The organism is Micromonospora sonneratiae (assembly GCF_042679305.1).
Taxonomy (GTDB): Bacteria; Actinomycetota; Actinomycetes; order Mycobacteriales; family Micromonosporaceae; genus Micromonospora_H; species Micromonospora_H sonneratiae.
Map to the genome: position 1 here is coordinate 57,672 of NZ_JBHTMP010000022.1, position 49,988 is coordinate 107,659.

41 protein-coding genes (1 of these 41 only partly in view) are annotated in these 49,988 nt (G+C 69.1%); 23 read left to right on the forward strand and 18 right to left on the reverse strand.

The features are described from left to right. The 6 genes from ACFQ4H_RS16110 to ACFQ4H_RS16135 form a co-directional block, all read left to right on the forward strand. Nucleotides 1-1,044, forward strand: the 3' portion of a protein-coding gene (locus ACFQ4H_RS16110; protein ID WP_377571774.1) for a replication initiator. Its footprint begins 711 nt before the window's first position; 1,044 of the gene's 1,755 nt are visible here — the last part of the coding sequence; the start codon falls outside the window, past its left edge; its stop codon occupies nucleotides 1,042-1,044. Continuing rightward, complete coding sequence (locus ACFQ4H_RS16115; protein WP_018732821.1) at nucleotides 1,044-1,226, forward strand: helix-turn-helix domain-containing protein; 183 nt, start codon at nucleotides 1,044-1,046, stop codon at nucleotides 1,224-1,226. The genes ACFQ4H_RS16110 and ACFQ4H_RS16115 overlap by 1 nt, the downstream gene beginning before the upstream one ends. After that, the gene (locus ACFQ4H_RS16120) at nucleotides 1,226-2,443 is read left to right on the forward strand and encodes a tyrosine-type recombinase/integrase (protein ID WP_377571775.1); all 1,218 of its coding nucleotides are present in this window, start codon (nucleotides 1,226-1,228) and stop codon (nucleotides 2,441-2,443) included. The genes ACFQ4H_RS16115 and ACFQ4H_RS16120 overlap by 1 nt, the downstream gene beginning before the upstream one ends. Continuing rightward, on the forward strand, nucleotides 2,440-3,090 hold the full coding sequence (locus ACFQ4H_RS16125) for a hypothetical protein (protein ID WP_377571776.1): 651 nt from the start codon (nucleotides 2,440-2,442) through the stop codon (nucleotides 3,088-3,090). Before ACFQ4H_RS16120 ends, ACFQ4H_RS16125 begins: the two co-directional genes overlap by 4 nt. A gap of 407 nt (nucleotides 3,091-3,497) precedes the next feature. Continuing rightward, entirely contained in the window at nucleotides 3,498-4,196 is a 699-nt protein-coding gene (locus ACFQ4H_RS16130; protein WP_377571777.1) for a permease-like cell division protein FtsX, read from the forward strand. A 203-nt stretch (nucleotides 4,197-4,399) separates the two neighbouring features. Beyond that, complete coding sequence (locus ACFQ4H_RS16135; protein ID WP_377571778.1) at nucleotides 4,400-4,663, forward strand: hypothetical protein; 264 nt, start codon at nucleotides 4,400-4,402, stop codon at nucleotides 4,661-4,663. Between the two features lie 669 nt (nucleotides 4,664-5,332). On the opposite strand, the gene ACFQ4H_RS16140 is transcribed toward ACFQ4H_RS16135, so the two are convergent. From ACFQ4H_RS16140 to ACFQ4H_RS16155, 4 genes are all read right to left on the reverse strand, one after another. Then, a complete protein-coding gene (locus tag ACFQ4H_RS16140) occupies nucleotides 5,333-5,527 on the reverse strand; it encodes a hypothetical protein (RefSeq protein WP_377571779.1) in 195 nt (64 codons plus the stop codon). Between the two features lie 93 nt (nucleotides 5,528-5,620). After that, nucleotides 5,621-6,886 carry an RNA polymerase sigma factor gene (locus ACFQ4H_RS16145; RefSeq protein WP_377571780.1) on the reverse strand — a complete coding sequence of 422 codons (1,266 nt, stop codon included), beginning with the start codon at nucleotides 6,884-6,886 and terminating at the stop codon, nucleotides 5,621-5,623. Then, the gene (locus ACFQ4H_RS16150; protein ID WP_377571781.1) at nucleotides 6,874-7,245 is read right to left on the reverse strand and encodes a YciI family protein; all 372 of its coding nucleotides are present in this window, start codon (nucleotides 7,243-7,245) and stop codon (nucleotides 6,874-6,876) included. Before ACFQ4H_RS16150 ends, ACFQ4H_RS16145 begins: the two co-directional genes overlap by 13 nt. 222 nt (nucleotides 7,246-7,467) lie before the next feature. Then, nucleotides 7,468-7,950, reverse strand: coding sequence for a winged helix-turn-helix transcriptional regulator (locus ACFQ4H_RS16155; protein ID WP_377571782.1), 483 nt, complete (start codon nucleotides 7,948-7,950; stop codon nucleotides 7,468-7,470). A 60-nt stretch (nucleotides 7,951-8,010) separates the two neighbouring features. On the opposite strand from ACFQ4H_RS16155, the gene ACFQ4H_RS16160 reads away from it, so the two are divergent. Continuing rightward, nucleotides 8,011-9,261, forward strand: a complete 1,251-nt coding sequence (locus ACFQ4H_RS16160) for an MFS transporter (RefSeq protein WP_377571783.1) — start codon at nucleotides 8,011-8,013, stop codon at nucleotides 9,259-9,261. 254 nt (nucleotides 9,262-9,515) lie between these two features. Continuing rightward, nucleotides 9,516-10,556 carry an arsenic resistance protein gene (locus ACFQ4H_RS16165; RefSeq protein WP_377571784.1) on the forward strand — a complete coding sequence of 347 codons (1,041 nt, stop codon included), beginning with the start codon at nucleotides 9,516-9,518 and terminating at the stop codon, nucleotides 10,554-10,556. Between the two features lie 189 nt (nucleotides 10,557-10,745). On the opposite strand, the gene ACFQ4H_RS16170 is transcribed toward ACFQ4H_RS16165, so the two are convergent. Beyond that, a complete protein-coding gene (locus ACFQ4H_RS16170) occupies nucleotides 10,746-11,072 on the reverse strand; it encodes a metalloregulator ArsR/SmtB family transcription factor (protein ID WP_377571785.1) in 327 nt (108 codons plus the stop codon). A 220-nt stretch (nucleotides 11,073-11,292) separates the two neighbouring features. On the opposite strand from ACFQ4H_RS16170, the gene ACFQ4H_RS16175 reads away from it, so the two are divergent. The 4 genes from ACFQ4H_RS16175 to ACFQ4H_RS16190 all read left to right on the forward strand — a co-directional run bounded on the left by ACFQ4H_RS16175 (nucleotide 11,293) and on the right by ACFQ4H_RS16190 (nucleotide 16,005). Continuing rightward, nucleotides 11,293-12,306, forward strand: coding sequence for a cation diffusion facilitator family transporter (locus ACFQ4H_RS16175; RefSeq protein ID WP_377571786.1), 1,014 nt, complete (start codon nucleotides 11,293-11,295; stop codon nucleotides 12,304-12,306). 107 nt (nucleotides 12,307-12,413) lie between these two features. Continuing rightward, nucleotides 12,414-13,046 carry a PadR family transcriptional regulator gene (locus ACFQ4H_RS16180; protein WP_377571787.1) on the forward strand — a complete coding sequence of 211 codons (633 nt, stop codon included), beginning with the start codon at nucleotides 12,414-12,416 and terminating at the stop codon, nucleotides 13,044-13,046. Next, nucleotides 13,046-13,699: an ABC transporter ATP-binding protein gene (locus ACFQ4H_RS16185; RefSeq protein ID WP_377571788.1), complete on the forward strand. Its 654-nt coding sequence runs from the start codon at nucleotides 13,046-13,048 to the stop codon at nucleotides 13,697-13,699. The genes ACFQ4H_RS16180 and ACFQ4H_RS16185 overlap by 1 nt, the downstream gene beginning before the upstream one ends. After that, nucleotides 13,696-16,005 carry an FtsX-like permease family protein gene (locus ACFQ4H_RS16190; protein WP_377571789.1) on the forward strand — a complete coding sequence of 770 codons (2,310 nt, stop codon included), beginning with the start codon at nucleotides 13,696-13,698 and terminating at the stop codon, nucleotides 16,003-16,005. The genes ACFQ4H_RS16185 and ACFQ4H_RS16190 overlap by 4 nt, the downstream gene beginning before the upstream one ends. Nucleotides 16,006-16,144: 139 nt before the next feature. On the opposite strand, the gene ACFQ4H_RS16195 is transcribed toward ACFQ4H_RS16190, so the two are convergent. Further along, nucleotides 16,145-17,257 carry a M48 family metalloprotease gene (locus ACFQ4H_RS16195; RefSeq protein ID WP_377571790.1) on the reverse strand — a complete coding sequence of 371 codons (1,113 nt, stop codon included), beginning with the start codon at nucleotides 17,255-17,257 and terminating at the stop codon, nucleotides 16,145-16,147. Between the two features lie 547 nt (nucleotides 17,258-17,804). Between ACFQ4H_RS16195 and ACFQ4H_RS16200 the strand changes: the two genes are divergently transcribed. From ACFQ4H_RS16200 to npdG, 3 genes are all read left to right on the forward strand, one after another. Beyond that, a complete protein-coding gene (locus ACFQ4H_RS16200) occupies nucleotides 17,805-18,008 on the forward strand; it encodes a hypothetical protein (protein WP_377571791.1) in 204 nt (67 codons plus the stop codon). A gap of 87 nt (nucleotides 18,009-18,095) precedes the next feature. After that, nucleotides 18,096-18,947: a hypothetical protein gene (locus ACFQ4H_RS16205; RefSeq protein WP_377571792.1), complete on the forward strand. Its 852-nt coding sequence runs from the start codon at nucleotides 18,096-18,098 to the stop codon at nucleotides 18,945-18,947. Nucleotides 18,948-19,150: 203 nt separating this feature from the next. Beyond that, nucleotides 19,151-19,849, forward strand: coding sequence for an NADPH-dependent F420 reductase (npdG, locus tag ACFQ4H_RS16210; protein ID WP_377571793.1), 699 nt, complete (start codon nucleotides 19,151-19,153; stop codon nucleotides 19,847-19,849). Nucleotides 19,850-20,056: 207 nt separating this feature from the next. Here the strand turns inward: npdG and panB are convergent, their stop codons facing one another. Next, nucleotides 20,057-20,914 carry a 3-methyl-2-oxobutanoate hydroxymethyltransferase gene (panB, locus tag ACFQ4H_RS16215; protein ID WP_377571794.1) on the reverse strand — a complete coding sequence of 286 codons (858 nt, stop codon included), beginning with the start codon at nucleotides 20,912-20,914 and terminating at the stop codon, nucleotides 20,057-20,059. 149 nt (nucleotides 20,915-21,063) lie between these two features. Beyond that, a complete protein-coding gene (locus ACFQ4H_RS16220) occupies nucleotides 21,064-22,848 on the reverse strand; it encodes an NAD+ synthase (protein WP_377571795.1) in 1,785 nt (594 codons plus the stop codon). A 203-nt stretch (nucleotides 22,849-23,051) separates the two neighbouring features. Here ACFQ4H_RS16220 and glnA point away from each other — a divergent pair, with 203 nt between their 5' ends. Together glnA and ACFQ4H_RS16230 are read left to right on the forward strand one after the other, a co-directional pair. After that, the gene (glnA, locus tag ACFQ4H_RS16225; RefSeq protein WP_377571796.1) at nucleotides 23,052-24,401 is read left to right on the forward strand and encodes a type I glutamate--ammonia ligase; all 1,350 of its coding nucleotides are present in this window, start codon (nucleotides 23,052-23,054) and stop codon (nucleotides 24,399-24,401) included. A 4-nt stretch (nucleotides 24,402-24,405) separates the two neighbouring features. Further along, nucleotides 24,406-25,017 (forward strand): GNAT family N-acetyltransferase, encoded by a 612-nt coding sequence (locus tag ACFQ4H_RS16230; protein ID WP_377571797.1) that lies wholly within the window; start codon nucleotides 24,406-24,408, stop codon nucleotides 25,015-25,017. Here the strand turns inward: ACFQ4H_RS16230 and ACFQ4H_RS16235 are convergent. The 5 genes from ACFQ4H_RS16235 to ACFQ4H_RS16255 all read right to left on the reverse strand — a co-directional run bounded on the left by ACFQ4H_RS16235 (nucleotide 25,014) and on the right by ACFQ4H_RS16255 (nucleotide 28,963). After that, nucleotides 25,014-26,357: a radical SAM protein gene (locus ACFQ4H_RS16235; RefSeq protein ID WP_377571798.1), complete on the reverse strand. Its 1,344-nt coding sequence runs from the start codon at nucleotides 26,355-26,357 to the stop codon at nucleotides 25,014-25,016. The genes ACFQ4H_RS16230 and ACFQ4H_RS16235 overlap by 4 nt on opposite strands. 50 nt (nucleotides 26,358-26,407) lie before the next feature. Next, on the reverse strand, nucleotides 26,408-26,596 hold the full coding sequence (locus ACFQ4H_RS16240) for a hypothetical protein (RefSeq protein ID WP_377571799.1): 189 nt from the start codon (nucleotides 26,594-26,596) through the stop codon (nucleotides 26,408-26,410). A 465-nt stretch (nucleotides 26,597-27,061) separates the two neighbouring features. Continuing rightward, nucleotides 27,062-27,232 carry a hypothetical protein gene (locus ACFQ4H_RS16245; protein WP_377571800.1) on the reverse strand — a complete coding sequence of 57 codons (171 nt, stop codon included), beginning with the start codon at nucleotides 27,230-27,232 and terminating at the stop codon, nucleotides 27,062-27,064. Nucleotides 27,233-27,351: 119 nt separating this feature from the next. Continuing rightward, nucleotides 27,352-28,245, reverse strand: coding sequence for a 1-aminocyclopropane-1-carboxylate deaminase/D-cysteine desulfhydrase (locus ACFQ4H_RS16250; protein WP_377571801.1), 894 nt, complete (start codon nucleotides 28,243-28,245; stop codon nucleotides 27,352-27,354). 202 nt (nucleotides 28,246-28,447) lie between these two features. Next, nucleotides 28,448-28,963, reverse strand: coding sequence for a hypothetical protein (locus ACFQ4H_RS16255; protein ID WP_377571802.1), 516 nt, complete (start codon nucleotides 28,961-28,963; stop codon nucleotides 28,448-28,450). Nucleotides 28,964-29,254: 291 nt separating this feature from the next. Between ACFQ4H_RS16255 and ACFQ4H_RS16260 the strand changes: the two genes are divergently transcribed. After that, nucleotides 29,255-32,548: an NACHT domain-containing protein gene (locus ACFQ4H_RS16260; protein ID WP_377571816.1), complete on the forward strand. Its 3,294-nt coding sequence runs from the start codon at nucleotides 29,255-29,257 to the stop codon at nucleotides 32,546-32,548. Here ACFQ4H_RS16260 and ACFQ4H_RS16265 read toward each other — a convergent pair. From ACFQ4H_RS16265 to ACFQ4H_RS16275, 3 genes are all read right to left on the reverse strand, one after another. Continuing rightward, on the reverse strand, nucleotides 32,545-34,971 hold the full coding sequence (locus ACFQ4H_RS16265) for an Hsp70 family protein (protein ID WP_377571803.1): 2,427 nt from the start codon (nucleotides 34,969-34,971) through the stop codon (nucleotides 32,545-32,547). The genes ACFQ4H_RS16260 and ACFQ4H_RS16265 overlap by 4 nt on opposite strands. Before the next feature lie 131 nt (nucleotides 34,972-35,102). Beyond that, the gene (locus ACFQ4H_RS16270) at nucleotides 35,103-36,578 is read right to left on the reverse strand and encodes a hypothetical protein (protein WP_377571804.1); all 1,476 of its coding nucleotides are present in this window, start codon (nucleotides 36,576-36,578) and stop codon (nucleotides 35,103-35,105) included. A gap of 153 nt (nucleotides 36,579-36,731) precedes the next feature. Further along, the gene (locus ACFQ4H_RS16275) at nucleotides 36,732-37,205 is read right to left on the reverse strand and encodes an NUDIX domain-containing protein (RefSeq protein WP_377571805.1); all 474 of its coding nucleotides are present in this window, start codon (nucleotides 37,203-37,205) and stop codon (nucleotides 36,732-36,734) included. A gap of 71 nt (nucleotides 37,206-37,276) precedes the next feature. Between ACFQ4H_RS16275 and ACFQ4H_RS16280 the strand changes: the two genes are divergently transcribed. Beyond that, nucleotides 37,277-37,702, forward strand: a complete 426-nt coding sequence (locus tag ACFQ4H_RS16280; RefSeq protein WP_377571806.1) for a YchJ family protein — start codon at nucleotides 37,277-37,279, stop codon at nucleotides 37,700-37,702. Nucleotides 37,703-37,773: 71 nt separating this feature from the next. Then, on the forward strand, nucleotides 37,774-38,403 hold the full coding sequence (locus ACFQ4H_RS16285) for a hypothetical protein (RefSeq protein WP_377571807.1): 630 nt from the start codon (nucleotides 37,774-37,776) through the stop codon (nucleotides 38,401-38,403). Nucleotides 38,404-38,438: 35 nt separating this feature from the next. Here the strand turns inward: ACFQ4H_RS16285 and ACFQ4H_RS16290 are convergent, their stop codons facing one another. Next, nucleotides 38,439-39,362 carry a S66 peptidase family protein gene (locus ACFQ4H_RS16290; RefSeq protein ID WP_377571808.1) on the reverse strand — a complete coding sequence of 308 codons (924 nt, stop codon included), beginning with the start codon at nucleotides 39,360-39,362 and terminating at the stop codon, nucleotides 38,439-38,441. 256 nt (nucleotides 39,363-39,618) lie between these two features. Here ACFQ4H_RS16290 and ACFQ4H_RS16295 point away from each other — a divergent pair, with 256 nt between their 5' ends. Beyond that, entirely contained in the window at nucleotides 39,619-40,974 is a 1,356-nt protein-coding gene (locus tag ACFQ4H_RS16295; protein WP_377571809.1) for a coiled-coil domain-containing protein, read from the forward strand. 191 nt (nucleotides 40,975-41,165) lie between these two features. Here ACFQ4H_RS16295 and ACFQ4H_RS16300 read toward each other — a convergent pair whose 3' ends face one another. Further along, a complete protein-coding gene (locus ACFQ4H_RS16300; protein ID WP_377571810.1) occupies nucleotides 41,166-41,351 on the reverse strand; it encodes a hypothetical protein in 186 nt (61 codons plus the stop codon). A gap of 23 nt (nucleotides 41,352-41,374) precedes the next feature. Between ACFQ4H_RS16300 and ACFQ4H_RS16305 the strand changes: the two genes are divergently transcribed. Continuing rightward, nucleotides 41,375-48,664: a SpvB/TcaC N-terminal domain-containing protein gene (locus tag ACFQ4H_RS16305; RefSeq protein WP_377571811.1), complete on the forward strand. Its 7,290-nt coding sequence runs from the start codon at nucleotides 41,375-41,377 to the stop codon at nucleotides 48,662-48,664. Between the two features lie 46 nt (nucleotides 48,665-48,710). After that, on the forward strand, nucleotides 48,711-49,988 hold a 1,278-nt coding region (locus tag ACFQ4H_RS16310; RefSeq protein ID WP_377571812.1), incomplete at its 3' end, for a hypothetical protein.

Below are 49,988 nucleotides of genomic sequence, written 5' to 3' on the forward strand. Positions count from 1 at the left end.
GACGGCACCCCGGTCAACCCCGACCGGTACGACTACCGCCGCGCAGCCTGGGACGCCGTGCATTTCCCCCGGCTGCTCGACCGGTTCTGGCAGAACCTACGCCGCTGTGAGGGCTGGAACGTCCAGTACGCCGGCTGCGTCGAGCCCCAACGACGACTCGCCCCACACGCACACTTCGCCATCCGGGGCACCATCCCCCGCGACGTCCTACGCACCGTGGCGGCGGCCACGTACCACCAGGTCTGGTGGCCCTCCGTCGACGTCCAGCGGTACACCCTCGACCGGCTGCCCGTCTGGGACGACCAAGCGTCGACGTGGGTCGACCCCGACACCCACGAACCGTTGACGACCTGGAACGAAGCACTCGACGCCATCGACGACGACCCGGACGCCGAACCGGTGCACGTGGTCCGCTTCGGCGTCCAGGTCGACGCACGCGGCGTCATGCCCGGCACCACCGACGCTGAACGGACGATCCGGTACGTCACGAAGTACATCACCAAGCAGACCGGCGACTGCCACAAGATGACCAGCGGTCGGCAGCGGGCGCACCTCGACCGGCTCTGGCAGCAACTCCAGGTGACTCCGTGCACGGATCGGTGTGCGAACTGGCTGCTCTACGGCGTCCAGCCGAAGAAGGCGCACGCGAAGCTCAAGCCGGGCCGCTGCAAGGGCAAGGTCCACCAACGCGACACCCTCGGCATCGGCGGGCGTCGCATCCTCATCTCCCGCGACTGGTCCGGCAAGACGCTCTCCGACCACAAGCACGACGTCTGGGCCTGGGTGCGGGCACTGCTCGGGACCACGGTCAGCCTTGACGGCGTCAACGACCAGGGCGCGACGGTCGAACCGGTCCGCCACGCCTGGGAGCTGGCGCGTCCCGATGACGCTGACGTGCCGTCGCTGGCACACCGGCTCCTGCGCTCGATCAGCGAACGTGCCCGGTGGCGCTCCGAACTCCTCGCCGCCAAGGACCGGGCGGCACAACTACACGCGGACGGGACGACGAACGGGCCGGCGAGTACGACGGGGGAGGGGCAGTGATGGCGAACGAAGGGCTCTGGACGGTGCGGGACGTGTCGGCGTACCTGCGCGTGCCACAGGAGACGCTGTACCGCTGGCGCAAGGTCAAGTACGGTCCACCGGCGGCTCGGGTCGGTCGGCACCTGCGGTACGAACCGGAAGCGGTCCGGGCGTGGTTCCGTGAGCAGGCGGCGGCAGCCTGATGGGACACGTCGAAGATCGCTGGTACAAGACCCAACATCACCCGGGCGGGCGACGGGAGCGGGTGAAGACGGAACTGTTCGGCAAGGGGCTGCGCTACCGGGTGCGGTACATCGGGCCGGACGGCAAGGAGCGGAAGAAGTCCTTCCCGGACCGGGCCAAGCGGGATGCTGAGGCGTTCCTTGTCTCGACCGAGACGGACAAGCTCCGGGGCTCCTACGTCGATCCGGTCGCCGGTCGGATGACGTTCATGGAGTACGCCGAGACCTGGCTGCGCACGCGCTCCTTCGACGAGTCGACCCGGGAGAGCACGGAGTTTCGGGTACGGAAACACTTGCTCCCGTTCTTTGGGTCCAAGCAACTGGCGTCGATCAAGCCGGGCCACATCCGGGAGTGGGATGCCGCGATGGTCGGCAAGCTGGCCCCGGCGACCCGGGCCGTCGTGTTCGCGCACCTGCGGACCATCCTCGGCGCGGCAGTCGACGACGAACGGATCGCGAAGAACCCGTGTTCGGCAAAGTCGGTCAAGCCGCCCCGACCGGTTCAGCGTCGGGTGGTGCCGTGGCGGTACGACCAAGTTTCGGCAATCCGCCGTGGCCTCGCCCAGCGGTACCGGCCGATGGTTGACCTCGGTGCGGGGTGTGGGCTGCGGCAGGGGGAGATTCTTGGGCTCGGCGTTGACGACATCGACTTTGACGCGGGCTGGGTGCACGTCTCGCGTCAGGTCAAGCTCGTTCGGTCCCGGCTGGTCTTCGGGCTGCCCAAGAATGACCGGGACCGTCGGATACCGCTGCCCGACTCTGTTGCCCTGGTGCTGCGGCAGCACATCGACGACTTCGCCCCGGTGTCGCTCACCCTGCCGTGGGAGGACCCGGCCAGCGACGAACGGGTCACGGTGCCGCTGCTCTTCACCACCACCCGGCGCGGTGCGATCAACCGGCGCACCTTCGATGACAAGAGTTGGCGACCGGCTGTCGTGTCGGCCGGCATCACGCCGACCCGGGCCACCGGGATGCACGCGCTTCGTCACTTCTACGCCTCGTCGCTACTCGACGCGGGGGAGAGCATCAAGGCCCTTGCGTCGTACCTCGGCCACGCTGACCCGGGTTTCACGCTTCGGGTCTACACGCACCTGATGCCAGCGAGCGAGGAGCGCACTCGCAATGCCATCGACAGTCTGTTTGGGCCTGCCACTGAGGTTTCGGGATCACGCCCGTGACAGCGCTGTATCTGAAGGCCAGACTCGTCCGGGTGGACTTCGTTGAGTTGGGTGCGGTCACTGCCCCATCTGGTGTCTTGGTCCTCGCGATGGTCGGGCACCTCGACATCTGGCCGAGCATTGGCGAGCGGCTTTCCGATCGTGCGGCGGCGGTCGCTGCTACTGGTGGTGGCCATATCCAGGAATGGCTTTTCGAGGCGGTCGCCGTACCTGTCGACGCCGGCCGTCCACTTCCCGTGCTGGCGGCCGTCCAGCCTTCTCCGTTCTTTGGCGAGGCCGCCATCACGATGCTTGAGGTCCGTCTGGGAGGAGAACGCGCCGGCCGGTTGCTCGGTGACCTTCCGGCCGACCGGTGCGGCATGGTCTTGGGCGATGCCGTCGCGCTCGATTCGTGGGTCGGCCTCTCCGTGGAGCCACATACCGACTACGACAAATTTCGTCGGTCCGCCATGAAGCATCCGCTGCACGTCGGGCCGGTCGAGGTTGCCGGCTGCCCTGTCCTCGGCATCGGCTGGGGTGAGGGTGACCATTCGATGCGGCATCGGGGAGAACGGGCGTGGGGTCAGGTGTACCCGGTGACGATCATCAGTGACCACCCGTCCGGGACCGCTCTGCGGTGGGACGTCAACCCCGGCGAGAAGCCCTGACGCCCTGGCGACGCCCTGAGCGAGTGTCAGGCGAACGAAACGCCTGCTCAGGGCGCTAATCACCTTCATAATCCGGCGTACAGGTCGACTCGTCCGTCGCCCACCAGCTCAGAGCCACGGATCAAGGCTCTGAGCTGTTTCTGTGTTCCGGCGTCGATGGTCGTTCTTGGTCAACTTTGGCCAGCTTTTGACGCCCTGAAAACACCCTGATCTTGGGCCGGGGCAGTCAGCTTGGGAATCGTCTTGATCTATACACTGCGTAGTTGCAGCACCAGGGAGATGGCTACCGATCGTTGATCGTCGGCCGGACTACCTGTCCCTAGCAGCCCAGGTTGACCCCTGCATCGGGCACGCCGACCAAGGCCCTGGGATCACTCAATGCCTCGCGTCTACCTACGATCTGCCCCATGCGTCGCGTCGCGCCGGTATTGGCTCTCTTGCTCCTGGTCGCTCTGTCCGCTTGCACCTCCGATCCGAAGGAGGCCGGGTCCACAACATTGACCGTCCTGCTAGACCACGGTGTGACGGCAGCGCAAAAGAGCGTGGTGGAGCAACGGCTACTCGCGATGCCGAGCGTAGAGGGCGTCGACTTCGAGACCCGTGATCAGGCCTACGAAAAGCTGCGGAAGGACTCGCCGGATCTGCTGGCGAATCTGGATCCGGAGCACCTGCCGGAGTCCTTTCGTGCGACTGTCACGGACGCGTTGGTCGCCGAGGCAGTCGACCTGGTGATGGGTACGGTCGACGGCGTCGGGGAGGTCGTGCTCAGGATCGCCGCTGTTGATCCCCTGCCGGCGCGGATCGGGGTGATCGTCCGGCTGGAACCGACAGCTACGGGAGAGCAGCGAGCCACCGTAGAGGAGGCCGTCCGGGCGCTACCCCACGCGGAGTCGGTCGAGTTTGAGGACCGCGACGCCGCCTATGAGCGTCTGCGCAAGCAGTGCCAAGGCAAGGGCGATCTTGCCACGCAACTCAACTCGCAGGTGACGCGCGCTTCGCTGCGGCTCCGGCTTCCCTTGAACGGAAGAGGTAGGATCACTTTGCCCGAGATTGAACGCCTTGATGGCGTCGAGGCGGTGCGCCTGGTGCCAGTGGCGATGCTGTGAGGGCGCGGCCGGAGCGGGCACACGCTAATGGCACATGACTCCCTCGCCGCACGGCCTTAGGTGCTGCCCGCTGCTTCCCCGTGTTACGGGCACGTAGGGGGCACGCACACGGCGGCCGGGCACACCTGGACGACCACGACGGACGACGACAGGGCGACTCGGTGGCAAGCCAGTCCGGGACCGGCGCTGCCACGCTGACCTTCATGGGCTATCGCGACGAGCTGGACTCTGACGTTCGACGGCTCCTCAATGAGCTGTGCATCGAGCTGGGCTTTTGCTTGGCGCCGGGGGATATCCGTCGACTCTGCGAGTCGCCTCCGGGAGACGTGGACAGCTTTACCGGCGCGGTCTTCGAGGCGGAGGGAATGGGCGACATGAGCTACACGGACCTCCGACGCCAGGTGCGACATGTTGTGGATCAACACATGAGCCGCTGGCTAGAGGCGGACGACGAGCCAACCCGCTGAACGCTTGTGGTCGACGCGCAGGCGGTTTTCTTGCCTCGTGCCGCGTGGGCTGGTCCTGGCGAGGCGCGGGGGCGGAGTCCGGCGGGTGTCGGCCGGGTTTCGTCCCGGCCGCGTAGCGGTCCGGGGCGGTTCATCGCCGGGCGGCCTACCGGCCACGCGCCGCGTGGCATCTGGGTGATTTCTATGTCGTTCTGGAGCAAACAACCGGTAAGCACTTTGGTGTTGAGGGCAAGTTCTCGACCTATGCATGGGCCTACAACGTGGCCAGAAGCGGGTGGAGTTGAGGGGCTTGCGAGTGTCACAAGGGTGCCTGGCGCCGAGAACTGATGGCCACCGGGAGTCCTCCGCTCAGCCGTCTTTGAACGGGTTTGTGAACGGTTGTTGCTGCTCTGGCGACAAGAACCGTTCACAAACCGTTGGCGGTGTGCCGGCGGTAGCGGGGTATCCAGCCGAGGAAGCGTTGGTGGAGAGGTTGTGGGTCGGGTCCGGCATACGGGTTGATGTCGTGGAGGTCGGTGACGGCTTGTTGGTGGAGGGCGGCGAGGTGGGGGTTCACTCCGATGTGGTTGTCGGCGTACCGCCCAGAGAACCTGACCCCTTGGATCAGTTGAACCCTTGCCAGGTGAGGCGGTCATGCGGCCACGTCGGCTTCCGTATCGCCTTGTGTCACTACGCTACGAACCGGCCTGATCCACCAAGCCGGATGTCCAACTCTCGGAGAAGTGCGCCGAGCCGGCTGGACATGTCGGTGTCCATGTGTGGGATGGCTCTGCCTGCGGCTTGGTGCTCGCCTAGGTCGTAGAGGGCGTTCCGAAGGTCCTGGGCGGTTGCAAGGTCGAGCCGCAGATCGATCGAATTGTTCATGGTCGTGACGGTAGTGCGGCCGGCGATCTGGTGTCCGGTGAGCATGGAACAGCGGACCTCGTGGTTCCTGACCACGGTCTGGGGGTGCGCAGGTCATGGCGCAGGGGTGCTGACCGAGGCGATCCGCTTCCGACGGTGCCGGAGGTATTCGCGCTCGGCGGGGTCGTGGGTGAGGTCGATCGCGCTGCTGTAGGCGGCGGTTGCCTCGTCGTGGTGGCCGAGCCGTTCGAGTAGATGTGCCCGCGCGGCTCTGGCTGGCTGGAACCGTCGGGCGCGGTCGCCTGCGGCGCTCAGCAGTTCGTCGAGCCGGGCCAGCCCGGCTACTGGGCCCTCGACTTCGGCGGTGGCGACGGCGAAGGCGACTGCGCCGCCGAGCGACGGCGCGACCGCGTGTAGTGCGCGGTGCAGGTCCAACAGTGCGGGCCAGTCGGTGGTGCCGGTCTGTCGCCGGGCGCAGTGCACCGCCTGGACCGCGGCCTCGAGTTGGAACCGTCCGATCTGTCCGCGCGTATGCGCGACGCGTAGGTGCTCGTGTGCCCGGTGGATCAGGTGGTGGTTCCAGCGCGACGGATCCTGCTCGGCCAGCGGTACGAATCGCCCGTATCCGTCGAGGCGGGCGGGCAGGCGCGCGGACGAGAGTTGGATGAGCGCGGCGAGCCCGTGCGCCTCGGGATCGTCGGGTACCAGCGTCGTGAGCACCTCGGCGAGGTGCAGGGCCTCGGTGGGCACCTGACGGACTTCCGGCCCGGTCGTCGTCCAGTCGATGACGTACGCCCCGTAGACGGCCTCGAGTACCGCCGCCATCCGCCCCGGCAGATCGCTGCGGTCAGGGATGCGGAACGGGATGCGGGCGGCCCTGATGCGCCGCTTCGCCCGTACCAGGCGGGTCGCCATCGTCGATGTGGGTACCGAGAAGGCCCGGCCGACCTGGTCGGCCGTGAAGCCGAGCACCGTGTTGAGCATGAGGGGGGTGTGTACGGCGCGCTCGATCGCCGGGTGTGCGCACACGAGCATCAGCTCCAGCCGCCGGTCGAGGATGGCGTCGATGTCGAGGCTGTCGAGGTGTATCGGGGCGTCCCGCTCGACGTCGAGGGGCCCGGTACGCTGCCACTCCGCCGACTTCCACCGGTCCCGTAGCCGGTTACGCGCAACGGTCAGCAGCCACCCGTCGGGAGTTGCCGGCACGCCCTGGTCGGGCCAGGTCTGCAGGGCCCGCTCGAATGCGTCGGCCAGGGCGTCCTCGGCGGAGGCGAGGTCGCTGGTCGAGGCGGACAGCAGGGCGAGCAGCCGTCCATAGCTGTCGCGGGCCGCGACGGCCGCGGCTGCCCGCCCTTCGTCGCTGGCGGTCAACTGTTCCATGCCCCGCCGACGAACGCCGTCGCGCTCGGGCGTACCTCAACCACACCCCACTGTGCGGCCGGGCATTTTTCCGCCCAACCAATCGCGGCGTCGAGGTCGGGTACGTCGAGGAGGAACACCCCGGCCAGCGCCTCCTTGGTCTCCGCGAACGGTCCGTCCTGCACCCGCAGGTCACCGTCCTTGCGGGTAACGGTCGTCGTCGCCGCTGTCGGCTGAAGTACGTCGGCCGACAGCAGTACCCCGGCCGCGCACAGCGCCCGACCGTACGCGTCGAAGGCCGCCCTCGCCTCAGCAACGACCTCGTCGATGAGCTCCCCCTCGCCCGGCTCGCGGTAGTGGATCAGCAACGCATAACGCATGATCTTCCCCTCTGCTTGCAGTGTGGCACCGTGATGCCGCCATCGAGATGACGAACGACAGCAGCCGGAATCGCCACCCACCGTTCGGGGGCCAGCCCGCCTGCCTCATGGGGCATCCGCGCAGAGCGATCATGAAGGGCCTGCGGTGAGCCAATTTGCCGTTGTCCCCGCCAGACAGGCAGACAGGCGCGCTCGGACGACTTCGCTCGGGTCTTCGTCCGTTCAGATGGAAACAGGGGCTGTGGCGTCTCGGCCCGGACTGGCGACCTTGTTGACGATGGTGTCGTCCGGACCGAGTTGTCGCCCGTCGTCGGATCGGACCTCCAGGGCGCGTAGCGGGTGCCCATGCTGGCGGTCGACCATTTTCGAGTGCGGTTCGCCCGGCTCGAAGCAGTGCGTCTCGCCCCACTGTCGTAGTGCCACGATGACCGGAAAGAGGCCCCTGCCCTTCTCGGTCAGCGCGTACTCGTGGTAGCTGCCACCGCCGGTAGCCTCGACGATTTCGATCACGCCGCTGGCGACCAGGGTCCGCAGGCGGGCGGCGAGGATGTTCTTCGCCACCCCGAGGCTGCGCTGGAACTCACCGAAGCGGCGGCTGCCGTCGAATGCGTCGCGCACGATGAGCAGCGACCACCAGTCCCCGATCGCGTCGACTGACCGGGCCACCGGGCACTCGGCGTCGTCGAAGCGGGTCCTCTTCACCATCGCGCTCTCCCCATCACATGCCGGTTGCAACATGCTACCAGGGTCCCGTACGGTCCTCTGGTGGCAACATGCAACCAGGGTTCGGAGGTGGATCTGGCCATCACCGACCAGACGAGAAGTCGAGCGCCGTCGCCCCCCGGGCTGTCCGGGTGGCTCACCCTGCTCCTGGCCGGCGCCGCCGGGGCGGCAGTGGCAAACGTCTACTTCGCCCAACCACTGCTGGTGACCATCGGCCGAGAGTTCGCGCTCAGTTCGGCGACCGTGGGCATCGTGGTGGCCATCACCCAACTTGGCTACGGGCTCGGACTGTTCCTCGTCGTTCCGCTCGGTGACCTGGTGGACCGGCGGCGGCTGGTCGTGACGCAGTTGCTGCTGCTGGCCGGCGCGCTGGCCGTGGTCGGTACCGCCGGCACGGCGCCGGTTCTGCTGGCCGGCATCGCCGCGGTGGGACTGCTGGCGGTGGTGACCCAGTCGATGGTGGCGTACGCCGCCGCGCTGGCGGGACCGGTCAACCGTGGTCGGATCGTCGGCCTGGTGACCAGCGGGGTGGTGATCGGCATCCTTTCTGCCCGGACGGTGTCCGGCACCCTGGCGGACCTCGCCGGCTGGCGGTCGGTCTACCTCGTCTCCGCCGCGTTGACCGTGACGATGGCGGGACTCCTGTACCGGGTGCTGCCGTGTCACCCGCCGGCCCGCAACCGCCTTCGGTACGGCCGGCTGCTTCGTTCGACCGTGTCACTGTTCACCGAGGAACCCCTGTTCCGCGTCCGTGCCCTGCTTGCACTGCTCATCTTCGCCGCGTTCAGTGTCCTGTGGACCGGGGTCGCGCTGCCGCTCAGCGCACCGCCGCTGTCGCTGTCGCACAGCGCGATCGGCGCGTTCGGGCTTGCCGGGGTGGCTGGTGCGTTGGCGGCGGCTCCCGCGGGTTGGTTGAACGATCGGGGCCTGGCCGGGTGGACCACCGGAGCTGCTCTCGTCCTGCTCGTCCTGTCCTGGCTGCCGATCGGGCTCACCCGACAGTCGCTGTGGGCGCTGGCGATCGGCGTGGTCCTGCTCGACCTCGCCGTGCAGGCAGTCCACGTCACCAACCAGTCCGTCATCTACGAGTTGCGACCGGACGCCGGCAGCCGACTGATTGGCGGATACATGGTCTTCTACTCGATCGGCAGCGGTGCCGGGGGGATCGCCTCGACCGCGGTGTACGCGCGGGCCGGCTGGGGTGGCGTGTGCGCGCTGGGGGCGGGGATCAGCGTACTCGCGTTCCTGCTCTGGGCGGCGACCCGAACCCGGGTCGGCCAGGGGAACCGATGAGGTCTGCCCGAAGGGTGTTGACCCGGGACCACTGGGGTGACGCCCCAGGTGGCGGTTGGGCTGGCTGTGGCTGCGGGTGCCGCGTGGTGGTGGGCGGCCCGGCGGGTCCGCCGGCACCGTACCGGGTGCGGTGGTGGGGATTGCGGTTGCACTCAGCGTACGGAGCGGAGGCCGGATCCGATCCCGATGGAGTCCTTGTCGTGACCTCACCCGTATGGGGGTCACCGGTGACCGGCCAAGATTGAGCAGGTCGGTTGGGACAGGTCGACGGGGCGTTACGGCAGGAGGCGTGGGTGTCGCAGGAGGCGCGTGGCGTGGTCGCGGGGATGGAGCGGAATCAGATCGCCGTCTATCTCGGTGCGATCGCTGCCGGAGTGCTGGTCGGCTGGGTGGCGCCGGATGCCGGTCCGGGGCTTGAGCATGTGATCAGTCCGGTGTTGGGCGCCTTGCTGTACGTGACGTTCCTGCAGGTGCCGGCGCGGGACCTGATGCGCTCGTTGCGGGATGGCCGGTTCCTTGCGGCTGCACTGGTGGTGAACTTCGTGGTGGTGCCGCTGGTGGTCGCGGCGATGTTCGCGTTCCTGCCCGCCGATCAGGCGATACGGCTGGGGGTGCTCCTGGTCTTGCTCACCCCTTGTGTGGACTACGTGATCGTGTTCAGCCGGTTGGCTGGCGGCAGCAGCGATCGGTTGCTTGCCGCGACGCCGCTTCTGCTGATCGCGCAGATGTTGCTGCTGCCGCTGTTCCTGCTGCTGTTCCTGGGCCCGGGTCTGGCCGACGCGGTCGAGGCGGGACCGTTCGTCGAGGCGTTCGTCGTGTTGATCGTGATCCCGTTGACGTTGGCCTGGCTCACACAGGCGTGGGGTGCGCGGCAGCGGGCCGGGACGGCCGTCAGCACAGCGATGGGAGCGGTGATGGTGCCGCTGATGGCCGCGACGCTGTTCGTCGTGGTCGCCTCCCAGGTGCCAAAGCTGAACGACGATGTCGCTGACCTGCTCGGTGTGGTGCCGTTCTATGTGTTGTTCCTGGTGGTGATGGCCTTTGCCGGGATGGGCGTGGCTCGCCTGTTCCGGTTGGACGCGGCAGCGGGCCGGGCGGTGGTGTTCACGGGGGCGACCCGCAACTCGCTGGTGGTGTTGCCGCTGGCGCTGGCTCTGCCGGACCGGTTGAGTATCGCGGCGGCGGTCGTGGTCACCCAGACGTTGGTGGAGGTACTGGGCATGGTTGCCTACGTGCGGCTCGTGCCCCGACTCGTCCCGGCCGGTGGCGGTCGTGAGGTTGTACCAACACGTTAGTCCGCAAGGGGTGGTTCGGCGTCTCGGGGAAAGCGTCCTGATGCCTTGGTACGCCCTGGCGGCTCCTGGTTGCCGTGCCCTGGGCTGCTCCCTACCCGGCTGCGATCACGCGCAGCCGTGCTCGTCGACGCCGCAGAGCTGGTTTGGACCGGCTGCGGACTGAAGCCCCGACCGTCCTCCGCCCTCGGGTCAGTCGTGCTCCGGCGTGCCGGTCACCTGGTGGTCAGCCGCGTACAGAACCTCGGTCACGAGACGACGCACGTGTCCACCCCGTGCCCGGTACAACGCTCGACGTCCCTCGCGGCGTGTGCTGACCAGGCCCGCCAGCAACAGCTTGCCCAGATGTTGCGATACGGCAGGCCTGGCCGCACCGACCGCTGCGGCCAGGGTGCCGACGTCATGTTCACCTTCGCGTAGCAACCACAACAGCCGCAACCGGGTGGGGTCCGCAAGCATACGCAGGGCTGTTACTGCTGCGGTGACCTGTTCACCAGTGGGTAGCTGTTGCGCTCCCATGGCAGTTGCTTCGTTGTCGCGTGCGTACATGAGCACGTATTCTGCCGGGTGATGGCCCTAGCTGCCACACCCGCCTCCAGAGAGGGCAACCGGCATGAGCGGCGGTCACGATCACAGTGCCCACCACGCCCGTCACGAGGCTGGTCACCACCGGGACAACGCTGGAACCGCTCATGATCATGGTGGCCGATGGCGGACGTTGCGGCACCGTATCGGACACGTGCTGACCCCGCACTCCCATGACACTGCCGACAAGGTCGACTCTGCGTTGGAGTCCTCCCGTGCGGGCATCCGGGCCCTGTGGATCTCGCTGCTCGCGCTGGGTGTCACCGCCGCCGCCCAGGCGGTCGTCGTCGCGCTGTCCGGTTCGGTCGCGCTACTCGGCGACACCCTGCACAATGTCACCGACGCGTTGACCGCAGTTCCCCTGGGGGTGGCGTTCCTGCTGGGCCGACGCGTGGCCACTCGTGCCTACACCTATGGCTATGGCCGTGCCGAGGACATCGCGGGCATCATCATCGTGGTGGCCATCGCCGTATCCGCGATTGCTGCCGGGTGGACCGCAATCACCCGTCTGGTGGAACCCGCGCCAACGACGCACCTGCCCATTGTGGCCGCCGCCGGCGTCATTGGCTTCGTCGGCAACGAACTCGTGGCCCGCTACCGCATCAGGGTGGGACGCCGTATCGGCTCAGCCGCCCTGGTCGCCGATGGGCTGCACGCCCGTACGGACGGATTCACCTCCCTGGCGGTGGTCGCCGCCGCTGGCGGAACATGGGCCGGTTGGCAATGGGCTGACCCGGTAGTCGGTCTGGTGATCACCGTCGCGATCCTGTTCGTGCTCAGGGATGCTGCACGCGAGATCTACCGCAGATTGATGGACGCGGTCGACCCTGCTCTCGTGGACAGCGTCGAAACAGCGTTGCGACAGGTCTCCGGCGTACTGGATGTCACAGGTGTCCGGCTGCGCTGGATCGGCCACCGGCTGCACGCCGAAGCCGACCTTGTGGTTGACGCTGACCTCAGCCTTCTACAGGCGCATGAAGTCGCCGCCGATGCCGAACACCAACTCACTCACGCCATACCCCGGCTGATCAGCGCAACCATGCATACCGACCCTGCCAGCCACCCCGGCTCGCACCACCACGCGGACCTGTCCCATCGACGACGTAGTCACGACGTGGGGGCCATCGCTGAGCAGACACCAACCGCACACTCGCTCACGTCTCCGTGAGTTGAATCCGTACTTCGCAGCTGAGGCTTCCGGCAGATGCCGGGAGTCGTCGCACCGGTACTAGCAACCGAGTTGCTAATTAACAACTCGGTTGCTAGCTTCGCGGCGTGTCCGTTTCCCGTATCCTCCTCGGCCTGCTCGAACCGCAGGCCCAACACGGCTATACGCTGCGTCGGCGCTACGACGACTGGTTCGGTGGCGATCGGCCGCTGAAGTCGGCCCAGGTCTACGCCACCCTCGGTCGACTCGACCGGGACGGGCTGATCGACCTGACGGGGGTGACCGCCGGGGTCGGCCCCGACCGTCGGATGTACGCCATCACCGATGCCGGGGTCAGCGAACTGGAACGCTGGCTCGACGAGCCCGAGGTGCCCGACGTGACCGGAAGTCGGCGGGTGCTCTTCGGCAAGGTGCTCATCGCGCTCTCCAGCGGCCGGGCAGCCGAGCCGATCCTCGACCGGCAACGCCAGGCGCACCTGGCCCGCATGCGTGACCTGCGCGCCCAGCGGCAGGTCGGTGATCTGATCACGCAGCTCGACGCCGACTTCGAGATGTACCACCTCGATGCCGACCTCAAGTGGATCGACGGTGCGGTCGCCCGGCTGGGTCGGCTGGCCGCCGTACTGCGCGCCGCCGAGCACGACCGGCTGACGAACCAGACCTCCGATGGTCGACCGGCTGACCGGCACCCCGAACCGCCCTCAGAGCGCCATGGCGGTCCGGACGGGGAGGTTCGCTGATGCTGCGGGCCACCGAGCTCATCGTCCAGTTCGGACAGACCGTGGCCCTCGACCGGGCCGGCATCGACATCGCGCCAGGGGAGACGGTCGCCATCATGGGGCCGTCGGGCTCGGGCAAGTCGACGTTGCTGCACGTACTCGCCGGTATCCTCCGGCCCGACCACGGCGAGGTACGCCTCGGCGAACAGCGGATCGACATCCTGCCGGACGGCCGGCGTAGCCAACTCCGGCTGCGCTCCTTCGGGTTCGTACTCCAGTTCGGTGACCTGGTGCCCGAGCTGTCCCTGCGGGAGAACGTCGAGCTGCCGTTGCGGCTGCTCGACGTGCAGAAGGCCGAGGCCCGGACCCGCAGCGCGCAGCTGCTCCGGCAACTCGAGGTGGACGACGTGGCCGACCGGCGACCGGGCCAGGTCTCCGGAGGCCAGGCGCAGCGTGCCGCAGTCGCCCGCGCACTGGTGCACCGGCCATCGATCATCTTCGCCGACGAACCGACCGGGGCCCTGGACAGCGCCACCGGCGAGTTGGTGCTCGACGCGCTGATCGGGCTGGCCCACCAGGAGGGCAGCGCGGTCGTCCTCGTCACCCACGAGGCCCGGGTGGCGTCGTACGCCGACCGTACCGTCTTCATGCGCGACGGGCGGGTAGCGTCGTGAGGCGGTGGCTCTGGCTCGGGCTGCGTCTTTCGATCGGCTCCGGCCGGGGCGGACTGCTACGTACCGCGTTGATGTCGTCCGGCGCGGCGCTGGGCGTACTGCTGGTGCTGTCGTCGTTCGCTGCGGTGTCGGCCGCCGGTGCGCAGCACGATCGGGCCCAGGCACGTACCCCGGTCCGCGACGAGTCGGGCACGAACAGTTCCACCCTGCGGGTCTGGGAGATCCAGGACGCGATCGGCGACCGCGCGCTGCGCCGTACCGTCGTGGTGGGTGCCACCGCGACCAGCCCGCGCCCGCCCGGGGTCGCCGAGCTGCCCCGGCCCGGGGAGATCGTGGTGTCACCGGCCCTCGCCGAACTGCTCCGCAGCGACGAACGCGCGACCGGCCGGTTTCCGCAGCGGGTCGTCGGCACGATCACCCCGGTGGGCCTGATCGCCCCGGACGAGTTGCTGGCCTACGTCGGCGTGGACCGGGTCCCGACGCCGCTACCTACCGGGAGCGACGACGAGGAGGAGATGCCGCTGCCGAAGCAGCACCAACCGGTCACCGGCTTCGGCGCACCCCTGGAGTACGCCTTCGGCGCCGAGGTGTACAGCCCGGACGTGTTCACTCCGGCCCGGCTGATCGCACTCGCCTTCGGGCTGTTCGTGCTGGTGCCGTTCGGGGTCTTCCTGGCCACCTGCGCCCGGCTGTCGGCGTCGACCCGGGACCGCCGGATCGCCGCGCTGCGCCTGCTGGGTGTGTCAGGTCGTCAGGCGACCCTGGTCAACGCGGTGGAGACGGGCGTGATCGCGGCCGGTGGCGCGCTGCTCGGTCTGGTCGCCCACGTCGTCCTCGTACCGGTCTCGCAGAGCTGGCGGATCGGCCGCCTGCGCTGGTACGCCGCCGACCTTTCGGTCTCCGTCCCGGTGGTCGCGGGCGTGGTCGCGGTGACCGTGCTCTACGCGGTCGCCATCGGCGTGTTCACCCTCCACGCCGCCCGGAACAACCCCCTCGGCGTACGGCGGGACGCGCCCAGCCACCGTCCCGGCTGGTGGCAACTCGTGCCACTGGTCGCCGGTCTCCTCTGCGCGGTGCTGGCCGGCGTGCTCGGCAGGTCCGACCCGGGAATGCTCGCAGTACTTCTCTTTGCCGGCTCACTGGTACTGACCGGATTGGCCCTGCCGCTTGCACTCCCACCGCTCGGGCATGCTGCCGCGAGCCTGGTGGCCCGGCTGCCGCGTACCCCGGTCTGGCTGGAGCTGGCAGCTGCCCGGATCCGGCACGCGCCGGGCGTCGCGCCCCGACTGGTCGCCGCGCTGACCGTGATGATCTACGTGGTGGGGATGGGGTCGCTGGGGGTGGACCTGGTCGCCAACGACCGTGGCCTGGTGTCGGTGGCCGACCCCCGTGGTGCCGAGCTGTACCAGGTGTTGGACGCGGAGCAGGTCATCGTCGCCGACCTGCGGGCGGTCCCCGGCGTCCAGGTCATCGACCTGCGTAGTGTTCCGGCGACTGTGTCCGGCGGCCGGAGTTGGGTGCTGGTCGGCGACTGTGTCGACCTCACCGGCATGTTCCACCTCGGCACGGGCGAAACCTGTGTGGACGGTCGGACCTACCGGCTGGACATGGGCATGGGTGAGCCGGTGCTGGCTCCGGGGACCGAGGTGGTCACCGAGACCGGCGTACGGCTTCCGGCACCCGAGCAGGTGTTGCACCCGCGCATGCGATTCGACATGGCGTCGACCGGTGCGCTACTGATCACCCGGCAGGCGCCGGTTGCCGCCGCACTGGACGGGTTGTCACAGAGCTGGCCGATGGTGGTCGTCCCGGATCTGGCCACCGCCGACCGCGCCGCGCAGCTGGTCGCCACCCTGACACCGGCCGGCACCCTCGCCGGTGACTTCGGAATACGGCAGGGCTTCGACACCGATCTGCTGATGACCCTGCTGATTGTCGGATTGACGGTCAGCTTCACGCTCGGCGTCGGCGCGTTCGCCGCCGCCGCGGTCGACCGGACGATGGAGCGGCGACGAAACAACGGGACCCTCGCGGTGGTGGGCACCAGCCCGCGTGTCATCGCCGCCGGCGAGGTCGGCTTCGGTGCGCTGCCGCTCGTGATCGGGCTCGTCATGGCCAGCCTGGCCACGGTCCTGCTGGCCGGTACCCTCGCCAGCCTGCTCGGTGTCGGTACGGGACAGGTGCTCGACCGGATCGCCCCGACGTTGTGGCTGGCGGCCGGTGCGCTGGTGGTCGGGCTGGTGCTGCTCGCGGTCCCGGCGTGGCTCACCCAGCGGATCACCGCCGAACAGCTGCGCCGTCCCTGAGCTACCTGCCGTGGGGCGGTGCCGGCCGGTGTGCGTCGCCACCCGCCGCCTTCCGCCCCCGGTGTTCCGCCTGCCGGTGCGTCGCGCATCGGCAGGCGGAACCCTCCGCTCAGTGTGCCCAGCTTCAGTGTGCCCAGCTTCAGTGTGCCCAGCTGATGTTGCGACCAACCCGGGTGTAGTCCCTGGCCAGTTCGGCGTCGATCTGCTCGGCCCGTGTCTCGGTGAGCACGACGGTCGGTGTACGCCACTGGCGGGCCTCCACCATCCGCGCACGCAGCCCGGCCGGCGGATGGGAGGCGAACAGGGACACGTCGTCGCGCAGCGACAGTTGGCGCAGAATCGGCAGCCGGTCACGGTACGCGGCACGGGCCTCGTCGCCGGCCAGCCGCCAGCGGGCGGCACCGTGACCGGCCCGAGCCTCACGTCGTACCACTGTCTCGATGGTGTTCAACGCCAGGAACGCCTCCAGCAGCCGAACTGCGGCGGCGGAGCCGGCCGCCCGGGCGGCCAGTTCGTCGGCGAGGTACTCGGCGCGTTGGACATCGCGCAGGCCGATCCATACCAGCAGCAGGTGGGCACCGAACAACAGCCGGGACAGCACCCACTGCAGCATCTTGGCCAGGACCTCGCCGATCATCGCGGCGAACCCTGCGATGCTCCCATCCGCAACCGCACCGGTGTCGTCCGGTCGAACCAGGGCGGCCGCTGAGCCGAGTATGGTGAACGCCGGTTGGGTGAGTAGACCCCGGCGGATGTCACCGTTGACGAAGTGCCCCAACTCGTGGCCGAGCAGCGCAACCCGTTCCTGCGGACCCAACGAGCCCCACAGCGGTAGGCCGAGGCAGAGCACCCGGCGTCGCCGCAGCCCCACCGAGGTGGCGTACGCGTTGAACGTGTCGTCGACCGCAACCACGTCCGGTCGGGGCGCGCCCACCGCGTCCGCCACCTCGTCGATCAGTTGGTGCAGGGCCGGGGCGCGGTCCCGAGGCAGTACCTCGACCAGCGGATCGAGCCGGCCGAACCTGGGACGCAGCGCGATGGCCAGTCCCAGCGAGGCCGCCCCGAACAACGCCGCCAGCGACGGGAAGTGGTACGTCAGCAGCCACACCCCGAGCAGCGCGAGCGCGGCGACACCGGCCAGCAACAGTATCGATGCCGTGACCGTGACGATTCGCGCCAGACCCAACCCGGGACGGTCGAGGGGCTGCTTGGCCAACTCCGCGAACTGCCCGACGGTCAGCCGATAGGCCATCCGGTGCGTCCGGCGGTCGACCCACCGCCATCCCAGCTCGGGTGCACGACGGTCCGGCTCGTAGCGGTCGAGGTTCCATTCGCAGCGTGGACACCACGGCGTGGCTCCGGACAGGGAAACGGTGCCCGTGAAGCACCGTGCGCAGGAGGAGACGTCAGTCGGAGCGGTGGTTGTCACGCGTGAGTTCACGGGGGCAGATGTTGCACGATGTCGGTTCGTCGGCGGTACCGCCGTTCGGTCGACAACCGCCCGGTCACCGACTGTCCCGGTCACGCTGTCCGGTCGACAACTGCCCGGGACGGCTCGTACGGGGTGGCGGGCAGGTCGTACCGCAGATTTCTTTTCGGCGGGTCGGGGACCGGTTCGAGATGGGGTCAGAAGCTGCTCATATCGGTGAATCCCTTGTTGGCTAACGCAATCGTGTCGCCTCTGCCGTACTTACCGGATTCCGTAGCTGCGGAAACCGATCGGGTCTACTGTGGAAATCTTCCCGACTATTTGCGCGAATCGGTAGCGCGGGGTCGTTTCTCGGTGCACAGTGATTCCCATGAGCGACAGCGGACGTGGTACGCGGTACTTCTGGTGCCTGCGACACCACCGGGTGGAGACCGATGCGGACATGTGCCCCGCCAAATTCGTCTTCGGCCCGTACGCCTCAGCCTCCGACGCGGAGAACGCGCTACAGCGGGTGCAGGAGCGCAACGAAGCCTGGGAAGCCGAGGATGCCCGTTGGGCCGGGGAGGAGAGGTAGACCGGCGCGGCAAGAGCCCGCGTCGAGGAACTCGTCGTCTCGCCGGACGAGACGACCGAGAGCATGTCCCGCAAGGAGGGAACCTAGATGGCCGAAGCAAGTAAGGCCACCACCCGGCCGGCTGCCAGACCCACCGGCGCCCGGAAGACCACCGGTGCCAAGAAGGCGCCGATGAAGAAGTCCGCAGCGGCGAAGAAGACCGCCGCGGCGACGAAACGGGCCACCGGGGCGAGCGTCGCCAAGACCCCGGCCAAGAAGACGACGCCGACGACCGCCCGTACCGCTCGCAAGAAGGCGGTTTCGGCGACGACCTCCGGTAGGGCGGTAGCGGCCAAGAAGGCACCGGCGAAACGGGTCCCGGCCAAACAGGCGGAAACCGCGAAGAAGGTCGCTGCCAAGAAGGCTGCGGCGAAGCGGACCACCGCGAAGAAGACGATGGCCAAGCAGACCACGGCGAAGGAGGCGGCTGCCAAGAAGGCTGCGGCGAAGAAGACCATCGCGAAGAAGGCGACGACGAAGAAGACCACGGCGGCAGCCAAGAAGACCACCGCGGCCAAGAAGACAACCGTGGCGAAGAAGACGACAGCTGCGAAGAAGGCGACGGCCGCCAAGCAGACGACAGCGAAGCGGACCGCCGCGCGGAAGGTGGCGGCGACCCGTCCGGCTGCCGTACGTAAGACCGCATCGACAAGGACCGCTCCCGCGAAGAAGGCGACGACCGCGAAGTCCACGACGACCCGTAAGGCAGCTGCCAAGACGGCGACCGGTGGCGGCAGTGCGCGGAAGATGGCGCCGAAGCAGATCGGCACCCGCAAGGCAGCCACGCAGGTGGCTGCCCGGAAGATGACCGGCCGGAAGGCAGCGACCAAGCAGGTCGCTGCTCGACAGTCCCCGGCCCGCAAGGCGAGTCCGGCAGCGGCCCGGAAAGCCGTCGGCTGACCAGGCATCCCCGACGTGCTCAGATCAGCACGTAGCCGCAGCGATGCGGGCTACGTGCTGATCTGGTCTTTCCTGGTCCTGCCAGCCGCGCCGGTCCCAACTTCGCTCAGCGGTGCTCACCTGGCTGGCTGCCCCGGATGTTCGTGGCTGGCCGTGGCACGTCCCACACCGCGTACCGGCCCCGGGTTTGCAAGGATGATCCCATGGCATACGACGCGAGCACCCTGCCCGACGTTTCCGGGCTCACCGTGGGCATCATCGGCGGCACTGGTGACCAGGGACGGGGTCTCGCCTACCGATTCGCACGGGCCGGCCAGACCGTACTCGTCGGATCCCGGTCGGCGGAGCGTGCGGTGAGCGCGGCGCAGGAGATCGGCGCGCTGCCCGGGGTGCCGTCACCCACCGTCATCTCGGGGGGCGACAACATCGACGTGGCGACCCGCGCCGACGTGGTCATCATCGCCGTGCCGTGGGACGGGCATGCCGCCACGCTTTCGGCGCTTCGCGAGCCACTGGCCGGCAAGGTGGTCGTCGACTGCGTCAACCCGCTCGGCTTCGACGGTCAGGGGCCGTACGCCCTGCAGGTCGAGGAGGGCAGCGCGGTGCAGCAGGCCGCGACCCTGCTGCCGCAGTCCCGGGTGTGCGCGGCGTTCAACCACGTCAGCGCTCCGCTGCTGGCCGACCCGACGATCGACCGGATCGACCTCGACGTGCTGATCTGCACGGAGGAGCGGGAACTCGTGGGGATCGTGGCCGGGCTCGCCGCGCTGATTCCCGGCATGCGCGGCATCTATGCCGGTCGGCTGCGTAACGCCCACCAGATCGAGGCGTTCACCGCCAACCTGATCGCGATCAACAAGCGCTACAAGGCGCACGCCGGGATCCGGGTCACCGACCTCTGATCGTCGGAGCCAACCGTCGTCGACCGGCCCGCCCTTCCGCCTGACCGGCGGACTCTTCGTCTGACCGGCGGACCTGCGGTCGACCGGCCGACTATCTGTCCGGCCCGGCGGCCCAACGGTGCCTGATCGCCGTGATCAGGGAGCCGACATCGCGACGCGCTGACGGCACGCGCGAGTCGCTCCCCGATCACGGGGATCATGGCGGGGTCAGAAGGTGTGTTCGGCGGCGGGGAACTGGCCGTCACGTACCTCGTCCGAGTAGCGGCGTGCGGCGTCGGCCAACGTACCGGCCAGGTCGGCGTACCGCTTCACGAAGCGGGGTGCCCGGCCGCCGCGAAGACCCGCCATGTCCTGCCAGACCAGCACCTGCGCGTCGGTGTCCGGTCCGGCGCCGATACCGATGGTGGGGATGGGCACCTCGTGGGTGATCCGCTTGGCCACCTCGCCCGGCACCATCTCCAGCACCACTGCGAACGCGCCGGCCTCGGCCACCGCCCAGGCGTCGGCCAGCACCTCCTCGGCAGCCTCGCCCCGACCCTGTACCCGGTACCCGCCCAGGGTGTGCTCACTCTGCGGGGTGAAGCCGATGTGCGCCATCACCGGGATGCCGGCACCGACGAGCGCGGAGATCTGGTCGGCGCACCGCCGGCCGCCCTCCAGCTTCACCGCGTGGCAGCCGCCCTCCTTCATGAACCGTACCGCCGTCCGCAGCGCCTGGGCTGGTCCCTCCTCGTACGAGCCGAACGGCAGGTCACCGACGACCAGTGTCTGCTTCGTCGCCCGTACCACCGCGCGGACCAGGGGGAGTAGTTCCTCGGCGGTCACCGGCACGGTGGTCTCGTAGCCGAAGACGTTGTTGGCCGCCGAGTCGCCGACCAGCAGCACCGGAATCCCGGCCTGGTCGAAGATCGACGCGGTGTACTGGTCGTACGAGGTGAGCATCGCCCAACGCTGGCCGCGCTCCTTGGCGGCGGCCAGATCACGGGTACGCACCCGTCGGGTCGCCGGCCCGCCGTACAGTGTCGGCACCTCGGTCGGGGCAGGGGCGATTCCGGATTCGGACATGACTGTCTCCTCTCGCCTCGAGGCCGCGCTCGCGGTCCCCGGGTTCTGCGCTGATCGTCGCACCGGTCGGGCGGCGGTTGGCAGAGTCGAGTGGAAGTTCTCACACTCCGTACGGAAGGGGGCATCCCGCCGCCGGTTCGGCGACCAGGTCAGGAGCTGTGCTCACGCCACCGGTTGGTGATCGGCAACCGCCGGTCCCGCCCGAACGCCTTGATGGACGTCTTGGTGCCCGGTGCGGACTGTCGGCGCTTGTATTCGGCGAGGTCGACCATGCGTAGCACCCGGTCCACCACGGCCGGGTCGTGGCCCGCCGCGACCAGTCCATCACGACCCAGGTCACCGTCGACGTAGCCGATCAGGATCGGGTCCAGCACGGAATACTCGGGCAGCGTGTCGCTGTCCAGCTGCCCCGGGCTCAGCTCGGCGCTGGGCGGCTTGCCGATCGAACTCTCCGGGATCGGTGGCTGCTGCCCCCGACGCGCCGCGTCGTCGTTACGCCAGCGGGCCAGTTTCCAGACCAGCGTCTTCCACACGTCCTTGATCGGGTTGAACCCGCCCACCGAGTCGCCATAGAGGGTGGAGTAGCCGACCGCCAACTCGCTCTTGTTACCGGTGGTGAGTACGAGGTGCCCCTCCTGGTTCGACAGCGCCATCAACAACACGCCGCGTACCCGGGCCTGGAGGTTCTCCACCGCCAGACCGGAGAGCGAAAGGTTGGCCAGGAACGTGTCCACCATCGGCTGGATCGGCTCCACCCGGTAGTCCAGTCCGGTCCGCCTGGCCAGGTCGGCGGCATCGTCGCGGGAGTGCTGGGACGAGTGCTGGCTCGGCATCGAGACACCCGCCACCCGTTCGGGACCGAGCGCGTCGACCGCGATCGTCGCGGCGACGGCCGAGTCGATGCCGCCGGAGAGGCCGAGCACCACCGACGGGAAACCGTTCTTGTTGACGTAGTCGCGCAGACCGACGACCAGTGCCTGCCAGACCTCGGCCTCGTCGGTGACCGGTTCCTCGACACCGCCGACGGCTGGTGGTCCGGCCGGGGCGGGCAGCGATTCGCTGATCGTCATCCGACTGATCCGCATTCCGTCGGCGATCTCGTCCGCACCCGGCCGATCACTGACCGAGGAGGCGGTGGCGGTCTCCGCCGCCGGCAGGTCCAGGTCGTGTACGAGCAGGTGCTCGACGAAGCGGGGACCCCGGGCCAGCAGGGTGCCGTCCGCTGCGACGATCATCGAGTCGCCGTCGAAGACCAGTTCGTCCTGACCACCGACCATGTTGACGTACGCCACGGTTGCCCCCGCCTCGGCGGCGCGGCGACGCACCAGCGGCAGGCGCACGTCGTCCTTGTTCAGCTCGTACGGCGAGCCGTTGACGCTGACGACCAGTCCGACGCCGGCCTCCCGGGCGGCGGCGAACGGACCGCCGGCCTGCCAGATGTCCTCGCAGATCGTCAGCGCGACGTCCACCCCGCCGAGGCGTACCACGTTCAGGGTGTCGCCGGAGACGAAGTAGCGGTCCTCGTCGAACACGCCGTAGTTGGGCAGGTGGTGCTTGAAGTAGCTGACCACCACCCGACCCCCGTGCAGTACGGCCAGCGCGTTGCGCGGCCCCTTGCCCTCGATCGCCCGGGAACTGGTCCGGGGCGGCCCGTCCGCGTCGAGGTAGCCGACCAGCACCGCCACGTCACCGAGGTCGTCGGCGGCCAGGTCGGCCGCCAGTTGGTGCAGCGTGGCCCGGGAGGCGGCCACGAAGGACTCCCGGAAGACCAGGTCCTCCACCGGATAGCCGGTCAGCATCATTTCGGGGAAGACGACGATCGGCGCACCCGCGTCGGCGGCGGTACGGGACCACCGGCGGACCAGCGCGGCGTTGCCGGACAGATCACCAACGGTCGGGTTGACCTGGGCGAGAGCGATGCGCAAGGTCGGCATGGCCTCATCTTGCCGTACCGGCTCAGGACCGCTGGACGGCCCTTGGCGAATGGCATTCGTAGACCGGACGGTAGGGATGCCGCCCCGCACAGCGGGACCCACCGTGACCGGCGTAACGTCGGCGTAACGAGGTCAGTGGAGACTGGTCCGTCAGGCTGCCCGCAGCCGGTCCGGGCCGGGCAGACGTGTGGCGAGGGGTTGAGGTGGACCGTCAGCAGGAGTTCGTACTCCGCACGCTGGAAGAACGTGACATCCGTTTCGTCCGGCTGTGGTTCACCGACGTGCTGGGCACGCTCAAGAGCGTCTCGGTTGCGCCGGCCGAACTGGAGGCCGCGTTCGCCGAGGGCATCGGGTTCGACGGTTCGGCGATCGAGGGCTTCGCCCGGGTCTTCGAGTCCGACATGGTCGCCATGCCCGATCCGACGACCTTCCAGGTCTTCCCGTTCGAGGGCGGGGTGAGCGGGGAGAGCGCCCGGATGTTCTGCGACATCCTGCTCCCCGATGGCAGCCCGTCCTGGGCCGACCCGCGTCATGTGCTGCGCCGGGCACTGTCCCGGGCCGCCGAGAAGGGCTTCACCTTCTACACCCACCCCGAGATCGAGTTCTTCCTGTTGGAGGATCTTCCCGCCGACGGGTCCATACCGGTCCCGGTCGACACCGGTGGCTACTTCGAGCACACCACCCACGCGGTGGCCCGGGACTTCCGCCGGCAGGCGGTCCTGGCGCTGGAGCGGATCGGGATCTCGGTGGAGTACAGCCACCACGAGGTGGCCCCCGGCCAGCAGGAGATCGATCTGCGCTACGCCGACGCGCTCACCACCGCCGACAACATCATGACCTTCCGGCACGTGGTCAAGGAGGTGGCACTCTCCACCGGCGTACGGGCATCCTTCATGCCCAAGCCCTTCACCGACCAGCCGGGCAGCGGCATGCACACCCACCTGTCGCTGTTCGAGGGGGAGCGCAACGCCTTCCACGACGCCGGTGACCCGTCGAAGCTGTCCAAGGTCGCCCGGTCGTTCATCGCCGGGCTGCTCACCCACGCCCGCGAATACACCGCGGTGACCAACCAGTGGGTCAACTCGTACAAGCGGCTCTTCCCGCAGGCGCTGCCCGACCGGATCACCGAGTCCCCGGCGTACGTCTGCTGGGGCCACCTCAACCGGTCCGCGCTGGTGCGGGTGCCGGCGTACGGCAAGCCGAACTCCGCCCGGGTGGAGGTCCGCTCGCTCGACTCGGCCGCCAACCCGTACCTGGCCTTCGCCGTCATGCTCGGCGCCGGGCTCAAGGGCATCGAGGAGGGCTACGAGCTGCCGCCGGGGGCCGAGGACGACGTGTGGTCGCTGTCCAACGCCGAGCGCAAGGCGATGGGGTACGAGTCGCTGCCGGAGGACCTGGCCGAGGCGATCGACGTGATGGCCGGTTCGGAACTGGTCGCCGAGGTGCTCGGGGAGCACGTCTTCGACTTCTTCCTGCGTAACAAGCGGGCCGAGTGGGAGCAGTACCGCCGGGTGGTCACCCCGTACGAGCGGGAGCGCTATCTGGCACTCTGAGCCGATGTTCGATCTTCCTCTCGGCGATCACGCCGTGTTGCGTCCGCTCGAGCCGTGGCAGGCCGAGGAGTTCGCCGCCCACCTGGACCGGGCCCGGGAGCACATTGCACCCTGGGTGGGCCGCAGCTTCCTGGCCACCGATGTGGCCGGGGCCCGTGAGGTCCTGCGCCGGTACGCGGACGGGCAGGCCCGCGACGATGCCCGGATCTATGGGATCTGGCTCGACGGGGTCCTGGTCGGGGGCACCATGTTCGTGTCCCTGGACTCGGCGCGCGGGGTGTGCGAGGTGGGCTGCTGGCTGGAACCGGCGGCGGAGGGCCGGGGGCTGATCACCCGGGCGATCACGCACCTCATCGACTGGGCGGTCGACGTACGGGGGATCGCCCGGGTGGAGTGGGTGACGACACCGGACAACGCCCGTAGCCGCAACGTGGCGAAGCGGCTGGGCATGAGCCTCGACGGCGTGTTGCGGCAGAGCCTGCCGCCCACCGTCGACGGGGTACGGCGGGACCGGGAGATCTGGTCGGTGCTGGCCGACGAGTGGCGTACCCGTGGGGAACGCCCGGCTGTTGGCACAGTCCGGGCGCCCCACGTCACAGACCGGGCACCGCGCTAGCCGACGGCGAGACTTGCCGTCACCTGGTTCAGTTCGGGTTCGGCGGGCAGGCTGTCCATGAACGAGCTCACCGAGAAGACCGCTCGGCCGGGGCCCGCCGGTCCGTAGCCGGGCGGGCTGGACAGGCCGTTTTCCTCCATGATCGCGCGGTAGACCTCGAGTAGCCGGACGTGGTACTCGAGCGGCGCTCCTTGGGGGTTGGTTCTGCCGAGCGGGGTGGTCGGCTCTGGGCACCAGGTGGTGAACCGTGGCGTGATCCCTCGTGACATGAAGTACCGAAGCCCTTCGGCGGTGGATTCGATCGCTTCGCTCACGCTGGTGAAGCCGTGCGGGGCGGCCATCTCGACGCCCGCCACGAAGTTCGGGATGACATTGCGCGGCCCGAAGACCTCGGCGGAGTCGAGGATGCGGCGGTGCCATTCCTCCCGGCCGACGTAGCGCTCCTTGCCCGGGCAGTAGAGTTCGAACAGCCGCTTGTCCCACACCTCGTAGTTGGGGTGGTAGATGCGGATGCCGTAGTCGCGGAAGCGTTGCACATCGGCGCGGGGCAGCGCCTGGGCGACCACCTTTCCGATCCACCGTCCCGGGAAGCGTTCCTCGATTGCCTGGGCGTAGCGGCCGTAGAAGTCGGCCTCCGCCAGCCCGCCGACGTGGGAGGTGATGCTGCCGCCGGTGAGGGTGTAGGCCTGGGATGCCTTTTCGGTGTCGTGCTTGTTGATGATCTCCAGGGCCTCCAGCACCTCGTCGACGGGCTTGACCCCGGTGTAGGGGCGGCCAGCCTGCTTGTGCTGACGCCAGTTGTGGTTGATGTCGCAGTACTGGCATTCCTCCTTGGCCCCGAAGTACTGGCAGACCCGGAACGCGGTCAGGTAGATGAGGTAGCCCCACTGGATGGTCGGGGCGACTTCCATGACCGATTTTCCGTTGGCGAGGGTGTGCCGGTAGTAGTCCGGCATCGGCGGGAGCCCGACTTCGGCGATCGGCCGGTCGTCCAGGAACAGGCGTAGCCGGCCGTCACCGTCGTTCTTGACACGGTACGGCGAACTGGGGTTGGTGCGGACCGACACCACGGTACGGCGCAGTCCGTACGGTCCTCCGGTGAGCACGATTTCCTCAGGTGGCCGGCGCAGCGCGGCGGTGCCCAACTCCGGCAGGGTCCGGTGGTCGAATGAGAAGATGAAGTACGACTTCGGCTTGACGTCACCGTTCTCGTTGTCGGTCAGGGCCGAGTCGTCGAAGGCCATCCCGCCGCGCAGCAGGTCCTCCTTGATGACCGCCTCACGCGGCACGTGCGGGAAACGGCTCATCAGGTCCTCGACGAGATCAGTACGCGATGGCATGCGCCCCTCCGGAGCAGGGTTTTCGAAAGGCCTCAACGGTCACGGCAGGTTCAAGGTAGCGCGGTCGCCCGCGTTGGGGCCTGTGGTGGCGACGTGACGAAACTCCTGCGGTGACAGACGAGTCGGCTGCTGCCCGGTCCACGGAACACCTTGAGCGCTGAAGCGACGACGAGTGTCGCATTACCGACCCGTACGAGATGCAACTGCTTGCCGAGGCCAGCCTCGATGCTCTCGGTCACCAGCTATTTACCGCTCCTTGATCCACGTCACGACGTTAGAACCTCAACCGGACTTCACGTCAATCCCTGCGGGACGGCGCCCTGATGCCCCGCGCCTATCGGCCGTTCGCGGACTTGATCTCAAGGCCGGTTGCGGTCTTGGCCTCCGCACTATGACCGCAGCATCGCCACGACTGTCAGTAGCGATCATCGGAGCCGGCCCGGCCGGCATCTACGACGGTGACATTCTCATCAAGGCCGCCGAGGCGGCCACGGTCGACATCTTCGATCGCTCGGCCAGCGGGGTGATCAGGTCGGAGGTACGAACATCCGCCGCATCGCGATCAACCCGCGCAGCTTCTACTCAACCGCCGGCCCGCTCACCACACTGCCGGCGACGGCGCACGGGTGGATCAGGAGATCTGGTCGGTACTCGCCGACCAGTGGCGATGCCGTGACGCAAGTCAAGTTTCGGGTAGCCGCTGATCAGCTGACCAGGTTTGAGCGTTGGCCCTCACGGAACGCCGTAAGGCCGGTCTTGAAGTCCTGTGCCGAAGGGACGAACAACACCGACTCGTCCGGGGCGACGTAGACCTTGCCGCCACCGCGTACCGCGTGCACCACAGCCACGCCAAGGTTGTTCGGCAGCTCGATCACGTTCGACACCGGGTCCGCCAGCCGCTTCGTGAACTACACCTTACCCACCTCGATCAGGCGATTACTGTTCGACAATCCCATGGAAAAGCGTTTCTCTCTTGCGATCCGGAGTCATGCGATCAACCGGTAACGACCGCGATGATCCTGGTGCCGGGGGCGAAGTTGTCCCGGGCCGCCAGGTCGAAGATGCCGAACATCATTTTGGCGACGTAGATCGGATCCAGCCTCAGTCCATGCCGTTCGGCGAAGTCACTGGCGAACTCCGTCAGCTGCGGAGTCGTCTTGGCGTAGCCGCCGCCGTGGTAGCCGTACTCGATGCGCCAGTTGTCGGAGCAGCGGCCGTAGGTCCGCGTCTGGAGCCGGGTGACCTCGTCGGCCAGGAACTCGCCACCCTTGAGTGCCGAGAAGCCGATCGCCCGCTGGTGGGGGCCGAGCCCGGCGGCGATGCCGGCGAGGGTGCCGCCGGTGCCGACCGCACAACAGATGACGTCGAACGTCTCGTCGATCTCGGTGGGCAGTTCGGCGCAGCCGCGTACCGCCAGGTGGTTGCTGCCGCCCTCGGGCAGCAGGTAGAAACGCCCCCAGTCCCGGCGCAGGGAGTCGATGACCGCCGGGGTGTGCTTGGCCCGGTAGGTGCTCCGGTCAAGATAGGTCAACTGCATACCCCGACCCACCGCGTACGCCAGCGAGGGGTTCAACGGCAGATGCTCCTCGCCCCGGATCACCCCGATGGTGGCGAAGCCGAAGTGGTGCCCGGCTGCGGCGGCGGCCCGGATGTGATTGGAGTACGCCCCACCGAAGGTCAGCAGGGTGTCGTGCCCCTGTTCGGCGGCTGCCGCCAGGTTGTGCTTCAACTTCCGCCACTTGTTGCCCGGCAGTTCCGGGTGGATCAGATCATCCCGCTTGAGCAGCAGCCGGATCCCGGCCGCGTCGAGCCGGTCGTCGCGTACCTCCAACAGGGGCGAGGGCAGTTGGAGGGTGACCGTCGTCGGTAGCTGCTGCCCGGGGTCCATCCCTACAGCATGGTGGTTCGGTGCCGCCCGGGAAACGTTGGGCGGCACCGGTTGATTGGTGGTTCGGTACCGCCCGATGGTTCTGGGGCGGTACCGGTGATGTTTTGGTGGTTCGGTGTCACCCGGGAAACCGCCGGGCGACACCGGTTGATTGGTGGTTCGGTGTCACCCGGGAAACCGCCGGGCGACACCGAACCGGATCTCACTTGTCGGTCGTACCCTCCGGGCCGTGGTTCGGGCCACCGTGGCCGCGACCGCCGGGGCCGCCGGGGCCGGGCAGGACCCCAGCCTCGTACGCCTTGACGATGGCGTCGGCCTGCTCCTGGGTGAGCTTGCCGTCCTTGACGGCCTGGTCCAGCCGCTCCTTGAACTGGGCCTGCCGGTCGGCCTTGTCCTCGCCGTCGCGGTTCTTCCAGTCGCCGCGCTTCTCCTGAGCCTCGGACTTCCGCTGCTCATGGATCTTGTCCAGCGCAGCCTGGACCTTGTCCTTCGAGACGCCCAGCTCGGTGGCCAGTGCTTCCGCCAGTTCGTTCTGCCGCTCGGTCCGGCGCTGCTCGTGCTTGTCGCCCTCGGTGGTGGTGCTGGACGCCGACGGTGTAGGTGTCGCGGAACCGCCGCCCTGGGCGAGCGCGACGGTCGGCGCGGCTACCCCCACCGCGAGTACACCCGCTGCGGCCAGCCCAACGAGCGTCGTCTTCTTCGAGATCGGCCTAGGCATGGAACCTCCATTGGTCACTTACCGTGTGGGACTCGATCGACCTTGGCTCGGTGTTCTGTGCCCAGCCCATGCCGAGCCTGTCAGGAGCCTGAAAATCATGGGGCTGTTGGAGGTGTTATGTCCCGTATTGGGGCGGAGGGGTGCTGGTCTGTTGGTTCATCACACCGTGGTGAGCAGGGCGGTCGGGGCAGCCGTGCCCGGGCGGCCGGATGATCGGTTGCCCCGTACCGACATGCTTGTGCTGAACCTCCCCTCCCGTCCAGATCGATAGGAGCAGCGCCGGTGCCCAGGATGCTCAGCTACACCGAGGCCGCCCGCCTGCTGGGCGGCCAGCAGAGCAGGGTGGTCGACGCCCTCGACACGTTGACCGGCGGTGCCATGCTCGGTGCCTCGGTGGCCGTACCAGCGGTGTTGAGTCTGTTCGACGCGCGGGTCGAGTTCATCCGACTCAGCCACCAACTGGTCCGCAATCTCGCCGAGCGGCGCAGCGGCCTGTCCCGGTACAGCCGGACCGAACGCCTGGCCGCAGCGCACCGGGTCATCGTGGTCACCGCCTTCTTCGAAGCCCTCGCCGAGGCGGATCTGCCGTTCCGGTTCAAGGACCTGAAGCTGACCGAGCGGGAACAGGTGGCGATCGCCGGAGCACATGGCCAGGACAACCAGCCCCTCATGCGGGCCTTCTTCGTCGAGGGCGTCCCGTCGCCGGGGCCGCAGCAGCCGTACGAGCAGTTCCGGGCCGTACTCGATGGCTACTACCGGATGGTGGTGGCCCGGTTCGGTAGGTTCGTCACCGGTCTGGCCGCCTGGGACTGGCTGAGTCGGGGCGACCAGGACCGGTTCCAGGCGATCCTCGAATCCGTACGGTCGCGGGCCGTCGAACGGCACCAGGACCTGTTGGGCAAACTGGCCAGCGACTTTCCCGAGGTGGCGTTCTGGGCAGCACTGCGGGAGCACGAGGGCACCCGGGCCGAGGTACGTCAGCTCGCCAGGTCGTTCGTCGGACTTGAGCGGCTGCTGAGCGGCATCTCCACCGGCACGCTGCCGGACGAGCGGCGAGCCGGATTGGCACGGGCGTACACGGCGGCCCTGGCCCGGCCGATCATCTCCTCCGGTGACGTACCAGTGGGCCTGCGGGTGCCGACGCTGGGTGAGGCGTACCTGCCGCCGCTGTGCCGGGTCGCCGAGGTGCGGCCGGGTGCCCGACCGAGCGACGAGTCCTGGTGGGCGGGCCAGCCCGTCCGCGACGACCTGCCGGAGTTCCTGACCGGCTACCTCACCTCGCCCGGTGCCACCCAGGCTCCGCTGCTGGTGCTCGGCCAACCCGGCTCGGGCAAGTCGGTGCTCACCCGGGTGCTGGCCGCCCGCCTGCCGGCGGCGGACTTCCTGCCGGTCCGGGTGGTGCTGCGCGACGTACCGGCCGCCGCCGAGCTACAGGACCAGATCGAGTACGCCGTACGCGACGCGACCGGTGAACGGCTGGACTGGCCGGCGCTGGCTCGGTCCGCCGGGGATGCCCTGCCGGTGGTGCTGCTCGACGGCTTCGACGAGTTGCTACAGGCCACCGGGGTGAGCCAGACCGACTACCTGAGCCGGGTGGCGAGGTTCCAGCGTCGCGAGGCGGACCAGGGACGGCCGGTGGTGGTCGTGGTGACCAGCCGGACCAGCGTCGCCGACCGGGCCCAGCCGCCCGAGGGCACGACTGCGGTACGGCTGGAGCCGTTCGACGAGCGGCGGGTGGCTGACTGGCTGGCCACCTGGAACGCCGTGAACGCCGACTACTTCGACACCTGCGGTATGCGTCCGCTGGAACTGCCGACCGTGCTGGCCCATTGGGAGTTGGCCGAACAGCCGCTGCTGTTGCTGATGCTGGCGCTCTACGACGCCGACGGCAACGCGTTGCGTTCGGCCGGGACACTGCGTCAGGACGAACTCTACGAACGGCTGCTGCGCCGGTTCGCCCGTCGGGAGGTGACCAAGCACCGTCCGGGACTACCGGAGCGGGACCTGAACCGGGCGGTCGAGGACGAGTTGCGCCGCCTGTCGGTCGTCGCCTTCGCGATGTTCAATCGCAACGCCCAATGGGTGACCGAGGCGCAACTGGAGAGCGATCTGGCGGCCCTGCCCTTCGGCTCACCGACGGCTGCTGCCAGCCCGACCGTTGACCTTCGGGCGCCACTGCGCCCTGCCGAGATCGTCCTCGGCCGGTTCTTCTTCGTGCACCGGGCGCAGGCTTCGCGTGACGACAGTCGATTGGAGACGTACGAGTTCCTGCACGCCACCTTCGGCGAGTTCCTGGTGGCCCGGCTGGTCTGGCAGGTGTTGGCCGACATCGTCGCCCGGGAGGCGGCAGCCACCATGTCGTTCGGCGGTGAGCCGGTCGACGACGACCTGCTGCACGCGCTGCTGTCGTACGGGGTGCTCAGCGGGCGGATGCCGATCGTCGGCTTCCTCCGGGTGTTTGCCTCCAGGCTGGACGACAAGCGACGGGGCGACCTCACCGACCTGCTGGTACGGCTGTTCCAGGCGGCGCACCACACGCGACCGGGTCGCCGCTGTGACAGCTACCAGCCCCGGCCGTTGCCCGTGCCGGCCCGGCACGCCGCCTACAGCGCCAACCTGCTGCTGCTGGCGGTCTGTGTCGCCGGCACCCTCCATGGCAGCACGCTGTATCCGGGCCGCAACGTGGTGGCCTGCTGGCACCGGGAAACCCTGCTGTGGCAGTCCCAGTTGACCGGTGAGGACTGGAACAGCCTGGTGGAGATGCTGGTCCTGGAACGGCTGGCGTTCGACGACGACCGTGGTGGTCGGGACATCGCTCTCAGGACGATCCTCTCCGTGGAGCCGGACCAGATCGCGGTACCGCCGGTCGATCCGCTCTGGACGTACGACTTCCCGCCGGACTGGCGCAAGACCGTGCAGCACTTCCAACGGTCCGGCCAGTTCTTTCCGAGCCTCGTCCGCAAGGCGCACTTCCAGTGCGCGATCGACGGCGACATCCTGGTGCACACCCTGGAACCGTTGGCGTCGGTGTTCCCCGTTGCCAGCAGCAACTTCGTCGGGGAGGGGCCAGGCCAGGCCGCGTCGGTGGCGAACATGGTGGTCACGCTGCTGCTGGCGCCGCTGCTGCCGTTCACCGAAGAGCAGCGTTTCCGCCTGTACCTGGACTGCATCGACGCGGTGATCGACGGCTGGCCGGAAGGTTCGACCAGCGTGCACATTCTGGGGCTCTGCTTCGATCGCCTCGCCACCGACCAGGACATGCCGGCGGAACTGGCCATCGAGATCGTCGACCGGCTGGCGCCATCCGCTGTGGTGGATCAGCAACTCCGCTGTGCACTGAGTTTCCTTGGCCGGGACCGGGCCACGGATGAGCGGATCACCAGTCTGATGTTGAAGCTCCTCTCCGGGAACCGGGTCACGCCCCGCCTGGCCGTCGAGGCGCTCGTCCGGGTGGCCGAGACCGGTGGTCTCCGCGCCACCGACTCTCCGGACGTGGTCGTCCCCTGGGAGGACTGGCCCGACCTGAAAATCCGCTACGACCGGGCGGTCAGCCACTCGCGCGCACCCGCCGGTCGGGCCGACTAGCGGGCGGGGGCGCCCAGCGGTGCCAGGTCCCACATCAGGAGGTGGGTGTCGAAACAGCCGATCAGGGTACGGCCGTCGGCGCCGAATCGGATGTCAGGCCCCTTGAACTGGACCGGGAGGCTGGAGTAGTAGTCGGCCACGTTGTCGATGATCGCCGCGGCCGGCTCGCGGGTGGCGACATTCCAGAGTCGAAGGGTGGTGCCGCCCAGGCTGGCCAGCGTACGACCGTCCGGACTGAATGCGACGGCAGCCACCGTATTGGTGTGACGGCCGTTGAACTCCCCGATCTTCTTGCGATCGGCGACGTCCCAGAGGGCCACCCGGCCGTCGACCCCTCCCACGGCCAGGGTGCGGCCATCGGGGCTGAAGGTGACCGGTGCACCAGGATCGTTGAGCGGAATACCGTCGTACGGTGCGCCGCGCAGCACTGCCAACCGCTTCCGGGAGGCGACGTCCCACAGCAGGGTCGTGCCCTGACCACCGTCGGTGGCCATTGTGCGCCCGTCCGGGCTGAACGCGACGTACTTGATCGCGGCGGCGTTGTCGCTGTCGATCCGGCCCAGGCTTCGGCGTCGATTCGGGTCCCACAGTCGTACCGAGGAGCCGGGACCGTCGCAGACTGCCAACAGCTTCGCGGTCGGGCCGTAGGCGAGGCAGGACGTCCAGAAGGCGTCGCTGAGCGTGCCACCGGAGGTTTGGTGGGGGAGGCCCCATACGCGAACCGCTGCGCTGGTCAGCCCATCGGCGGCGGTGATCAGCGTACGACTGTCCGGGCTGAACGTCGCGTTCCAGTAGGCTTCGCCCCCCACGTCGACCGGGTCACCGATCTGCTTCAGCGTGGACGCGTCGTAGAGGCGTACCGACTTCCGCCGGACGGCGGCGATGAGCTTGCCGTCCGGGCTCAGGGTGACGTGCCGGACCGCGTCGCTGTTGCCGCCGTCGTCCGGCACCGCCACCCGACGTGGTTCGGGCAGGACCGGCGGTCCGGCCGGCGTCGTCGGGCTGAGGCTGGCGGCGGTCGTGGGAGTGCCCGTTCCCGTGCCGCCGGTACCGGTGCCGCCGCTACCGTTCCGGTCGGGCAGCAGCGCAACCAGACCGGTGGTACCCAGGGAGAGCACCAGGACGCTCGCGGCCACGACGACCCAGCGGGTACGGCGACTCCGGCGGTCGTCACGCGGGGCGACCGGTGCCGGTCCGGGTGCTGACGGGCGCGGCTCGGCAGCCGATGGGAGCGGATAGGCAGCCAGTGGACGCGGCTCGATTGCCGGCACTGCGGGAAATGACGGTGGCGTAGGGGACACCGGTGGTGCGGGGGACGCCGGTGGCGCCGGTGGGGTCGCCAGCACCGGCGACGGCAGCGGTCGGGCATGCAGGCTGCCCTCGGCCACGACGAGTTCGGGCTGCTCGACGACGGTGGGGGCGATGCCCAGCCGCTGATGCAGCAAACTTGCCGCAAGCGGCATACGGCTCGCCCCGCCGACGAGGAACAGCCCGGCCAGGTTCGTCGGTTCGATGCCCACGGTGGCCAGCAGCGACCGGGTGATGTCGACCGTACGGGCGAGCACCGGCAGTGCCAGCTGCTCCAACTGCTCGCGTGGCAGGGGCGCGTCATCGTCGAGGAAGGGAATGTGCACCAGCGTGGAGGCGGTGCGTGACAGTAGTTCCTTGCCGGTGCGTACGTCGTCCCACAGGGCGCGGCTGGCGCGTCGATCGGCCCGTGTCTCAGGCTGGACGAGCCGGCCCCAGGCCGCCGGGTCACGCCCCGCGTAGGTCCGCCCGAGGCTGGCCACGATCGCGGCGTCGATGTCGAGGCCGCCCGCGTCCGGCAGCCCGTCGCTGGCCAGCACCTCGAAACCGTCCCGGGTACGGCGTACCACCGAGGCGTCGAAGGTACCGGCGCCGAGGTCGTACACCAGGGCGTGGGAGTCGACCGGCAGGCGGTTGCCGGCCATCGTGGCGAAGTAGCTGGCCGCAGCCACCGGCTCGGCCACCAGGACCGCCGTGGGAAACACCTGCTGTGCGGCGGTGAGGAGCCGGTGCCGCCGTTGCGGACCCCAGCCGACCGGGCAGGTGATCACCGCCGGGGGTGGGGATTCGCCAGCGGGTGTTGCCTCTGCCGCGACCCGGCGCAGTACGGCCGAGACCATCCGTTCAACGGGTACGGCGACACCGCCGAGGAGCACCGAATCGTCGTCGATGCATCGCTTTGGGTACGGCTCGAAGCACTCCGGCCGAGTCCGAGCGGCGTGTACGGCATCGCGGCCGACCACGAGATACTGGCCGGGCTCGGCGTAGACTCCCGACGGCAACACCGGTGAGCCGTCGAAGAGCAGTGGTCGTAGCCGTCCGTCCGGCCAGGCCAGGATGGCGGTGGTGTTCGACGTGCCGAAGTCGATGCCCAGCCGGAACCCGCCGATGCCCACGAAGCAACGATACGGCCAGTTGTCCGCTCGGTGTGATCGGTGCTGATCCGCCTGGCTGACCGGCGAATCCAGTTTGGACATACGGTTTTCTGGCTGGGGGCCGGCCGTCCATGGCCGTTGCGGGGCCCGGCTCAGGATGACTGGATCACGCCGGCGAGGTAGCCGTACCGGATCCGAAGCTGGTCGATCGCCGCGCGATCGTGGTGCCGTAGGGCTTCGGCGACCTCCTCGGGTGGTACGACGACACCGGCGTTGAGCATCCGGTGACCTGCCATGATCAGGACGAAGCTCAGCAGGTAGGTCACGACGCCGGCGACGATCATCGCGAGGTAGAGCCACAGGGTGAGCGTCTCGATGTCGCGGTCGTAGTCGAAACCCCAGACCGGGTCGGTGCCGAGCACCGGAAGCGTGATTCCGAACAGACCCAGGAACGGTAACCAGGTGATCCACGATGCGCTGTGTCCGTGCCGGGCGAACCAGGGGTGCCGGCAGGCGAACGTGACCCAGAGGGCAGCGTTGGCGATGAGGAAGAGCGCCTGCACCAGGATGCACAGCTTCGACCACCAGGGCAGGTCGCCGAACGCCATCGGTGTGGCGGCTACGCCCGCCACGCCGATGGCGGCGCACGCCACCGCGATGAACGTACAGAGCCAGCGCTCGACCGGGCTGCCCGTCCTGGCACTGGCGTACGGCGGCTCGATCGGCCCCGGACCGGAGTCGCCCTCGCCCGGTGCCCGGAACCGTTCGGGGTTCTCGGCAAATCGTTGCCCGACGAGCCGGCGGTGCAGGAAGACCCGGGTGTCGTCGTCGGGGGCGGCCGGGTCGAACCAGACGTCGAACTCGTTGCCCTCGACCGGTGCCCAGCAGGGGTAGTCGGTGATGCGGATCGTCGCCTCCCGGGTGCCCTGTCCGGTCGACCAGAAGAGGGTGAGAACGAAGATGGGCAGGGCGTCGAGCCAGGACCCGGTGTGTTCGACACGGGCCACCGTCGCGACGGTGTGGGCACCGTGGTCGACGACGTCCTGGAGCCGGTGCTGCGATTCGCTGAGCCAGAGCCGGGCAGTGCCGACCTGCGGAAGCTCGATGCGCAGCGTTACGACCGCGCACGCCCCGAGCACGGCCAGCACCAGCAACACGAGCGCCTGACGCCACCAGGCCGCTCCGGCGAATGCCGCCCACGGCAGGAGCACCAGCGCGACAACGCCGCCGGCGCAGAACCCGATCGCCGCGGCGCACCGGTTCATCGGACGTCCGTGAGCCGGCGCATTGCTGGAGCGGTACTTCACATTCAGAGAATGCTCGCTGTAACCGTAGATCTGCTTCTGTGCGTTGCCAGTCGTGATCATCGACGCCAGCGCCACGCACGGCAGGAACAGGTAGGTCATCGTCGGGACCAGAGGCCCGCTGTCGGGCAGGTCGACGAACGGCTCGCCGATCAGTAGGCCAGCGGTGACACCCACGGTCAGGACACCCTGGACCGCCCACAGCGCCGTGATCATGACGATCCGGAACGCGAGGCCACGGGTACGGGCCTGCGCGACGACCGGTGATGTGGGGAGTGGGAACGTCTCCCCCTCGGGGTCGGCAAGTGTCAACGAAAAGGCCACTCCCAGCTCCTCTCCGGTGTCGACGGCGCGCCGACGGGGACGTACGGTTCGTCAGTCAAGCCGTTCGATCGGCTCCAGCGCTGATTCTGGCCCGTGGGCACAAACGGGCGTCAGCCCTGGGTTCGCGAGGGCGGAGCCGCCCCTCGATGCCCGCTAACCGAGATACGGAGTACTGCGGCCCTGGGCGTGGTGGTGCAGGCGGAGTCGTACGGTGTCGTGAATGGGAATGCGCTCGAACTCGGTGGGGTCGACGAAACGTACTTCGATGGATTCATCGCTGACCGCGATGGTGCCGCCTACGACGCGCCCCAGGTAAGTGATGTTGAACTCCTGGCGGACCTCGCCGTCGCGGTAGGCGATGACATGGTCCGGGTCGGTGTAGATACCGAGCAGGCCGGTCACCTCGATGTCCAGGCCGGTTTCCTCCCTGACCTCGCGGATGACGCACTGCTGGAGAGTTTCGCCGATCTCCATGGTTCCACCGGGCAGGGACCAGTTACCGGAGTCTGCGCGGCATTGCATGAGCACCCGTCCCTGGTCGTCGATCACGAGGGCAGAACCGCCAGGAACGAGGCTGTTGGCGGTCGGCGCGCTCGGGTCACGGTAGTAGTCGCGTCTGCCGCTCATCGTTGCTCCCATCCTTCGTATGTGTCGCAGTCGACGGGGTACCCACCGTCCGGGTCCGCCACAATGATCCGGTGGGGAAACGCAGAGCCAACCGTACGACGACCAGCGAACCGATCCGGCCATGCCCATGTGGCTCAGGTGAGGCGTACGGTGCCTGTTGCGGTCGGCTGCACCAGCGGGCGACGACCGCCGCGACGGCCGAACAGCTCATGCGGTCCCGGTTCAGCGCCTACGCCGTCGGCGACGCCGACTACCTGCTGCGGACCTGGCACTCCACCACCCGACCGGCCCGACTGACTCTCGACCCCCAGCAGCGTTGGACGCGCCTGGACATCTTCGGTACGGATCGGGGCGGCCTGTTCGACACCACGGGCGCGGTCGAGTTCCGTGCCCACTACCGCGAGTCGGGCCAGGTCGGCACGATGTACGAGCACAGCCGCTTCGTGCGCGAGAACGGGGAGTGGGTCTACCTCGACGCCGTCTCGTTGTCAGACTGATCGGCGATGATCCTGGCTGGTTCCGTGCTCCGGCCGGCCCGTGAGGACATCTGGACTGCTTGGTGGGTGGGGTGTTCGAGGAAGGGACGCCGGAGGCCACCCGGCGACCACTTGCCGACGGGGTGACGGCATGGCTGGCGAACGTCGCGTCACACGGCGACCGGGTCAGCTACGAGACGCGCTACCTGTTTCCCGGTGGGGAGGAAGTGCTGTCCCGCAACGAGCTGAGATTCCGCTCGTACGCCTGGCTCAGGCACGCGCTGGCCGACAACGGTTTCGCGCTCGCCCCGATGGACTTCGACACGCCGGACCTCGTGTTTCTCGCCTCCCCTGACGTACCTCGGCGGGTTGTCGCCCTCCGCATCGAGGAGACGCCAGCCTGGGGCTGGCAGGCGAATCTTCTCTACGACGACACCGAAGCCGTCACCGTCTCCCTCGACGGCCTGGACGCGCTCGATTGGTTGGCGAAGCTGCGTGAGCTCGGTGTCCCGGTCGAGCTGATCAACCGGGAGGTTCAGGATCTCGGAATCGACTGGGACCCGGAGGCGGACGTACGGCTGCGCTCGGAGGCGGACATGGAGGACTGGCGTCGACGCGATCGCGAGCACCGCGAGCAGCTCAAACGCGACTTCCTCCGGCAGCGCAACCGGAAGGACACGCCCGCGCACCAGCGGGATACGCCGCCCGGCGGTCCTTCGTGAAACTCAGGGATACGCCCGGCGGTCGTTCGTGAGGCTTACTGCACGGCGGGGGAGACGACCAGCGTTCCGGCGCTGGCGTTCAGGGTCGCCGGCACGCCGACCGGTACGGTGAGCTGACCGACGCCGTGCCCGATCGGCAGTCCGCCGAGCACCGGAACCCCGAGATCGCCCAGCCGCTCGGAGATCACGTCGGATACGGTCACCGCCCAGTCGTCGGCGCAGTTGGTGAACTGTCCCACCGCCACCCCGGCGATTCCGGCCAACACGCCCGAGCGGCGCAGCTGGGTGAGCATCCGGTCCACCTTGTACGGCGGCTCCTCGACGTCCTCGATCAGCAGGATCGCGTCGGTCAGGTCGGGCATGTCCGGGGTGCCCAGCGACGAGACGATCAGACACAGGTTGCCGCCGAGCAGCGGACCGGTGGCCGTACCGGGCACCAGGACCGGGGCGGTCTCCTCGGTGGGTACGCGGGTCACCGTCACCGGCTCGGTGCCCATCAACGCCGCCCGCAGCGACTCCGCCGACTCCGGCGGGGTGCGCTCGTCCAGCCAGGCAGCCCCGGGGCCGTGCACGCTGGCCAGGCGGGCACCGCGCCAGAGGGCGAACTGCAGGGCGGTGATGTCGGAGAAGCCGGCCACCACCTTCGGGTGCTGCCGGACCATCGCCATGTCGATCGAGTCGACCACCCGTTGTGCGCCGTAGCCGCCCCGGGTGCAGAGGATTCCGCGTACGTCCGGGTCGGCGAAGGCCGTGTTCAGATCGGCGGCGCGTAGCCCGTCGCCACCGGCCAGGTAGCCCTGCCGGGCGTAGGCGTTCGGGGCGACCACCGGCTGTAGTCCCCAGCCGGTGAGCAGTTCGATGCCGCGGGCCACCCGTTCCGGCCGGGTCGGTCCGGATGGGGACACCAGCATCACGGTGTCGCCGGGGCGCAGGGCGGCAGGTCGTACGGCATCGGTCATAGCGCCCGAGCCTAGTGGCCACCGAGTGTGAACCTCAGGCTGTCGACATCCTCGTCCTTCAGCCTGTTAGCTGTGTGTGCGTCCGGACAGGTGGAGGTCGGGCCCTCGGCAGGGGCAGGCGATGTTTTCCAACCGTTCCCATCTGGCGGGGTGGAACGAAGAGTCGTAACGGGACGGCGGTAGCGTTGCCCGACATCACAGCCCGTGGGGCGGTCATCCGCTGGCCCGGCGCTCGCGACCATACGGAGGATGGTGCATGTTTAACGGCGAGGAGCCGCTGGCAGTACGCGAAGACGGTGCTTCGCGGCCCAGCTTCGAGCTCGCGTTGCGCGGCTACGACAAACGGCAGGTGGACCGGTACGTCGAGCAGCTGGACCACAAGCTCTCGGCGTTGACGATCGAGCGTGATCGGGCGTCCGGCCACATCCAGAACCTGACCGCGCAGCTTCAGCAGTTGCAGGCGCAGATGACGGAGTTGAGCCAGCGGCCGGCGCGGGTGGATCGGGCCTCGTTCCGCGACCTGGGCCCGGTGGTCGACCAGATCATGGCCCTGGCTGAACAGCAGGGTGGGTTGATCACCGCAGCGGCGACCCAACGCGCGGCCGACCTCCAGGACGAGGCAGAGAAGGTCCTGGCCGAGGCACGCGAACGGGCCGCCCAGTCGCTGCACGACCTTGAGGAGGAGCTGTCCGCACGGCGCGCCGAGTACGAGAAGGCCAACGAGCAGAGCCGTTCCGAGGCGATGGCCGAGCTTGCCGAGATCCGCGAGTTGGCAGAGAAGCTGCGGGCCGATGGCGAAGCCGCCCACGAGCGTGCCCAGCAGGAGGCGCAGCGGATCAACGAGCAGAGCGCGCTGCAGATCGACCAGGCGCGGTCCGCTGCCGAGGCGTTGATGAAGTCGGCCCGTACCCAGATCCAGCAGGAGATCCAGGCCGCCCGTAACCAGAGCCAGCAGGAGTTGGCCCAGTGGCAGGCCAACGTCGAGCGGGAGATGAACGAACGGCACGCTGCCGCCGAGCAGGAGTTGACCGAGCGTTGCGAGGCTGCCGAACGTGAGCTGGCCAGCCAGCGTAGTGCGGCCGAGCAGGAGATCAACTCCCTCGTCAACGAGGCGCGGCAGCATTCGGCCGAGGTACGCCAACGTGCCGACGAGCAGGCTGCCGTACACCAGGAGCAGCTCATCGCCGTGCAGCAGGACATCGCGGACCGGCGCCAGGCACTGGCCCAGTTGCAGGCCGAGTTGGACGTCGCCTGGCAGCAGCTCGACCAGTCACGTCAGGAGGGGGCCGCCGCAGAGCGGGAACTCGCCCGGCTGACGCAACGTCTCGAAGAGGTCCGCCAGGAGTTCACGGTCGAGGTGAACCGGCTGGACGAGATGCGGCGGGCGGCCGATTCCGCCGAACGGCATGCCAAGGAGGTACGGGCGCGGGTGCAGCGCGAGGCGAAGCGGGTGGCCGACCTGGCGGCTGCGGCGGTGATGGCTGCCGCTGCCGGTGGACCGGCGACCGCCGAGTATCCGATGGTGACCCCTCGTCCCAGCGTCCAGCCCGAGGAAGAGCCCAACGAAGCGCCCAGTGAGCCGCCCAGCGGCACCCCCGCCATGAGCATCTAGAAGCCGCTATGCGCATCTGGAAGTAGGTGCGGTCACCAGAAGCCAAACACGGTTCGGCTCTCGGCTGTAGGGACAGCCGGGAGCCGAACTGCGTTCGGGACCGGCTGACCGGGCCGGATGCGGCTCCAGGGCCACCAGGGTACGGAGAAGCCGACCTGGTCGGGTGCCCTGACCTTGCGTCGAACGCCCACTCACACCTGTGTCGCACCGCTGGCCAGGGTCGATGCGATGCCGACCGTGGCCGTTTCAGCGGCAGACCAGCGGCAGATCAGCGACAGGTCAGCGGTGCTCCGCACGATGGCCTGGGCGGTCACCTCGACCGTCGCGCCGACGTGGTGCTGCGATGGTGGGAGGGCGAATGGGTTCCGGAGGTTCAACCGACACCTCGGCGGGCGGTTCGGTGATTTCGCTGCCGAAGGGCGGCGGGGCGATCAGCGGTCTCGGCGAGAAGTTCGCGCCCGACATGTTCACTGGCACGGGAACGTACTCCGTGCCGATCGCGCTGCCGCCTGGCCGGCTTGGGCTGACGCCGCAGCTGAGCCTGGAGTACAGCACCGGAGCCGGTAACGGGCCGTTCGGCGTCGGCTGGCAGCTGAGCCTGCCGGGCGTCGCGCGCCGGGCGTCGCGCGGCGTACCCAGATACTCCGCCGCGCCGGCCGACCGGCCCGACGTGTACCTGCTGTCGGGTGCCGAGGACCTCGTTCCCGTCGCGGCCGTCGATGCCGGGCGGGTCCGGTTCCGGCCGCGTACCGAGGGCACGTTCGCCAGGGTCGAGCGCGTGCTTGACGCGTCCGGTGACTTCTGGGAGGTGCGCGGCCGGGACGGCCTGCTCACCACGTACGGCACCCCGCGCCCGACCGATGCCCCGGACGACTGGCGCGACCCGGCCGCCGTGGCCGACCCGGCCGATCCCGGGCGGGTGTTCGCGTGGCGGATCACCCGCAGCACGGACCCGCTCGGGAACCTGATCCGGTACGAGTATCTGCGGGATGAGGGCCAGGAGCCCGGCCGCACCTGGGACCAGCCGCTCGTGTCGCGCATCTCGTACGCCGACTACGGTGACCGGGCGGCGCCGTCGTTCCTGGTCACGGTCGAGTTCGAATACGAGGCGCGACCCGACCCGTTCTCCGACCACCGGGCCGGCTTCGAGATCCGCACGTCCCTGCGCTGCCGGACCGTACGGGTCGTCACGCACGCGGCCGACGGCGTGCCGCGCACCTCGCGGGAGTACCGCCTCACCTACACGCAGGCGTCGTTCAACGGCACGTCACTGCTGCACCGAATCGATGTCGTTGGCATCGACGACCCCATGACCGGCGACCCGACCCCCGTCCCCGACCCCGAGACCGAGCTGACGGCCGGCTCCTCGGCGGGTCTCGGGCTCGGTGCCGCGTCGACGGTGAGCCAGCCCGTGCCGGTGCCCGATGTCGAGCCGGCGCAGGAGTTCCTCCCGCCGATGACCTTCGGCTACACCGACTTCCAGCCTGAGAACCGCCGGTTCGAGCCGCTGACGGGCAACAGCCTGCCGACGAGTGCGCTCAACGACAGCACCCTCGAACTGGTCGACGTGCGCGGCATCGCGCTGCCCGACTTCGTGGAGCTGGGTTCCACCCGGCGGTTCTGGCGCAACGCGGGCGACGGTCGGTTCGAACTGCCGCGTCCGTTCGCCGACGCGCCGCCGGTCCGGCTCGGCGAGCCGGGCATCGTGTTCGCCGATGCGGACGGCGACGGCCGACCGGACCTGGTCGTGACCGGCGCGTCGGCGCCCGGCGGCGCGGCCGGCTACTTTCCCCTGGCGGCCGACGGCGGATGGAGCCGGCGCTCGTTCCAGCCCTACCGCCAGGTGCCCAGCGTCGGGCTGACCGACCCGGGCGTGCGGTTGATCGACCTCGACGGCGACGGGCTCACCGACGTGGTGCGGTCGGGTAGCCGGCTGGAGTGCTGGTTCAACGACCCCGACCCGCGCAGGGCCTGGCAGCGCACGCTGGTCGTCTCCAACGGCCCGCCAGTCGACCTCGCCGACCCGCGCGTCCGGCTGGCCGACATGACCGGTGACGGTCTGGCCGACATCGTGCTGCTGCGCAGCGGCAACGTCAGCTACTGGCCCAGTCTCGGGCACGGGCGGTTCGGTGCGATGGTGACGATGCGCCGCTCGCCCCGGCTGCCGGACGGGTACGACCCGAACCGGCTACTCCTCGGCGACCTGGACGGGGACGGTGTCGCCGACCTGGTCTACGTGGACGACCAGCGGGTCCTGTTGTGGGGCAACCGGTGCGGCAACGGCTGGACCGAGCAACCCGTCGTCGTGTCGGGCACGCCTCGCGTACTGAGCACCGACTCGGTCCGCCTCGCCGACCTGCGCGGCACCGGGTTCGCCGGTGTGCTGTTCACCCGACCGTCGGACGGGACGGGTCGGCCGCACATGTGGTTCCTGGACGTAACCGGCGGGCGCAAGCCCTATCTGCTGGAGTCGATGGACAACAACCTGGGTGCCGTAACGAAGATCTACTACAACTCGTCCACGGCGGAATATCTGCGGGACGCGGCGCAGCCCGCCACGCGATGGCGTACCACGCTGCCGTTTCCGGTGCAGGTCGTCAGCCGGATCGAGATCACCGACCAGATCTCGCAGGGGCGGGTCACCTCCGAGTTCCGGTACCACCACGGGTACTGGGACGGGTTCGAGCGTGAGTTCCGTGGCTTCGCCATGGTTGAGCAGTTCGACACCGACGTGCTTCCCCCGGCGGCCGGGGGCGATGTCGTGGTGCCCTTCTCGCCGCCGACCCTGACCAAACGCTGGTTCCATCCGGGGCCGGTCGCCGCCGCCGACGACGACGCGGACTGGACCGAGCTGGACCTGCGGCACGAGTACTGGTCCGGTGACGCCCCGATGCTGGCCCGGACACCCGAGCAGGAGGCCTTCCTGGCGAGCCTGAGCCGGCCCGCGCGCCGCTCGGCCCTGCGTGCCATGCGGGGTAACCTGCTGCGCTCCGAGCTGTACGCGCTGGACGGCACCGACCGGGAGGCGCTGCCTGTCACCGTCACCGAATCCCTGCCGGGGGTACGCGAGGAGTCCCCGCCGCTGGTCGACGCCGAGGGGCGGGAGCACGTCTTCTTCCCGTTCACGCTGGGCAACCGCACCACGCAGTGGGAGCGTGGCGACGACCCGATGACGCAGACCTCGTTCCCGGCCGGGTACGACGCCTACGGCCTGCCGCTCGGGCAGGTGTCGGTCGCCGTGCCGCGCGGCCGTGATCCCCGGCTGCCGGGCGGCCCGGGCTCGGCGCCGTACCTCGCCACCTACGACACGACCGAGTACGCCCGCCGCGACGACTCCACCCACTACATCGTGGACCGGGTTTCGCGTACCACGACCCGGGAGGTGGTCAACGACGGCGCGCTGTCCGTTGCGGACCTCGCGGCGGCGGTGCTGGGCGGGCCTGCTGCCGGCCTGGAGTTGCGGGTCGTTGCACACACCCGGACCCACTACGACGGCGCCGCCTTCGTCGGGCTGCCGCTCGGCCAGTTGGGCGAGCACGGGCTGCCGGTGCGCGCGGAGTCGCTGGCGTTCACCGACGATTTCCTCGACACCCTTCATGGATCATCAGATGCCAACCGGCCCGCCTACCTCAGCCCCGACCCCACGGTCGACTGGCCGGCCGAGTATCCGCCGAACTTTCGCGACCTGCTGCCCGAGCTGGCCGGGTACCGGCACTACGGCCCCGGCGACGTACCCGGCTCGCCCGGCGGGTACTACCGCGTCACGTCCTGCCAGCGGTACGACGTGCACGACACGGAACACGTCGCGCGCGGGCTTCCGATCGTGTCGCTCGACGCGCTCGGTGCGCCCAGCAGGGTGACGTACGACCCGCACGACCTGCTGCCGATCCGGGTGACGGACGCGGCCGGCCTCACCACGGTCGGAGTGCACGACTACCGCGTGCTCCAGCTTGCCGAGGTGACCGATGCGAACGGCAACACCGAGTCGGTGACGTACTCCCCAGCGGGTCTCGTCACGGCCCGCTACCGCCGGGGCAGGGACGGCGCGGGCGACCAGACGCTCCCGAGCGTCGCGATGGAGTACGACGTGCTGGCGTTCATGGAGCGCGGTCAGCCGGCCTCCGTCCGCACGGTGCGCCGGGTGCACCACGACAGCGAGGTGTCCGTACCCCTGCCGCGACGCGCCGAGACCGTGACGTCGGTCGACTTCTCGGACGGGTTCGGCCGTCTGCTACAGAGCCGCGCGCAGGCCGAGGACACGCAGTTCGGGAATCCCGTCTTCGGCGGCGGGCTGCTGCCGTTGGACCAGTCCCAGCCCGGCGGGGATGCGGTCGGGCGCACGCGGACACCATCCGATCCGGACAACGTCATCGTCAGCGGCTGGCAGATCTACGACAACAAGGGCCGGGTCGTGCACCGGTACGAGCCGTTCTACGACACGGGCTACGACTACTCGCCGGCGGCCGACTCGCAGCTCGGCCAGCGCGTCACGATGTTCTACGACGCGCACGGCCGGGTGATCCGGACCGTCCAGCCGGACGGCAGCCAACAGCGGGTGGTCTTCGGCGTGCCGGTCGATCTGGCCGACCCCGACGTCCACCGGCCCACGCCGTGGGAGTCCTTCACCTACGACGGCAACGACAACGCGGGGCGTACCCACCCGGCATCGGCCGACGGCTACTCGTACCACTGGAACACGCCGGCGAGCGCAGAGGTCGACGCGCTGGGCCGTACCGTCCGGGCCGTCGTCCGTAACGCCCGGCCGGGTACGTCGTCCGAGGAATCCGTGACGACCCTGTCCCGGTACGACATCCAGGGCAACCTCGTCGCCGTCGTTGACGCGCTCGGCCGTGAAGCCTTCCGGTACGTCTTCGACCTGATCCGTCGCCGGTGGCGGGTCGACGGGATCGACAGTGGTCGGCGCGATGTCGTGTTCGACGCGCTCGACGGCACCGTGGAGAGCCGCGACAGCAAGGGCGCGCTGACCCTGACCGCCTACGACATGCTGCACCGGCCCACCCACGTGTGGGCGCGCGACGCCGCCGAGAGCAGGGTCACGCTGCGCCAGCTGACCGAGTACGGCGACGGTGGCACGCCCGACCAGCCCGCCGCCGACCGGGCCGCGGCCCAGGCCCGCAACCTGCTCGGCCGGGCAATCCGCCAGTACGACGAGGCGGGACTGCTCACGATGACGGCGGCCGACTTCAACGGGAACATCCTGGAGACCGTCCGGCGGGTCATCTGCGATGCCGCCATCCTCGACACCTACCGGGCCGGTCGACTCGACGACTGGCGGATTGCCCCGTTCCAGGTGGACTGGACGCCGTCGGTGGGGCAAACCCTGGCCGATCGGGAAGCCGAACTGCTGGAGACCCACGCGTACGCGTACACGATGGAGTACGACGCGCTGGGCCGTACCACCCGGCAACTGTTCCCGCTCGACGTCGAGGGGCGCCGGCGCGAACTCGCGTCCACCTACGACCGGGCCGGTCGCCTGGCGTCCATCCAGGTCGACGGGGTGGCGTTCGTCCGGCAGATCGCGTACGACGCGAAGGGCAAGCGCGTGCTTGTCGCACACGGCAACGGACTGCTGAGCCGCTACGCGTACGACCCGCACACGTTCCACCTCGTGCGGATGCGCAGCGACCACTACACGGTGCCGGGCGAGTTCACGTACCGGCCCGTCGGCGAGGCGGTGCAGGACTACGGGTATGCGTACGATCTCGTCGGGAACGTGGTCGCGATCTTCGACCGCACGCCGGGCAGCGGAATCCGGGCCAACCCCGAGGCGATGTCGGCGACCGATCCCGCGCTGCGAGCCCTGCTTGCCGCGGGCGATGCCCTGGACCGGAGGTTCGTCTACGACGCGGCGTACCGGCTGCTGTCGGCGACCGGTCGCGAGCACCTCGCCCCACCACCGGGCGACCCGTGGCGGGACGCGCCGCGCGGCAGCGACCACACCCAGTCGCAGCCCTACACGGAGGCCTACACCTACGACGCCGCCGGGAACCTGGTCAGCCTCGAACACCGGTCGACCGGTGGCGGCACGCGTACGTTCGAGATCGGCGGCACCGACAACCGCATGCGCCGCATGACCGTCGGGAAGACGGCATACGACTACGCGTACGACGTCAACGGAAATCTCGTGACGGAGACCGCCTCGCGGCACTTCGCCTGGAACCACCGTGACCAGCTCGTCGCGTTCGCCACCCAGGTCGAGGGCGTCGAGCCGTCCGTACACGCGCAGTATCTGTACGACGCGACGGGCCAGCGGGTCAAGAAGCTCGTCCGGAAACAGGGCGGCGCGGTCGAGGTCACGCACTACCTCGCCGAGGTGTTCGAGCACCACCGGTGGCCGGGCCTGGCCGCCGGCGAGAACAACCAGGTGTACGTGAACGACGGCACGAGCCGGATCGCCAGCCAGCGGATCGGCCCGGCCCACCCGGACGACAGGGGCCCGGCGGTGGCGATCCAGCTCGACGACCACCTCGGCAGCAGCAACGCGACCGTCGACGACACCGGCAAGCTCACCAACCGGGAGGAGTTCACGCCGTACGGCGAGACCAGCTTCGGCAGCTACACCCGCAAGCGGTACCGGTTCACCGGTGAGGAGCGCGACGAGGAGTCGGGGTTGAGCTACCACTCGGCCCGGTACCTCGCCCCGTGGCTGGGCCGGTGGGTGTCCTGCGACCCGGCCGGGCCCAGCGGCGGCGTCAACCTCTACGCGTACGTCTCCGGCAACCCGCTCCGGCTCGTGGACCCGTCCGGACTGGGCTTCTGGGACCGCGTCTGGGGTGGGGTCAAGGCCGTCGGCGGGGCACTGGAAACGGCGGCGGGCGCGGCCGTCTTCACCTTCGGGATGGCAACCAGCGAGCTTGGCATCGGCGTGCCCATCATGGCACTCGGTGCGGTCATCACCGCCCACGGCGTCGACACCACGGTCTCCGGCGCCCGCACCGTGTACGAGGGCAGCCCGGTGGACTCGGTCACCGCAGGCCTGCTGCAGGACGCCGGGATGAGCCGGCGCTCCGCGAACCTCGTGGACGCGGGCATCGGGGCGGTCTTCAGCCTGGGCTCGTCGGCGTTCTGCAAGGCGCCGACCGTGGCGAGCGCGGCTTCCGGCACCGAGGCGTTCGTCCACCTGACGAGCCCGGCTGCCGCAGCCGCCATCAACACGACGCAGACCCTCGGTAAGGGCGGCGGCACCATCTACGTGGGATCCACCTCCCTCGCCACGGCCTCGAAGACCACGGTCGCGCTGAAGACCGGCCTGACCGGCGAGAAGGCGGCCGAGGCGGTCAAGGTACCCGCCTCGGCGGCGCAGGCGCTGCGCACGCCGGTCCCGATCGGGCCCGGAACCCTGTGGCAGCGGCTGTCCGGGACCCAGTTCAGCAAGGGGGCGGGCTCCATCAACCTGAGCACCGGTGCCTTCACCCAGACCGGCGTCGCATGGACCCAGTGGAAGTGGTCGCTGTTCGACGCGTGGCTGATGGGCTGGCTACGGGCTACGCCGGCGCTCGGTCTGCCGGGCGGTGACGCGACGTCGACCAGCCAGCCCGACCCGACCCCGCCGCCCGAGTCCACCCCGTCGTCGTCCGGCTCCCTGATGCGGATGCGCAAGGACGAACAGCAGACCAGGTCGACCCGTTCCCGGCCCGACCTGTCCATCAGCAAGACGTTGTCGGACTGACGGCCGACCGCCCACTCGTACCGAACCATCCCACCAGGAGCCCACGATGGTCAGCACCAGCCTCGAGTTTTCGATAGCCACACCCGAGCCCGGCCACCGCTACGGCCTGGCCGAGGGAATTCTCGCCCGGGGCGACGCCCACGTCGTCAACGTCGGCCTGCCCACGTACACCATCGTCGGCGTGGCCGTCCAGTTCGGCGCGGGCGGTCCGTTCGTGCCCGCCCCGCTGTCCGGCCGTACCTGGCAGGTCTTCGGCTCGCCCGTAGCACGTGACACCGTGCTCACGGTGACCGCCCGTTGCGAGATCCATTTCCTCGACGGTAGCGGCAACACCTTCGCGTACGAGCGTGTCGACGTCATCGTCGGCCAGCTCATCCCACGGGTGGACATCGACCCGTTCGACACCGACGTCACGGTCACCGATCCGCCGTACGTGATACCCGAGGTGACCGGGTCGGTCACCGAGCCGTTCACCAACGTGACGAACGTCGTGTACCAGGTGGACACCGAGTCGCCGCAGCCTGTCGCCAGCGTGGTCAACGGGCGGTGGCGGGCGACGAACGTGAGCATCCCGGCCGGCCGGCACACGCTCAGGTTCACCGCCACCGACCCGTTCAACAGCAAGGGCAGCTCCTCGGTGGAGGTGTCGGTGCGGGTGCCCATCGACCCGAGCGAGGTCGACCGGGTCTTTGCACCCACCTCGTACGTGAACGAGCTGCTCGAACTCGCCCGACGATACGTGACGGTGGATGGCGCGCCGCCCGGCCCGAGTCGGGCCGACCTCCAGGCCCGGCTGCACCAGCCGCTCACCACCATCACGAAGGCGGCTGCCTTCCGGGCCGCCACGGCCGACGTGTCGCAGACCCGGCTCGGGGTCGAGGTGCTGCGCGGAGTCATCCCGCCCAGCGCCACCACGGACCTCGACCCGACGTACCGCTGGACGGCGTACGAGGCGCTCCTGCTGGCCCTCGGCACCTCCGCCGAGGAACTGCGGATAGCCCGCACCGGTGCGGCGGCCGAACGCGCGCAACTGGCGGTCCGGCTGGGCCTGGAGCCGAGCCAGCCGGAGCAACTCGCGCAGCTGACCCTCGACCGGGCCGACGTCACGGACGAGAAGCTCGCCTGGCTCTTCGGGTACCAGCCGACCGTGGCGCCGTCCCTGGAGGCCCCACCGCCCGGGACACCTGCGCACCTGCTGGCGCAGCAGGCGGCCCTCCGCAACGCCTGGCGCGAAACCGACGCGCGGGAGCGGGACGTGCCGGGCGCGCCCCGGCCGCTCATCGTTCCCGGGCTGGTCGAGGCCGCGGACCTGGTCAGCCCGGAG

Excerpts from the sequence above, each read along its gene's own strand:
- ACFQ4H_RS16170 (WP_377571785.1), bottom strand. The coding sequence starts at position 11,072 with ATGGGAGCGCAACAGCTACCCACTGGTGAACAGGTCACCGCAGCAGTA.
- ACFQ4H_RS16235 (WP_377571798.1), bottom strand. The coding sequence starts at position 26,357 with ATGCCATCGCGTACTGATCTCGTCGAGGACCTGATGAGCCGTTTCCCG.
- npdG (WP_377571793.1), top strand. The coding sequence starts at position 19,151 with ATGGCATACGACGCGAGCACCCTGCCCGACGTTTCCGGGCTCACCGTG.
- ACFQ4H_RS16145 (WP_377571780.1), bottom strand. The coding sequence starts at position 6,886 with ATGGAACAGTTGACCGCCAGCGACGAAGGGCGGGCAGCCGCGGCCGTC.
- ACFQ4H_RS16135 (WP_377571778.1), top strand. The coding sequence starts at position 4,400 with ATGGGCTATCGCGACGAGCTGGACTCTGACGTTCGACGGCTCCTCAAT.
- ACFQ4H_RS16205 (WP_377571792.1), top strand. The coding sequence starts at position 18,096 with ATGGCCGAAGCAAGTAAGGCCACCACCCGGCCGGCTGCCAGACCCACC.
- ACFQ4H_RS16295 (WP_377571809.1), top strand. The coding sequence starts at position 39,619 with ATGTTTAACGGCGAGGAGCCGCTGGCAGTACGCGAAGACGGTGCTTCG.
- ACFQ4H_RS16255 (WP_377571802.1), bottom strand. The coding sequence starts at position 28,963 with ATGCCTAGGCCGATCTCGAAGAAGACGACGCTCGTTGGGCTGGCCGCA.
- ACFQ4H_RS16130 (WP_377571777.1), top strand. The coding sequence starts at position 3,498 with ATGCGTCGCGTCGCGCCGGTATTGGCTCTCTTGCTCCTGGTCGCTCTG.
- ACFQ4H_RS16155 (WP_377571782.1), bottom strand. The coding sequence starts at position 7,950 with ATGGTGAAGAGGACCCGCTTCGACGACGCCGAGTGCCCGGTGGCCCGG.
- ACFQ4H_RS16275 (WP_377571805.1), bottom strand. The coding sequence starts at position 37,205 with ATGAGCGGCAGACGCGACTACTACCGTGACCCGAGCGCGCCGACCGCC.
- panB (WP_377571794.1), bottom strand. The coding sequence starts at position 20,914 with ATGTCCGAATCCGGAATCGCCCCTGCCCCGACCGAGGTGCCGACACTG.
- ACFQ4H_RS16150 (WP_377571781.1), bottom strand. The coding sequence starts at position 7,245 with ATGCGTTATGCGTTGCTGATCCACTACCGCGAGCCGGGCGAGGGGGAG.
- ACFQ4H_RS16260 (WP_377571816.1), top strand. The coding sequence starts at position 29,255 with ATGCTCAGCTACACCGAGGCCGCCCGCCTGCTGGGCGGCCAGCAGAGC.
- ACFQ4H_RS16120 (WP_377571775.1), top strand. The coding sequence starts at position 1,226 with ATGGGACACGTCGAAGATCGCTGGTACAAGACCCAACATCACCCGGGC.
- ACFQ4H_RS16195 (WP_377571790.1), bottom strand. The coding sequence starts at position 17,257 with ATGGCCTATCGGCTGACCGTCGGGCAGTTCGCGGAGTTGGCCAAGCAG.
- ACFQ4H_RS16290 (WP_377571808.1), bottom strand. The coding sequence starts at position 39,362 with ATGACCGATGCCGTACGACCTGCCGCCCTGCGCCCCGGCGACACCGTG.
- ACFQ4H_RS16115 (WP_018732821.1), top strand. The coding sequence starts at position 1,044 with ATGGCGAACGAAGGGCTCTGGACGGTGCGGGACGTGTCGGCGTACCTG.
- ACFQ4H_RS16250 (WP_377571801.1), bottom strand. The coding sequence starts at position 28,245 with ATGGACCCCGGGCAGCAGCTACCGACGACGGTCACCCTCCAACTGCCC.
- ACFQ4H_RS16200 (WP_377571791.1), top strand. The coding sequence starts at position 17,805 with ATGAGCGACAGCGGACGTGGTACGCGGTACTTCTGGTGCCTGCGACAC.
- ACFQ4H_RS16220 (WP_377571795.1), bottom strand. The coding sequence starts at position 22,848 with ATGCCGACCTTGCGCATCGCTCTCGCCCAGGTCAACCCGACCGTTGGT.
- ACFQ4H_RS16185 (WP_377571788.1), top strand. The coding sequence starts at position 13,046 with ATGCTGCGGGCCACCGAGCTCATCGTCCAGTTCGGACAGACCGTGGCC.
- ACFQ4H_RS16140 (WP_377571779.1), bottom strand. The coding sequence starts at position 5,527 with ATGAACAATTCGATCGATCTGCGGCTCGACCTTGCAACCGCCCAGGAC.
- ACFQ4H_RS16230 (WP_377571797.1), top strand. The coding sequence starts at position 24,406 with ATGTTCGATCTTCCTCTCGGCGATCACGCCGTGTTGCGTCCGCTCGAG.